Raw genomic sequence first — 57,671 nt, forward strand, 5'->3', positions numbered from 1 at the left:
AGTCAATACCATATGCCCTGTTACCAGATCCTGATTGGGATGATAAGTCACATCCATTTGATACAATGGATGATTTTTGGCTTCGCTCGCTTGTGTATGTATAGGCAAAAAAGAAAAAAATAGCATGAAAGCAAATATCCTTATCATCACGAAACGTAAATGTCCAACCATAAATAATTTCCTCCTGTATCTTAATTATTTTCCGTCTTTATTAGAATGACCAATGGCGAGAAAAATATTTGAAAGATATGACATGAAGGGGGTCCCCTTCTCAGCAATGAAACAATAAAAGTGCTAGCAATCACTGCTAGCACAAGATTATCCATGAAACATGGATACATTTCTCCAGCGCTTCTGGATGGGTTCCTTCCTGCATGACGACTTCTGTACCATCACAGTCACTCCGTAAGGAACCCATCCCTCTGCTTTTATTCAATATAACCTTGTTTTCGTTGGACTTCAGGATGCGGATACAAACCCATGGCTGTCTTCAAGCGTGCAAAACCCAATTTCTCGTAAAAAGCTTCCTTACCTGGAACCGCTTGCAGCCAAACATATTTCGCCTGATTTCGTTCCAGTAAATATTGCATGATCTGCGTCCCTATTCCCATTTTTTGATAGGTTGGATACACCACAACATCAAAGATTATCGTATAGTACACCCCATCGGAAATCGCCCGACCTGCACCAATCAGCTGTCCATTGTCATCAAAGACAAAACAACGGATGGCACTTTGCCGAAAGGCCTGCTGCAATTCTTTTACCTGCCGAGGTCCCAATGTCAATCGATAAAGAGCAGCCAATTCCCTCCATCGAGCAAGGTCTTCTCCTAAATCAGACAGGAAATGCATATGCTGGTCTCCTCTTACAGGTTTCCTCTGCGCGCTTGCTCACGTTCAATCGCTTCAAACAATGCTTTAAAGTTCCCTTCCCCAAAGCCTCTAGAGCCTTTACGTTGAATAATTTCAAAGAAAAGGGTCGGACGGTCGACAACCGGTTGGGTGAAAATTTGCAATAAATAACCTTCATCATCACGATCAACCAAAATATTTAATCGGCGAATATCTTCCAGGTTTTCATCGATCTTACCAACTCGATCTGTCAATACCTCATAATACGTTTCTGGAGCTTTAAGGAAAGGTACTCCATTTTCTTTCAAAGCTGAAACCGTTTTCACAATATCGTTTGTCAGTAATGCTACATGCTGAACACCTGCTCCGCAATAAAACTCCAAATATTCCTGAATTTGCGATTTCCTTTTTCCTTCAGCCGGTTCATTGATCGGGAACTTAATGCGTCCACCATTGTGCATGACTTTCGACATCAAGGCAGAATACTCGGTACTGATATCTTCATCATCGAAATGAATCATCTGTTTAAAGCCCATCACTTTTTCATAGTAAGAAACCCATTCCTCCATGCGTTCTACATTCCCTACCACATGATCAACTGCTACCAAACCCGTGTCCTTACTTGGGATCTCTAATTCACAAGGAATAAATCCAGGTGCAAACAGTCCTTGATAATCTTTTCTCTCAACCAGTGTATGAACGGTATCACCATAAGTACCGATAACTGCTTTTTTAATCACACCAAATTCGTCTTTTTCTTCATAAGGTTCCTTAATAATAATGGCTCCCCGACTTTTCGCCTCGTTAAACGCTTTTTCCACATCAGGCACACGAAGAGCAATATCTTTAATTCCATCCCCATGCTTTTTCACAAATTCAGTCATTTCATGTTCAGGCGAATAAGCTCCACTAATCACGAAACGAATCTTTCCTTGTTCAACAACATAGGAAACTCTCTCACGATTTCCCGATTCCAATCCGCTGTAAGCAACAGGGCGAAAACCAAAGGTTTGGCAAAGGAAATAACATGCCTGTTTCGCATTACTTGTGTACCATTCCAGATAATCAATGTCTTGAATCGGAAAAAAATCTTCTTGAACTTGAAACGTTTTATCTTTTTTCATATAGAAACTCCCCCTAATTGCATTAATTTTATCTATCTTCAGATTATCGTTGCAAAAAAAAAGGCGCAAGCATCTACTGTGATGCGCTGACACGTTGACGTGATGACTGAAAACGAAAATCATCCGGAGTCATCGCATACACACATGTATTCTCCAATCGATCATCGACTGCCAAACGATGATTGCGCAAAACTCCTTCGAGACGATACCCCAACCTCTCGGCTACTTTTCGACTTCGTATATTTCGTTCATCACAACGGATCTCTACCCGCTTCGCTCCTAAGATTTCAAAAGCAAAGACTGTCAATCCACGAACAGCTTCTGTAATATAGCCTTTGCCTGATTCACTGACCCGGCACCAATACCCAATTTCAAATTTAGGAATATTCCAGTCGATCTGGTGTAAACCACTACTACCAATAAATCGCTTCGTCTTTTTCTCAAACAGATGGAAGCGCAAATCAACCCGTTCCAAAAAATGACAATGAGCCTGTCTTACATTTATTTCTGTCTCTTCAATGGTTGGAGGATTTTGCGCCCATAACATCCACGGCTTTAAATGGTCCAATGACTCATGAATGGCTTCATTCACATACACACCATCACCAGGTAAAGGTAAACGGATCAATAGCCTTTCTGTTTCAAATTGATGAGGGAAATCCCGTAAAATAGGCGGGAAGGTATCCATATGTCGATTCTCCATTTCTTTTTTCATCTATATTTAAATTAAATTGTACAAAAACTACCCTGTTTAGAAAACAATCACTGTTATATAATTATATTTCAATTTCCAATTTATTACAGAAAAATGTCCTATATTCATTGCTCTTCCAAATCAGAAATCAATAAGGCTACTGGATTATCCAGTAGCCTTCATTTATTGGCAAAGATTTTCTTATTGGCATCAGCATTTCTTCTCCGATTCTGTCACGTTTCTTAAATCAACTTGAAACCAAAAAGGAATCCTGTTGTATTATATCTTTGGAACATCAAAAGTCTTTCTTCTTTTTTAATTCTTCTGCAATCATTTCCCGCAATTTGTATTTTTGCACTTTTCCGCTGGCAGTCATGGGAAATTCTTCGACAAAATGAATGATCTCCGGTATTTTGTGCCGGGCAATTTGTCCTTGACAATACTCACGAATCTCCTCGGCCGTTAAAGATACTCCTTCTTTTTTACGGATAAATGCTGCCACAATTTCACCGTAATAATCATCGGGCGCTCCAACAACTTGTACATCCAATACTTTTGGATGCTGATAAATAAATTCTTCAATCTCTCGTGGATAAATATTTTCACCACCGCGAATAATCATATCCTTTAAACGCCCAGTAATGCGAAAGTAGCCATTTTCGTCCATGACAGCCAGATCTCCCGTGTGTAACCATCCTTCTTCGTCAATCGCTTCTGCAGTTGCCTCAGGCATCTTATAATAACCTTTCATGACATGGTAACCCCGCGTACACAATTCTCCCTGTACCCCCGGCGGAACCGTTTCACCCGTTTGCGGATCCACAATTTTGACTTCGACCACATCATGCTTTTTTCCCACGGTAGCGACTCTTAATTCCAATGGATCATCTGCCCGGGTCTGCGTTATGCCAGGAGATGATTCAGTTTGTCCATACACAATGGTTAATTCCTTGATCCCCATATCCTCCGTCACCCGTCGCATCACTTCAATCGGGCAATTGGACCCGGCCATAATACCGGTACGAAGGGTACTGAAGTCGGTTTTCTCAAAATCTGGATGATTCAATTCTGCTATAAACATGGTTGGAACCCCATGCAAAGCTGTACATTTTTCTTGCTCTACCGTTTTCAAGACAAGTCCAGGATCAAATTTGGTCAGCGGGATCATCGTAGCCCCTACACTTACACATGTAAGGGTGCCTAAAACACATCCAAAGCAATGAAAAAAGGGAACAGGGATACACAAGCGGTCTTGTTCGGTCAGCTTCATACACTCAGCAATATTTCTCGCATTGTTGACGATGTTATAATGGGTTAACATGACCCCTTTTGGAAAACCGGTTGTTCCGGAAGTATACTGCATGTTAATCACTTCATCGGGATCCAGGCTTTCTTGGCGTTTCATTAGCTCTTCATCAGAAATTGTTTGCCCCATCTCTAAAACATCCTGCCATGTAAACATGCCTGGATATCGCTTGTCGCCGATCATAATCACGTTCCTAAGCCGGGGCAAACGGGCTGACTTGAGCTGTCCCGGCTTTGAAGTCAAAAGCTCAGGACAAATCTCATACAGCATATCGACATAACTCGTTCCACTGACTCCCTCCATCAAGATAAATGTTTCTGTATCTGATTGAGCAAGCAAATACTCCAGTTCGCGTGTTCGATAGTTGGTATTTACCGTAATTAAAACCGCTCCCATTTTCCCTGTGGCAAACTGGGCAAGTAACCATTCAGGTTGATTGTTGGCCCAGATCGCGATGTGATGCCCTTTTTGCAAACCGAGTTTCATAAAACCTTTGGCTACTTGATTGGCATGGTTACGAAACTCGAGGTAAGACCATCTCAAGTTGTACTCAGGATAAACAACCGCCTCATGATCGAGCAATCGTTCAGCCTGCTCATCTAACAACGTACCTACTGTCTTATGAATGAGCTCTGCCAATTTTCTTTATCCCCCTAGCACCCAATCTCCCGGGCGATGATATTGCGCTGGATCTCTGAGGTTCCTTCGCCAATCTCCGTTAATTTCGCATCGCGGAAGAAGCGCTCCACTTTATAATCATGCATATATCCATAGCCGCCATGGATTTGGACAGCTTGATTGCAAACACGCATCGCTACCTCAGAAGCATACAATTTGCACATCGAAGCTTCTTTGGTAAACTTCCGTCCTTGATCTTTCAGCCAGGCTGCTTTATATACCATCAATCGTGCCAATTCAATTTCCATTGCCATATCTGCCAGTTTATGCTGAATCGCTTGAAATTTGGAGATCTTCTGTCCGAACTGAACCCGTTCTTTCGCATATTGGAGTGCCAACTCGTAGGCTCCCTGTGCAATTCCTACCGCCATGGCCCCAATCCCAATTCGGCCACCATCTAGCGTAATAAGAAACTGTTTGTAGCCTTTCCCTCTTTCTCCCAAGATTTCACGATCTGTTACTTTTACATTTTCCAACACAAGCTCTGTGGTATTGGAACTGTGCAGCCCCATTTTGTGATAGGAGTCAACTACCGTAAATCCTTCCGCATCGGTTGGTACGATGAAAGCTGTAATTTCCTTTTCCCCTGTCAGCGCAGTGAGTGAGACAAATTTAGCATAGCTGGCATTTGTAATAAAGCATTTGGAACCATTAATAACCCAAGTATCTCCTTTTTTGACTGCTTTCGTCCGTGTTCCACCTGCATCTGAACCAGCACCTGGCTCCGTCAAACCAAACGCTCCCAACGTCTTTCCCTGACATAACGGAATCAGATACTTTTGTTTTTGTTCTTCCGTTCCAAATAGGTATATGGGTGCACATCCAAGAGAAATATGAGCCGAATAGGTAATTCCCGTCGAGGCGCAAACCCTGCTAAGCTCTTCTACCACAATCGCAAAACTGATCGTATCAGCTCCACCTCCACCATACTCTTCTGGAAATGGCAAGCCCATGAGATTTAAATCAGCCATCTTTTCGAAAATCTCTTTTGGAAATCGTTTGGTTCGATCTCTTTCATCGGCACCTGGCGCCACTTCTCCCTCAGCAAAATCCCGCATCAGTTTACGGATCATCTTTTGTTCAGCAGTCAAGTCGAAATTCATGTCTCCACTCCCCTAATTTACCCTAGTATGTTAGCGCTTTCATTTATATTATAGATGTATTTATGCATTATCTTCAATAATTTTAGATTTAACAGTCATTATTTCTTGTAAGCGTCTTCAATTTGATTTGCATTGAGGTTGGAAAAGGGATAAAATTGAATCAATAAAACAAAAAGCACTCAAATCGAGTGCTTTCCTGAAAAAACGGTATCTATTTACTCAAGGAAATCCTTCAAGCGTTTACTCCGGCTCGGATGGCGTAATTTGCGCAGTGCTTTTGCCTCAATTTGTCGAATCCGTTCACGCGTGACGCCAAATACCTTCCCGACCTCTTCCAATGTCCGGGTACGGCCATCATCGAGACCAAAACGTAAACGCAGGACATTTTCTTCACGTTCAGATAATGTATCAAGCACTTCTTTTAACTGTTCTTTTAACAGCTCATACGCTGCTGCGTCAGCAGGCGCTTGCGCTTCATCATCTGGAATAAAGTCTCCCAGATGGGAATCGTCTTCCTCACCAATCGGTGTTTCGAGGGAAACAGGCTCTTGGGCGATCTTCATGATTTCACGTACTTTTTCTGGGCTGAGCCCCATCTCTTCAGCAATTTCCTCTGGTGTGGGTTCACGTCCCAGCTCCTGGAGCAAATGTCTGGAAACACGAATGAGTTTATTAATGGTTTCGACCATATGAACCGGGATCCGAATGGTACGTGCTTGATCAGCAATTGCACGGGTAATTGCCTGACGAATCCACCAGGTTGCATACGTACTAAATTTGTAGCCTTTGCGATAATCAAACTTTTCAACAGCTTTTAGAAGTCCCATATTCCCTTCCTGAATCAAATCCAGGAACAGCATACCACGCCCAACATATCTCTTGGCAATGCTGACTACCAAACGGAGGTTTGCTTCTGCCAACCGCCGTTTCGCTGCTTCATCATTTTGCTCAATCCGCTTCGCAAGCTCGACTTCTTCTTCAGCTGTTAAAAGAGGGACTCGACCGATTTCTTTCAAGTACATCCGAACAGGATCATTGATTTTGACACCAGGTGGCACACTGAGATCATCGTCGATCAGATCAAAGTCTTCACTATCCACCTCTGGCTCAAAATCATCATCGGCTTCGTTTTCCACTTCAATACCCAGTTCATTTAACAGCTCAAAAAAGTCATCAATTTGTTGCGGATCCTGGTCAAACGGAGCCAATTTCTCCATGATGGTTTTATATGTCAACACACCTTGTTTTTTACCAGCCTCGATCAACTGAACTTTTACCTGTTCCAAATCCAATTCCGTATCAACATTTTGTTCGTTAGCCAATGTTTATTCCTCCTTTCTGATCAATCCATGATGAGTCCGCGTTGGATCTTTCGCTTCAACATGGCAATTTCCTGACCTAATTGCGCGGCTTGTATGGATTCACCAGCTTGAATTAATCGCTGTTGTTCTTTTTCTTTTCGTTCGATCTCGGATAAGATCATCCCATTTTTGATATGACTTACATAATCTTTCAAAGCGGCTTCGGACACCTGATCAGGATCAGGCAAGTCTAGCATCGCCAGCTCACTTACTTTAGGTATGAGAGAAGGATCTATCTGCTCCAAATAACCAATAAATCTGCCAACATCTGCTGAATAACCTACTTGATAATACCGGTAAAGATGAGCAGCTAGAGCTTCATAGGTTTCCGTTTGAAATTGTGATCCTAATTCTTTTTCTACCCAAGCTGCGATCGCCTGGCTTTTCATCATTAAGGCAAGTAAATGTTTCTCAGAGGTCTCAGCCAGTGAAGCAGAACGCGCTTGTACAACCAAATGTTTGGCATCTTCCTGCTTTCCATTATTCCACTTAGCTGGTTGTTTATCCCCTTTTTTTTCTTTCTTCTTGCGAAGCTTGATGCGACGTTGCTCTTCTTTTAACGCATCCAAAGAGAGGTGAAATTCATCAGCCAGTCTCCTGAGGTAATGATCCTGTTCGATAGCCAAAGGCAATTCACTGATAAGATCTATGGCAACAGTTAAGTATTTTAGGCGATCATCTTCATCTTGTAAATGGTATTTCTTTTTTAGCATCTCCAGTTTAAAAGCGGTTAATGACATAGCTCCGGCCAATACTTCCTCTTGGAAAGCAGAAGCGCCATAACAACGTATATAATCATCAGGGTCCATCTTGCCAGGCATTTGGGCAATCTTGACAGTACAATTATATTTTCTCAGCAGATCCGTTCCTCTTTCTGCTGCTGCCTGCCCAGCTGTATCTGCATCGTAACAAATGATTACTGAATCGGTATTGCGTTTGATCACTTTCGCTTGTTGTTCCGTGAGCGAAGTACCTAGCGTTGCAATCCCCGTATAAATGCCAGCTTGCCATGCAGAAATCACATCCATATATCCTTCAAAGAGGACTGCTTGTTGTTTTTTTCGTATGTGTGTACGGGCACGATGAAGATTAAACAAATGACTCCCTTTATGAAAGAGAGGAGTTTCAGGACTGTTAAGATATTTAGGCTCTTGATTGCCTAAGCTTCGCCCACCAAATCCAATCACCCGACCTTGTGTATCATGTATTGGGAAAATAATCCTTCCTCGAAAACGATCATAAAACCGATCCATTGAAGGAGAAGAACGAGAGGTGATCAAACCGATTTTTTCTAACAATGCAGGTTGAAAGCCACGTCGTTTCAAAAAACGAAAGAGCAATTGATGATCTGATAACGGAGCATAGCCCAATTGAAATTCTTTGATGGTTTCCATCCGAACCTGTCGGCTCTCTAAATACTGTCTTGCAACACGTCCATACTCCTCGTGAAGTAATAAATGATGATAAAGACGAGCTGTTAATTCCAGAGCATGGCGCATCTCTCTTAGCTCTTCGTTTTCCTGACTTTCAACCGATACTGATTCTGGAAGTGGAATCCCTGCTTGCTCGGCTAAATGCTTCACGGCTTCGACAAAAGTGAGCTGTTCGATGTCCATAACAAATCGAATGACATCTCCACCCACTCCACATCCAAAACAATGATAAATCTGCTTTTCAGGAGAGACAGAGAAGGAGGGTGTCCTTTCAGAATGAAAGGGACATAATCCAAAGAAGTTCCTGCCGCTTTTTTTCAATTGAACATAAGTAGAAACCACATCAACGATATCTACTTGAGTCCGGATTTGGTCTATAACTTCATCAGGAATGCGTCCCCCCATAAAAATCACTGCTTTCTATTCGATTCCCTTAAACAATACTACCAAAAAATATAAATTTCTCCAGACATCTAGTATCTATTCGCCAAAATTCGTCAAAGTCCTTCAAAACCTTATACATTTTTCTATGGTAATTATTTCATATAAATATGTAGAACTTTGTTTTTATAAATCTCTTTTCTTCCTATTCTACAAAAATGATTGTTCTCCTTCTCACTTAGTTCATGAACCGAGGCAAAGAAAGAAATGGAAAAAAGATGTCGAATAGAAAAGCGGAACATTGTTCTTATTACTTCTATTTTAGAATCATTTTAATTAAAAAATACCCTAGATCAACTGGGAAAAGGATATTTTTTTTCAAGTTCTTGTCAAACAGCTCCCTTCTTCAGATGGAACAGAGATAGAAGAAGGAATCGGTTTCACAGCCTTCTGCCTATAAAACCGATTCCCTTTCAAACGAATGATCCAATTAATTTTTCTCACTTGTTAATACTGCCTGTGCTGCAGATAAACGAGCTAAAGGCACTCGGTACGGTGAACAGCTGACATAATCCAATCCCACTCTGTGGCAAAATTGGATGGAGCGTTTTTCTCCGCCATGTTCCCCGCAAATTCCTGTTTTCAATTTGGGTTTTGTCTTTCTTCCCTCCTCTACACCCATCCGAACCAGTGCTCCAACTCCTTCTGTATCGAGTGTAATAAAGGGGTTATCGGGAAGAATTTTATTATCCACATAAGCATGGAGGAATTTACCTTCTGCATCATCACGGCTGTAACCAAATGTCGTCTGTGTCAAATCATTGGTACCAAAAGAAAAGAAATCAGCTTCATTTGCAATCTCTTGGGCAGTGATGGCAGCTCGTGGCACTTCGATCATCGTACCAACTGTATAGGCGATTTTCTCTCCGGTCTCCTCTTGAATCCGACCAGCTACTTCATCAACCAACTCACGCATCAATTTCAATTCATTCACATGCCCGACAAGTGGGATCATAATTTCTGGCTCTACCCGGATACCTTCTCGCTTGCATTCGATTGCCGCCAAGAAAATCGCTTCCACTTGCATTGCATAAATCTCTGGATGAATGATCCCCAAACGACAGCCTCGATGTCCCAACATTGGGTTAAACTCTTGAAGATTACGCACTTTTTTCAAAAGCGCCTGTTTTCGCTTCAGTTCCATTTGATCTGTTTGATCATCCATTTGCATTTTCGCAATTTCAACTGCCAATTCCTCTGCGTTTGGCAAAAATTCATGTAGCGGAGGATCCAACAGCCGGATATTGACAGGTAATCCATCCATCGCTTTAAAGATGCCTTTGAAGTCCTCTTTTTGCAGGGGAAGTAATTGACGGAGTGCCTCCTCGCGCTCTTCCCTTGTTTCCGCCAAAATCATTGTCTGTACAATCGGCACACGACTGGGTTCCATAAACATGTGCTCTGTACGGCATAATCCAATTCCTTCTGCCCCTAGCTCCCTCGCTTTTGCCGCATCTTCAGGATTATCTGCATTAGCTCGAACACGCAACCGGCGAACTTCATCAGCCCAATCGAGGATCTGCCTAAACTCGGAAGACAGTGTAGGTTCAATCAATGGAACTTCACCATCAATCACCTGGCCTGTGCTTCCATCAATCGTAATGAGATCCCCTTCTTTTAAGGTGAGTGTGCCAACGGTCATCTCTTTTTTATGCAAATCGATTTTGATTTGCTCACAGCCACAGATACAAGCTTTACCCATTCCTCGTGCCACAACGGCTGCATGACTGGTCATGCCACCACGACTCGTTAAAATGCCTTGGGCAGCTAAAATGCCATGGATATCTTCTGGCGTAGTTTCAGGACGAACCAAAATGACCTTGTTCCCCTGTTTTGCCAGATATTCAGCATCATCAGCATCAAAAACAATTTGCCCTGAAGCAGCTCCAGGTGAAGCAGGCAATCCTTTGGCAATCACATTCGACTCCACATTTGTATCCAAGCGAGGATGCAACATCTGATCCAATTGTTCCGGCTCAATCCGCAGCAAGGCTTCCTTCCGATCAATGAGCCCCTCTTCCACCATCTGACAAGCAATTTTCACGGCTGCCTGCGCTGTGCGCTTTCCGGAACGGGTTTGTAATATATACAATTTGCCACTTTCAATGGTAAATTCAATATCCTGCATATCACGATAATGCTGTTCCAGTCGTTGGCAAATTTCCTGAAACTCCTGGTAAACCTTTGGCATATGCTTTTTTAATTCGGCAATGGGCTCCGGTGTACGAACACCTGCAACAACATCTTCCCCTTGCGCATTCATCAAAAATTCGCCATACAGTTCCTTTTCCCCCGTTGATGGGTTACGGGTGAAAGCTACACCTGTGCCCGAGTTTTCTCCCATATTTCCGAAAACCATGAGCTGGATATTTACTGCGGTACCCAAATGGTCTGGAATTTGATGGATTTTACGATAAATTTGCGCCCGCTGGTTATTCCAGGACAAAAATACCGCCCTAATTGCTTTTTTCAGCTGTTCATATGGATCCTGCGGGAAGATTTCTCTTGTATGAGTTGCAATACAGTCCTTAAACTGCTGAATCACTTGAATCCAATCTTCTGCAGTTAATTCCGTATCCAATGACACTCCCCGGATCTCTTTTTGCTTTTGAATAATCCGCTCAAAATGATAATGGTCAACCCCCATTACTACATCGCCAAACATTTGAATAAAACGCCGGTAGCAATCATACGCAAAACGCGGATTGCCTGTGAGCTTGGCAAGCCCTTCGACCGTATCATCATTAAGCCCCAAGTTTAAAATGGTATCCATCATGCCGGGCATGGAGTAAACAGAGCCTGAGCGAACAGATACCAAGAGCGGCTGGATTGGATTACCAAATGTTTTTCCTGTATCTGCTTCTAACTGCTTTAAGGCAGCCCATACTTGTTCCATTAATTCATCAGTTAATGTTTGGTTCGCTTCGTAAAAGGCGTTACATGCTTCGGTTGTGATCGTAAAACCAGGGGGGACAGGGAGGCCAGCCCGTGTCATTTCGGCCAAGTTGGCTCCTTTTCCTCCCAATAGTGTCCTAAGCTCTGCATTCCCTTCCCGAAACAGATAAACCCATTTTTCCGTCATATTTACTCGGCCCCTTTTTTCAATAACTCTAGGATAATACTAGCAGTTTCCTCTACAGCCTTATTGGACACATCAATACGTGGACATCCCACACGTTTGATGACCTGCTCTGCGTAATCCAATTCCTGTAAAATACGCGACATGCTTGCATAGTTCGCATTAGCAGTCAGGCCAAGCGCCTTTAATCGTTCGCGCCGAATATTATTGAGTTGGTTTGGATCAATGACCAAACCTATACATTTACTGGGTGGAATTAAAAATAATTCTTCTGGGGGTTCAACCTCGGGCATCAAAGGAACGTTGGCCACTTTCAGACGCTTATGGGCCAAATACATGGATAGCGGAGTTTTAGAGGTTCGAGAAACCCCAATCAATACCACATCTGCCCGTAAAATTCCTCTTGGATCCCTGCCGTCATCATATTTAACTGCAAATTCGATCGCTTCCACCTTTCGGAAATACTCATCATCCAGCCGATGAATCAAGCCTGGCTGACCTTTGGGTTCTGTATTGTATAGCTTGGCAAGCCCATCAATCATCGGACCCATGATATCGACATATGGAATCGACAATCGCTCAGCTTCTCTGACCAACACATTCCTGAGTTCCGGGACAACCAAGGTAAAAGCAACCAAAGCTTCTTCTTCCTTCGCCGCTTGCAATGTTTCCAAGATGGTTCTCTGATCCATTACATATGGAACACGGCGTATATTTAATGTACCTCCATTAAATTGGCTACATGCAGCTTTGACAACTAACTCGGCCGTTTCACCAACCGAATCGGATACAACATAGACAACTGGGTGATTTTCTAAGATGGATATGATCCTCTCCTCCTTTACAATGTCATATTTTCTCCTAGTTCAACAAATACTTTGGTAATGGTTGTCTTGGTAATTCGTCCAATTACTTCCAACTGGGCAGGATCCTCACTAAATGGGCGTACAACCGGCAGTGAATCAACTTGTGCTCTCATCATCAATTTCGCTGCATGATAAAGCGTATCTTCCAATGTACAAGTGACAATATTAGGCATGCGAGACATGACAATTCCAACTGGAATCGATGTTAGATCCTGTTTGCCCATCGTTGCTTTCAAAAGATCTTTTCGTGAAACGACTCCACTTAAATAACCCGCTTTTTTGACGACAAACAGACTGCCAACATCTTCTAAAAATATGGTGCAAATCGCATCATAAACAGAAGTTTCTTCATATACGACCACAGGACGGGACTTGTAATCTTTTACATATAATTTACGGATTTGTTCTCCCAATAATTGATTCGTCGATTTTCCGGAATAAAAATAACCAACGCGCGGTCGTGCATCCAATAGGCCAGACATCGTTAAAATAGCCAAATCCGGCCGTAAAGTGGCTCGAGTCAGATTTAGTTTTTCAGCGATTTGTTCCCCAGTAATGGGCCCTTCAGCTTTTACAATTTCCAAAATCTTTTCTTGTCGTTTTGTCAGCTCGATGTCGGTACACCTCCCGACTATTTAACCCTTTTTTATAATATGTCATACTTTTTCTTTATATAGTATATACTAAATGATTCATTACTTGCATCGCAAGTATTTTACTTTATAAAAAAATTTTTATCCAGCTGGTAAAGATCATAGTATAAATGCGTACATACGTATTTTTATTGTTCAATCAGAGACAAAAACAGCTCCAGAAAAAGATCTTTTTCTTAAATCAGCAATCCATTTTTTTGTGCATCTAACCAAGATGTAGTGGGTTCCGATCGAAATCATATTCCTGAATTTATCTCCCTCATGTTGTTTCATCACTAAAATGAATGAATTCTAAAAATAATAAATTAATTAACTTCACAAGAAAATCTAGGTAATCCTATGACAATAAATTGAAATATTTACAATTGAAGTTGTTGCTTTAAGTAATCTATCATAAGATTTGTTTATCAAAGAATCTACTGCAAAGAGGTGTTTGAATGAAACGATATGGGTTTGCGATATTCATTACAGGATTGATTGTATCAATCATGACAGGTTGTTCTCTTTTGGGGATCGAAAGTGGAAAAAATTCGGGTAACACCAATGCAGCCCCCAAAAAGCTCACCGCAGATGAAGTGCTGACGAAGTCTTGGGATGCCATGAGCAAATTAAAGGGTTACAAGTGGGAGAGAAAGGTAGAGCAATCAATCACTGCAGAACAGGAAGAATCATCAAAAAAACAGACATCTTCGAAGGAAGAAGCAGAAGCTAGAAATACAGCAAACCAAACTTTTGAATATATCGATACAGATCAGCTTCATTTAATCGAAGACCTAACGACGGAAGCCAAAGGTAAGGAAACTACCATTAAAACAGACTTATATATCAAAGATGGAATGGCCTACCTAAAATCGAACAAAATTAAAAACTGGAAGAAAATGAAACCGACTTCCAAATTAGTAGAACCTTTTGTGGATAGTTTAGAGTATGAATATATCAATCCTAAATTTGTCATTCAGTTGGTAAAAAAAGAAATAAAATCCATCAAAATGAAAGAAACTAGTACTACCTATCAACTGGATCTCTTATTAAACGATGATCAAAAAGCCCAACCTTTTATCAAAGGGGCAAAAGAAAGACTCGAGCATTTTCAGATCGGACAAGAAGAAAAAATGAAAGTGCATTCTTTCAAGTTATCTCTTTTTATTAACAAAACGGATTTTAAACTCAGTAAAGTAACTCAAGAATTTGAACTGGACCTCCCTTTGAAAAAATCAACCCTCAAAATCCAACAACAGCAAACGGTTGAGTTGCAGGGAGAAGTGAAAGAAATCCAGTTGCCTGAAGAATTGCAAGAAAACAACAGTGGTTCCAAAAAAGAGAAAGAATCCAAAAAAGAGGACTCCTCTTCCAACTCAAATGATGAGTCTGATCAGAAGAAAGACAGTAGCGATTCTTCGAATTCCTCTGATGAAAACAGAATCTAACAACATACTGATTTCTCACGATGACAATAAGCCCTGGATAACCCAGGGCTTATTGATTCTAAGAAGCAAAAACGATATGTTCAAAGGCAGCATATTGTCTGACCAGTTCTGTTATCTCTTTCAGCAAGGCCAAACGATTGTTACGTACTCTTTCATCTTCTACCATCACCATCACATGATCAAAGAAATGGTGAATTTGAGGAACCATGTGGGCAATGGCTTGATACATCATCAGGGGATCCCGTTGTTCTCTTGCTTTATTAAACTGTTCGCTCGCTTCATCGTATGCTTGTAACAAATCACGCTCTGCTGGCTCCTGTAATTCCTGACGATGCAAGTGCACTTCTTTCGCTTTTTTTGCCAGATTTGCCGTACGTGTAAACCCTTCTACCTCCAATTTAAAGGATTCACGCTCCAACTGTTCCATCAATACTTGCGCTTTGCTTACAGCCAGATAAAGGTCTGCCAAATCCGCAGAAAGAATCGCATCAATCACATCATAACGAATGTCTTGTTCTTGCATCACTGCTTTTAAACGCAATGCGAAAAACTGCGATACCTCTTTTTCTACTTTTTCCCGTTCGATTTTCAAAAGCCCCTCTTTTTCCAAACGGTCAAGGGCCAACTGGATCAATTGGGTCAGCGAAACGGCAGACCACTTTTCCTGCAAAAGAATTTGTACAATACCGGCTGCCCTTCTCCGCAAACCGTAAGGATCCTGTGATCCAGTCGGCTGAATTCCTACTCCAAAGCTCCCCACAATCGTATCGATCTTATCCGCCAAAGCAAGGATGGTTCCCAGAGAGCCCTGCGGAACCCGATCGCCAGCCGAACGTGGCAAATGATGTTCATAAACGGCTTCTGCCACCTCTTTATCTTCTCCGTGACGAAGCGCATACACTTGTCCCATGTAACCTTCCAACTCTGAAAACTCGCCAACCATTTGCGTAGCCAGGTCAAATTTGCAAATAGATGCTGCCCGATCCAGTTTTTCCAACCGTGATGGATCCCATTGTAACTGGTTTCCCAATTGAAGAGCCAGTGAATGAATTCGGCGCACGCGATCTCCCATCGTTCCCAGATCTTCCTGGAACACAATTCGATCCAGCTTTTCGACGGCCTGGTCAATCGGCAGTTTCAAATCTTCCTCATAGAAGAATCTTGCATCGGATAATCGTGCTCTTAAAACTTTTTCATTCCCTTTTGCTACAGTCTCGATACCATGGTCATCGCCATTTCGAACCGTCACAAAATATGGAAGCAATTCTCCATCTTTTGTTTCAACCGGAAAGTAACGCTGGTGCTCCCGCATTGTCGTAATTAATACTTCCTTCGGCAATTTCAAAAACTCTTTACTAAACGAACCATATAAAGCTGTTGGGTATTCAACCAAAAAAACGACTTCCTCTAACAGACCTGCATCCACTGGAATTTTCCAGTTATGTTTTTCTTCTAACTGACGCAGTTGATCCAAAATGAGTTGCCGTCTTTCATCTACATCTACAATCACATATTGCTGCCGTAAAGCATCTACATATTGGTCTGCAGAAGCAATCGATGTTTTATTGCCCAGAAAGCGGTGACCATAGCTGATGTTGCTTGCTCTTACATGGGCAAATGTTATTGGAACGATCTCTTCCCCAAACAGGCAAACCAACCAACGAATCGGACGGATAAAACGGGTCTTGTCACTTCCCCAACGCATGGTCTTTGGAAAATTGATGCCTGCAATGATCTCATGGATTCCTTTTATTAATTCATCCGTTGTTCGATTGCCTGGGACATGCCTGTTAGCAAAAACGTAGACTTCACCTTTTACTTCCCTCAGTTCCAATTGCTCTACTGAAACCCCTTGTTTACGGGCAAATCCCTCTGCTGCTTTGCTCCACTTGCCATCAGGTGTTTTGGCAATGCGCTCAGCAGGTCCCCGCACTTCCTCATACACGTCTTCTTGACTCTCTGCCACTTGACGAACCCACACTGTTAAGCGCCGTGATGTGGCAAACGTTTGGATATCGGAATAGGAAATGCGATGAGCCGTCAACCAGTTAGCCATTCGCTCTCCCAACTGTCTGATTGCATCCTGCACAAAACGGGCAGGGATCTCTTCACAACCAATTTCCAATAACAGATCCCGTTTATCCATTGTGATCCTCCTCTCTTTGTTTTAATAAGGGGAAACCAAGTTTTTCACGTTGTTCTACATACGCCTTCGCACATTGTCTGGCCAGATGCCGAACCCGACCAATGTATCCTGTCCGTTCGGTTACACTGATCGCCCCTCGTGCATCGAGCAGATTAAATGTATGGGAACACTTCAGAATGTAATCATAAGCAGGGAAAACCAGCTGTTCATCCAATGCACGCATCGCTTCTTTTTCATAGGCATCAAATAGATGGAACAATAGCTTGACATCCGAGACTTCAAATGTATATTTGGAGTGTTCATACTCTTGTTGGAAAAAGATATCTCCATATTTCACATCATCAATCCACGTTAAATCATAAACATTTTCTTTATCTTGAATATACAGTGCCAATCGTTCCAATCCATAAGTCAACTCAACCGATACAGGATTGGTTTCAAGGCCACCCACTTGTTGAAAATAAGTAAACTGGGTGATTTCCATACCATCAACCCATACTTCCCATCCAAGCCCTGCAGCACCAAATGTCGGATTTTCCCAATTATCTTCCACAAAACGAATATCATGTTTAAGCGGATCAATACCCAGTGCCTGTAAACTGCCCAGATAAATATCCTGAATATTGTCAGGGGCAGGTTTTAAAATGACTTGAAATTGGTGATGTTGATAGAGCCGATTTGGATTGTCACCATAACGTCCATCCGCCGGACGACGTGATGGCTCCACATAAGCCACTTTCCATGGCTCAGGTCCAAGCGCACGTAAAAATGTCATCGGATTCAGCGTACCCGCTCCTTTTTCGACATCATACGGTTGAGCGATAATACAGCCCTGCTTCGACCAATAATTTTGCAGTTGGATAATCATTTGTTGCAATTCCATATTCTTCACCTCCACAAAATTGCAATACAAAAAGCCCTCTCCCTCATGACCTGACCAATAACAGGATTGGTCGTTTTGTGTCATAGGGACGAGAGCTTACTTCCCGCGGTTCCACCCTATTTGGTTAACCTGCCGGCTAACCCTCCTCATTGATTCAACCGTTACGCTCCAGACTGCCCTTCACCAGGACCAAGGCCAGGCTTACACCCTCCCTGACTCGCTTTCAACTTGGCTTCCCTGGCTACTCCTTTCTGTCATCGCGTTACCTTATCCAATTTTCATATACAAAGATATAGCAGAGAACAGGTGATTTGTCAATGAGAAGGTCTCGTTTACATTTCATTTTAATTGTTCCCATATTAACCAAGGGATCCATTTGCCCATAATCCCAATCCATAACAGAGCCTTTATCAAAAGCTTTACGAAGTACTCATGGCACTCTGTAATTGCTTAAGTATATGACGCGCCTTCCATTGATGCGAGAGATATTCGTCCATAAACAAACAGATCACGCCTTCCAACTGCTCTTTGGTTTCAGGCTTTACTGTAACCTCACCCAACCGTTTTAGCTCAACCATTTGCAGAATAGGTAAAATCCTGGCTGTCGCCTTTGTAACCGGAATCGCTTCCGGATCGGTGGACACGCACTTTGCACACAAAAGCCCTCCCTGACGGACGCTAAAGGCTACCAGGGGCGAAGAAGAATGACAATGAGTACAGTGATGCAAGACAGGCTGATATCCGGCGATTTTCAGCATTTTCAGTTCGAAAATCCGAGTTAAAATATCAGGATCGGTCCGTTTTTCCAACAAATCAAGAGCCAAATCCAGGAAGCGATAAACGACCGGATTTGGTTCTTTTTCGGCAATTAACTTATCGATCAGCTCCAGCCAATAGGCTCCGTATGCTGTCAACAACAAATCCGAACGAAGGATATGGCGGGATTTCAGGATATCTGCTTGAGAGAGGGTAGGCATACCACTCCCGGCAAAGCATACAAACTGAGCTTGTGTAAACGGCTCTGTTACTGCCCGAAAACGGCTTTTCGCTTTTTTCGAGCCACGAGCCATCACTGTAAATTTCCCCAGATGTTCTGTAAAAACCAGCACAATTTGATGGCTTTCCCCATAATCTTTTGCTCGAAGAACAATCCCCTCAAATTTGCTTAACATCTTGTATAAGCCCTTTCCTTTATTTCTGTTCTTCTTCCTCGTCAAACCCCTCTTGACTATTCTTTCTTTCCAATGCCTCCATGTCCTTGTATAGCAAATACGCTTCAATACTGCCAGTCACTTCAAAGCAACTCCATATGAAATTGCGCAACTAGCACTCATCCCTTTCTATTGACGTTCTCTTGTACAAAACTTAGGATGAGCGAATGAAATGAGGAGTATAAGATGGAAAAATTGTCAGTTGAAAATGGACCGATGCCTATTGACAAACACACGAAAACTGTTCCCTATTTTCTTTATTCATCATTCTTCTTCCCTATAACCAAACTGTCTTAAAAGCATTTCCTCATTTCGCCAATCTTTTTTCACTTTTACCCATAAATCCAGGAAAATTTGACTTCCCAGTAGTCGTTCCAGTTCTTCTCGTGCTCTTTTTCCGACTTCTTTCAGTAACGAACCTTTTTTACCGATTAAAATGCCCTTTTGTGAGGGTCTTTCTGTAAAAATGGTAGCACGAATATCAATCAGGTTTCGATTCGCCCGTTTTGACATTTCTTCAACGACCACAGCGACTGAATGTGGAATTTCCTCGCGTGTTAGCTGAAGTACTTTTTCTCTGATCAATTCAGCGACAATAAAACGCTCCGGATGATCTGTTACCTGATCTGCCGGATAATACTGTGGACCTGGTGGTAACTCCTTTAAAATTAACTCAAGCAGGGTAGATGTATTATTTCCCTGTAAAGCCGAAATGGGCACCACTTCTTTAAAGGAAAAGAGCCGGCGATATTGGTCAATCAGGGGTAATAAATCGTCGGGATGAACTTGATCAATCTTATTCACCACTAAAAAAACAGGTGTTTTTACTTTCTTTAGATTTTCCATAATGAAGCGATCTCCCGGCCCCATTCCTTCAGCAGCATCGACTAAAAACAGGACCAAATCCACTTCATCCAAAGCGTTTTGTGCCGTTTGTACAAGCAGCTCTCCCAGTTTCGAATGAGGCTTGTGAATCCCGGGTGTATCCAGGAAAACAATTTGACCACGTTCATCGGTATAAACCCCACGAATTTTATTTCGTGTGGTTTGAGGTTTATCCGACATAATGGCAATCTTTTGTCCAACAAGATAATTCATCAAAGTCGATTTTCCCACGTTTGGACGTCCAATTAACGCTACAAAACCTGAACGAAAATTATTTTGATTTTGCATCAAGATCCTCCTTACTAAATGCCCCAGGTAACAATTCAGCAACAGTGGTCTCCCATATATCTCCTTTGAGATTGGACAACCAAACTTTCATATCAGGAGAACAAAATTCTGCCATGACCTGTCTACATGCTCCACAGGGAGAAACAGGTCCCTCCGTATCTGCGATTACAGCAATCCCGTCAAACTCGTGATATCCTTCAGAGATCGCTTTAAAAAAGGCTGTTCTTTCGGCACAATTCGTTAGTCCATACGAAGCATTTTCTATATTGCATCCTAAAATAATCTCTCCATCTTTTGTCAACAGTGCGGCTCCAACAGGAAAGCGAGAATAAGGCACATATGCTTTCTCACGGGCTTCTAACGCTTTTTGTACCAATTCGTTCATCCCATATCCTCCTCTTCTTATCACTTATAACCATTGAAATCCAACCACTGCAACCAGAATGCCAATGATCGCTCCAAATAAAATCGCTACTCGATTGCCATCCATTCGAAACCGTAAAACTAAAAGAAGCGTAGTTAAAAAATAGACAAGAAAGGTGATCATCAAATTCCAGATGAGTGCAACAACCAAGGTGGCTACACAAAAAGCCACGGAGATAATCATGCTTGGCTCCCATTCTTTTTTTCCCATGCGATGGAACCAGCCTTTTAACAATAAGGTAAAAAAGAAATCAAACACAATAATAGCCGCCAAACCTATATTGGGTTTAGTCGGAGATTGCGTCCACACCATATGGAACAATTGATTGAGATAAGGATAAAACACGCTCAATCCCACAATCACAGCCAATCCGGCAGTAAGCAAAACAGCACCTGCAGCAACATCCTTTGCGATTTTGGCCAACGGGTGAAACTCTTCGGTGATCATATCAACCACAGCTTCGATGGCCGTATTGATTAATTCAGCGAAGATCACCAAAATAATCGTAACAAATAACACAAGTACCTCCATCTTGTTTAAAGGGAGGTACAGACTAAGCAATAAGACCGCTAGCGCAACGAAAAAGTGAATGCGCATATTTCGCTGTGTGACTACTGTATATTTTAGGCCTTCCAAAGCATAACGAAAACTCTTCAGTACTTTCTTCACCCACATATGAAGGCTGCTACTTGTCTATTTCTACGAGCTATGCTTACTTAATTCAAAGCAAGGCCTTATCTCTTACTTTTTCAGCTCTTTAAAGTAGCAGGTTTCCTCCTCTCTCCCCTGTCAATTACACTCTCGCCTTAGACCAACCCCATGCAAAATCTCCTCTTGGCGTGCAAACATTTCCTCTTCTTGTTCTTTTGTCTCGTGATCATATCCCAATAAATGCAAAAAGCCATGTACAGCCAAAAAACCGAGTTCCCGTGCCAGTGAATGACCGTACTCTTCAGCCTGCTCTTTAGCCTTGGGTAAAGATATCACAATATCACCTAAAGGAACTGTCTCTTCATCTTCAGCAATCACCCATTCTTCATCAGGTTCCCACAAAGGAAAAGAAAGAACATCGGTGGGACGATCTACACCGCGATGTTCTCGATTCAACTTATGAATGGTTTGATTATCAACAATCAAAAGCGACACATCCACTGTTGGCAATTCTTCCACTTCTGCAGCCCGCTCCAACACTTTTTGAATCCATCCAATCGCTTCTTTTTCGTCTTCATTCACATCAATTTCTACTTGCAAATCCACATATACTTTCATCCGTGTTTAACTCCTTTAACGACTGTAGATTTTGGTTCATCTGGATATTCAATACGCGAATGAAAAATTCCTTGCAACGTTTCACAAACCGATTTGGCAACGATATCGAGTTCTTTCAAGGTAAGATGACATTCATCAAATTGTCCATCTTCCAAACGATCACGAATGATCTTGCGAACCAGATTCTCAATACGGGATGGCGTCGGACGTGCCAAGGAACGAACAGCCGCTTCCACACAATCGCAAATTCCTACGATAGCCGCTTCTTTAAATTGGGCCTTGGGTCCAGGATAGCGATAATCCTCTTCAATCACTTTGCAACCATTACACTCATTTAAAGCCTTGTAATAAAAATATTTGATTAAGGTCGTACCATGATGCTGTGCAGCGATATCCTGAATCGGCTTTGGAATTTTATATTGCTTGAGCAATTCTACCCCATCGCGGGCATGAGAAATAATAATCGTTTTACTCAAGTTCGGGGAAATTTTATCATGAGGATTTTGTCGATTGATTTGATTTTCGATAAAAAACTGTGGTCGTTTGATTTTCCCTACATCATGATAATAGGCACCGACGCGAGCTAACAGCCCATCCGCCCCAATCGCTTCGGCGGCTGCTTCCGATAAATTCCCCACAATGACTGAATGATGATAGGTTCCGGGTGCTTCTATTAACAATTTGCGTAACAAAGGATGATTCGGATTCCCCAATTCCAACAGACGAAGAGGTGATAAAATCCCAAACATTGACTCAAAAATCGGTAAAAAGCCAATCGTCAAAACGGCTGAAAAAATCCCATTGGCCATCCCAAACCCAGTCGACATCAATAACGTCTGCCAATTCATATCAGAAGGATTCATAAAAGAAATGGCAATAATCGGCACCACACTTGTCAATGACGCAATCAAGCCTGCCTGCAAAATCGAACTTCGCCTTTTAACCCCAGCCAATGCAAAAGCACTTGTAGCTCCACTGATAAAAGATACCAAAGCAAAACGAAAATCAAATAACATGTGATTTTCGTTATTAAATAAAATGGATGCAGCAACACCTAATACCATTACTCCACCAAAAGCAAGTTCTACATTTATGAGCAAGGTAATTAACATCGCTCCAAAAGAAACAGGGGCAAAATAACCCAGTGTACTCCATTTTAAATTTTGACCAATCGCAATAATCTTCATGCTTAGCAGTGTAAGGAGCAAAATCAGGATAAACATCAATAACTTTGGATGATCTTCATGCATTTTGGGGTGAAACCGGCGAATATAAAAGAATAACAACTTTAACATCAGCCCGGTTAAAAGAGCAAGTCCCAAGTAAGGCCATGGATTATTTTTTTCTTTGATTAACCCCAATACTTGCAATTTCCTATATTGATCCGTTGTAATTTCTTCTCCTGCAGATACGATAATTTGTCCCTTGCGAATCTGGATCGCTTCGACCTCTTCACGGGCGACTTCACGCATTTTCTCCGTTTTTTTCTCATCGTAAACCTCATTGACAATAATGCATTTGCGTGCCAGTTCCCGCACAATAAAGCGAGCATTACTACTTAAACTTGAAAGAGCAATCTTCCGGTCAACCAGGTCCCTTTTCTCTGCCAGATTTTCTTGTTTGACTCCGTCTGACAATATTTCATTGACGATATTTCTTGTCTCCATGCGCAGATTTTGCAGCTCATCTGGCGGAATACGCACTAGTTTCAAATAAAATTCCTGTGATAAATCTTTGGATATGGCATCTTTTAAATTTGAAATCTTTTCCTCTTCTTTTAATGATTTATCCGTAATGTTTCTTCTCGCATCAGCAAAAATATTATCAATCAGTTTAATCTGGTTTTCGGTAATCTTATCATCCTTATAATACTGATCAGGTACAGCTGCTGCTGCTCGATTCCGTGCTTGCTTCGTTGCAACTTCATCGATTTTGGTGACAGGGGCAATGATCGTCTCCTTACTTACCATTCCTGGCTTTAACTCATATTGTTTAGGTAATACATGATTCAAAAGCAATAAATAGAACGCGACCCCAAAGATCGCGTAAAGAACAAATGGAATGTATTTTTTATATTGGAGATAGATGATACCGAACCTATTGGGTAACGGTTCGCTGATCTCTTTCATGCCTACCTGCTACCCAAACATAGATGCAAACCCGTTTTGACGGTCACAACCATGTTTAAGGTAACAGTCTCACACCTCCTGCTAAATTATGCATTTGCATCTTGTTCATATGCTTCAATAATTTTTTGTACCAATGTATGTCGGACCACATCTTCCTGTCCCAAGTATACAAAGCGAATATCTGGTATTTCTTTTAAAATCCGTTCTGCTTCCCGTAAACCCGACTTTCTTCCTTTTGGCAAGTCTACCTGAGTCACATCGCCCGTAATCACCATTTTTGAGCCAAATCCGAGTCGAGTCAAAAACATCTTCATCTGCTCGCCCGTTGTATTTTGGGCTTCATCCAAAATAACAAATGCATCTTCCAGTGTCCGACCTCTCATGTATGCAAGAGGAGCAACTTCAATCAACCCACGTTCCATCATTTTATTTACTTGTTCTACCCCTAACATAAAATACAAGCTATCATATAAAGGACGTAAATAAGGGTTCACCTTTTCCTGCAGATCACCAGGCAAAAATCCCAGATTCTCTCCAGCTTCTACCGCTGGACGTGTCAAGACAATCCTTTTCACCTGATGAGCCTTTAGTGCAGTTACAGCCATGACAACAGCCAAAAACGTTTTTCCTGTTCCAGCAGGTCCAATTCCGAAGACGATATCCGACTTTTGAATCGCTGTCACATAATGACGCTGTCCCAGCGTTTTCACACGCACTTTATTTCCTTTGTGAGTGATCCCAATTTCCTCATGATACAGTTCCAACAGTTCATCTTCCAGCCCCTGTTTCGCCAAGCGCTGTGCATAAACAACATCACGCTCTGTGAGCCGAATCCCTTTACGAATCAACGATAATAAAACACGAAATAAATTATAAAGCGTTTCACATTCATCTGGAGAACCCACGATCGTCAATTCTTCCCCGCGCGTAATGATTTTGGCTGAAGTCTGAGATTCCACCTGTTTCAAAAAGGCATCATGGGGTCCAAATAAGCTCAATGCTTCTTGTGCATCACGCAAATGAATCTTCACATTTTTCTCCCGTTCTGACAATGTTCATTCTCCTTGCAAAATAGGTTGTGAAACAGCAATGTTTTCAAGTACATCAAAATGTATCTTCAAATAAACTTTACCATTGTCAATGCGCTGGTGCAAAACTTTTTCCGTCAGAATCCTGCCTTCTGAACCTAAATTTATGCTTAATTCTTCTTTTGCTCGCTGTATAGCCAACTGAATTGCTTCCTTTAAAGGACGATGATATTGGACGGAACGCATTTCCAATCTTTCTTCGTCCACCAGTCCAAAAGGCAGTTTCCAATTACCCAAATAAAGAGAGCGCATTGATTGAATCGTTTCATATCGTTTCAATGGCATTGCCCGATGGAAAGGATTTCTAAAGATTTTGGATCCGATAAAAAAGTGAGTGACCTTATCCCTTTGCCCCGTATATTCCTTTCGCTCTTCGATTAAAGGTAAAGTTACCTCTGATTCATACCATACCTCCCCTATTACTTTACCCTTTGCTCCGACAATTTTTCCCGTATCTGGCTGCTCTGGATTACCATATTCGCCTGAAACCAATAGTTGTCCTTTTTGTACGACATCATAAATGTCTACAACCGGACGTCCGCGTTCCACCTGCATGTCCACAATCATGGCGTGTTTATTGGAAACCAGATCAACCGGTCCTTTTTCCTCCTGCTCTTTCTTCAAATGATCCACTTTCTTTTTATTTACAACTGTAATCACGGCTCGTGTGCCTTCGATACGAACACCGATCCAGGATGCTTCTGGCAATCGTTCGAGAAGCCTTTCTTGTAAATGGCGATCATTGGGTAAACGATATTTGAATTGGCCAACAAAAACCCCCTCTTCAGCTAGAATCGATCGTATATGTTCAGTCGGAAAATCCTCTGCTCCTTCAATATCAATGTGCCAGATAAACGATGACATCGCAAATAATATAAATATGAAAAAAATAAAACCGATATGGAAAAATTTCCTTCGCTTTATTTTTTGCAGAAGAAAAGGCAAGCCCTTTTTCTCCAAAATTTTGATTCGAATGCGATACTGACGTAAAAATGGGATGATTCGAAAGAAATCGGGCAGAGCCAAAGTAAGTTCAACCCGATCCTTGTCCACCCAATAAATATCTTCCGCTTTCACCCCATGTTCAATCAAGACATTTAACCATGCTGTAAGTTGTTCACCTCTACAAACGAATTTTACTTTTCCCTGGAAAATGTCTGGCAACCTGATGTTCCTCTCCCCCTATTCTGTATATTTTAATCCTTTCATTTTCCCTTCTACCCACACCATATCAGATGTGATTGCTTTAATCTTCAAATGATCACCCAATATGGTTAAATATCCTTCTGTCATACGAAGCTTTAACTCTTGTGGACTAAATGAAAGAACCCCCCGGTGGTTTTCCACTTGCAGATGGGACAATCCGATCATTTCCAAGCGGGGGACTTCTTCTGCCACGTCCGGCGGCAGATCAAACCATTCGGAGATCCATTTGCGCATATTTTTTTTTCCGATTCTCTTCATCCTCCGTCCCTCCGTCTCTAATTAAGAAATATGCAGATTCCTATTCGTTTAGAATCTCTTCCCCTCTTTCCTTTTAGCAAAATATGTATTCTATTTTAATCTTGTTTTGGTGGTAGATTTACTCATACGTTAGGCCTGACTCCCATAAGACACAATAAATAGAATATACTCAACCTGAATGAAAATGGGCTGACTCTGATCTGTTGAGTCAACCCACTCTAACTTTCCTTATACTTTATCAAATATAGTATGCATGATATCAGGAATGTTCATAACCTTATGACGGATGTGATAGAGGGCATATTTCCGTCACGTTCAAGTAGGTATCCTGATAGGAAGCCAGGCTGTCCACTCCAAAGGTCTCTTGGGAGAAAAATGCCCTCTTCTTCCATCCGATTTTTGTATCATTAACATCACTGATATGATTTCATGCATTCCAAATATTAACTATTTTTTATTTATAAGATCACAACATCTCATATGCATATTAGTCATTCCAATACCAGTAGCCCGCACCATAAGATGGATATTCGACGCGACTATCCACATGAGTAAAGCTGCTGTATCGAATAATGCCACTAAAGCCACAGGTTTTCGCTAAGTTTATTACTTCGGATACACTTTTACCGGAAACAACAATATCTGCAGCAATTCCATACATATGCATACTATTTGATTCGCCACCTACTGCACTATTATGACTAATACTACGGAATCCGGAATTGATGGTAATAGGACTATCTCCCGCTTTCTTACGCAGTGCTTCCAACTTCCACATCAGTCGACGAACATTTTCCTGTACAGTTGCAGCGCTTACTTTACCACCTGAGAAACCGCTTCCATCTTTTGAATAAAATTCTGACCAATTAAAATGTGCGGTTGATCCGTCACTGTCTTCCAGTGCATTTAATTTAGCCTGCGTTGCTGGACCAACAATCCCGTCTGGTGTCAAACCATAAGCCTGTTGAAATCTTTTGACTGCTGCTTCTGTTTGAGGTCCAAACACTCCATCAACGGCCACATAGGTCTGAGAAGGGGAACTTGCAGCCCACCCAGCAACACGAATTTGCAATTCTTTTACATCTGCACCAGAATCCCCTACTTTTAACGTACGAGTCCAACTGTACGCATCTGCTTTTGCAGGTGGTACCACCAACATTGCCAAAACCAACAGACAAGCAAACAACATGGAAAAACGGAACTTACTGCTCAGTTGAAACAATTTGAAGTTCTCCTTTCTCATAAAATATGTTTTTACAACAATATTGTAACAATTATCATTGGGTATGTAAATATAATTATTTAATATTTAATCATTTTTCTGAATGATTTTATCGTGATAATGATTAATTGTTATTATTATGGAAAATTGTATAAAACTATCTTATCGATGGATATTAAAAAGGGATATAGCGTTTTTGCTATATCCCTTTGCATAATGAATAGAATTGATTATTATTATAGCTGTCGCTGAGCTTGAGTAACCAAGCGTTTTGTAATTTCCCCACCGACAGATCCATTCCCACGTGATGTGGTATCTGGCCCCAGTTTCACTCCAAATTCAGCCGCAATTTCTTCTTTGAATTGATTTAAAACAGCTGAAGCTCCAGGTACCAATAAACGATTGGTACTGCGTGAACGCGCCATATTTTCATCTCCTTTCTATGAATAGTATGAAACGCACGCTATAAACTATGTTTATTAATTGTTTCCATACCCACTAACTATTCCCAAAAAAATCGATCAGTTTCTTTTATCCAACAAAATTGGAATCCCATTATTTTCTTTCACTCTTCTTGTTTTGTAGAGCCAAGTAAAAAACGTTTCTCTAGACCCACATGCTCTTTACCTGTTAATCTTTTTTCAGTATGAGCATACGAAGGGGGATTGGATTGGAGAAAGATTTAACAAAGCTAAGCGAAAAAGCAGCTTGGCTAAGTATCGGGGCTTATATACTTTTATCTGCAGGAAAATTGGCTGCAGGATACTTTACCCATTCCAAAGCACTGACAGCGGACGGATTAAACAATAGTACAGACATTTTAGCTTCACTGGCTGTCTTGGTCGGATTAAAACTTTCCAGAAAACCAGCAGACCAGGATCATCCATATGGACATCGTCGAGCTGAAACGATTGCCTCCCTTATTGCTTCATTTATCATGACGGCTGTAGGGATTGAAGTTCTTGTAAAAGCAGGCCAGGCACTTATCAACAAACAAATACACAGGCCAGATTGGAGCGCTGTATGGGTCTCTCTGGTTTGCGCTATCATTATGTATATCGTATATCGCTATAATCTTTACATTGCTAAAAAAACAAACAGTCAGGCTGTCAAAGCAGCAGCCAAAGACAATCTGTCCGATTCGTTAGTCAGTCTTGGTGCTTGCATTGGCATTATCGGTTCACAATTCCAACTTCCCTGGTTAGACCCGGTCACCGCTTTCATTGTTGGAGGGATTATCTGTAAAACAGCGTGGGAAATTTTTCAAGAATCCACACACACGCTTACAGATGGGATTGATGTCAATCTACTCGCTCAGTTACACCATTCGGTCGCACAGGTTCAGGGCGTCAAACAGATTCAGCGCATCAAAGGCAGATTGCACGGAAATGAGATCTTGGTGGACGTTGATATTACAGTAGATCCCCATCTAAATGTCATCGAAAGCCACATGATCACTGAAGTCATCGAAGAAAAACTACGTAACGAGTTTCAAATCGCCCATATCCAGGTACATGTCGAACCTGACCAGAACCAACGGATCGCCATAAAAAAATAAGAGCAGGCGCGTTGTCTGCTCTTTGGCTTGCAAAAAAACAGCGTGGTCGTCCACGCTGTTTATGCCAAATATTCCTGAACCAAGCGATTGACAACTTTCCCGTCTGCTCTTCCTTTTACCTTTGGTAAAATCGCTCCCATGACTTTACCCATATCCTTTTTCGAAGAAGCGCCTACCTCCAGGATTACTTCCTGCACAATAGCACGAAGCTCTTCTTCGGATAATTGCTCAGGCAAATACTGCGACAGAATGTCAAGCTCTTCCTGTTCTTTTTGAACGAGATCATCACGTCCTGCTTTTTCGTATTCCGCTAATGAATCCTTCCGCTGTTTGATCTCCTTCATAATTACTTCCAATACTTCTTCATCGTTTAGAGCTTCACGTTTGTCAATTTCTACCTTTTTGATTGATGCACGAAGCATCCGAAGCGTAGACACCTTTTGCTTCTCTTTATTTTTCATCGCAGTTTTCATGTCTTGCTCAATTTGCTGTACCAGACTCACTGGTTACACCTCTCTAACGACGCTTTTTGCGAGCTGCTTCTGCTTTCTTTTTACGACGAACACTTGGTTTTTCATAACGCTCGCGCTTGCGGATTTCAGACAAAATGCCATGTTTTGCACAAGAACGCTTGAAACGGCGCAATGCACTATCCAAGGATTCATTCTTACGAACGCGTGTTTCAACCATGCTTATCCCTCCCTCCACGGGCCAGCTAGCCACTCGAACAGCGGCGCAATAACACACATTGAAGCAAGTAGTGGCCTGATCCCCAGAGAGAGGCGGTCAGCATCCACAAAATCTTGCAAACCAATGAATTTTGACCGTGATAGAAGTTCTTTTTGTTCCTTTGTCAGGAAACTGGACTTCCCTTCTCTAGGTTTGACATCACCGTTGTTCAGGGCATATATCCTCTTATTGTATTATATCGAATGAGAATCTTCTAGTCAAAATCAACCTGGCGGCCAAGTTAGTTGACGCCCTCCCAAAAGATGGAAATGAATGTGGAATACCGTTTGCCCACCTTCTTGTCCGATATTGTTCACAACACGAAATCCTCTTTCATCCAAGCCCAATTGTTTGGCAATCTTTTTGATACCCAGTAAGATTTTCCCTGCCAATACTTTGTCTTCTTCTTCCAGATGCATAAGAGAAGAAATATGTTTTTTCGGAATGACAAGCACATGCTCAGGAGCTACTGGATTAATATCACGAAAAGCATACAAGAACTCATCTTCATACACTTTTTGCGACGGAATTTTACCATCAACGATTTGACAAAAAATACATTCAGACACTCAGTTCCCTCCTGTTCTTAAGCCTAATTATATCAAAGATAGGCAATCTGCATAGCGCAAACACAACAGTAGCCCTGTAACATATAATGTATCATGAATGATAAAGGAGTGAAAATCCTTGGCAAAAAACAAATCTTCAGCCAATGAAAGCAAATTACGCAAAATGGTTCGACAAATGATCCAAGAAGAACTTAAGCAACTTCATTCTTCACCTTATGAAGCGCCTCCATTTTCATCGTACAATTACAGCCAATTTCCTGATGAAGAGAACTTTTCGAAAGAACAAGAAGAATGGAGCCAGACACCCCCATGGGCCACGTTTGGAGCACCAGTCCCCGCTAAACAAAGTCGTCACGAGCGCCAGTCGCGAAAGTCTTCTGAGCAGCAAAACCCTTGGTCAGAGCCATATCACCCAGAATTTGATGAGTTCGATGCTCCTCCTTTTTTCAGGAGGCATGCCAAAAAATAAAAGTTCATCGCGCCCTTTGGGCGCATTTTTTGTCATGCCCGTCCACCTCCAGCCATATAATAGCTGCAAATGGGGAGGCATGATCAATGACTGAAATTCTTTTTCCATTTACTATAGGGCTCATTGTCTTTTTATATGGTTTAAATAAAATGAGAACAGGCTTTGAAACCTTGGCTGGAGAAAATCTAAAAGGCATTCTATTGCGATTTACCAAAACACCTTTTCGTGGTTTTATCACAGGAACCATTACCACTGCTTTATTGCAAAGCAGTACAGCTGTTACTGTGCTAACGATCGGCTTTGTGCATGCAGGTCTGATTTCCTTTACTCACTCCATCGGGATCATCCTTGGGACCAACATCGGTACGACTGTAACAACACAAATCCTGGCATTAAATATTGAAGATTTCGCTGTACCATTCATTGTGATCGGCATCATCTTACGTTTGATGACCTGGAAAAACGTTCGGCCACTGGGCTTCATTATTAGTGGCTTTGGATTTCTGTTTCTGGGAATTGAAATAATTCAATGGTTAATTCAACCACTCAAGGAACGAGGTTGGATCGATTTATTGATAGAGAACAGTGGCAATCCCATTATTTCAGGTATATTGGTTGGAGCCATTATTACAGCCCTTATTCACAGCAGTAGTGCCACGATCGCCATCACGATGGGCTTTTACGCCTCCAATTTGGTTACCCTTCCTTTTGCCATTGCTGTCATTTATGGAAGTAACGTAGGTACTTGTGTAACGGGAATGATTGCCGCAATCCAAACAAACATCCATGCCAAACGCGTTGCCATCGCCCATCTGATTCTCAACATTGCAGGAGTTGTTTTATTTGCTCCCTTGATCCCGGTTTACATTGACTGGATTCCCTATCTGTCCGATTCACCAACGACTCAAATCGCTCATGTCCAAACGCTATTTAATGTCATTTGTTCCTTATTCGTCCTTCCCATTGGACCACTATTTGCCAAATTCATCATCTGGCTGGTTCCCGAGCGTAAGACAGTGTGGAAATGGAGTGAATATCCACGAAAGACCTATTAAGAAAAGGAGCCTTAGCATAAGCTCCTCTGATTTTAACCCCTCTTATAGAAAATCCGACTTAATAAGTGCTTGTTCCTTTACCACCTGTGACGATCGCTACACCGGAGCTGGTACCGATTCGATTTGCACCGGCTTGAATCATTTTTTCGGCTGTTTCGAGATCACGAACGCCACCTGAAGCTTTCACTCCTACTTCTTCACCAACTGTTTTCCGCATGAGTTCTACTGCGTGTACTGTTGCTCCACCAGCAAGGAAGCCTGTAGAAGTTTTTACAAAGTGCGCTCCAGCTTCTTTGGACAACTTGCTTGCCTGGATGATTTCTTCATCGGTTAAAAGACCGGTCTCTAAAATGACTTTAACCAGATTTCCTGCCGCAGCTTCAACAACGGCTTGAATATCTTTTTTTACGGTGTCAAAGTCGCCCGATTTGAGTGCACCAATGTTTAGTACCATATCAATTTCTGTCGCTCCATCTTGTACCGCCTGCTTTGTTTCATATGCTTTTACTTCTTTTGGCGTTGCCCCTAGCGGGAAGCCTATAACGGTACATACTTTGACTGGAGAATCGGCCAATTGTTCAGCAGCTACCCGAACCCAGTATGGATTGACACAAACCGAAGCAAATTGATGGGCTTTGGCTTCTTCGCACAGTTTGACAATGTCATCTCTGGTTGCTTCCGGTTTCAGCAAGGTATGATCAATCATGGCAGCGATATGTTGAGTCATATGATCCATTCCTTTCCCATTTACTTTAAGTTTAAAACTCGATAAGCTTTTTCCAGCACTACCTGGTTGTTATGATAACCAGCGCTTTGTTGCAGTTCCCAAGCTTCTTCAGGAGAATACCAAGCAACCATATCTATTTCCTCTATTTGTGGCGTTTCCTTCCCTTCCAACGCCTCAACCAAAAAGTAGTTCACTTCCTTGTGAATAAGGCCTTTCTTTTCATGCTCGTAATCATACTGAATCGTAAGAAGTTTCTCTACCACTCTACCCGAAATCCCTGTTTCCTCCTGGATTTCACGTAGAGCCGTTTCTTCGTCTGACTCGCCTGCTTCTATTTTTCCTTTCGGCAATGAAATATACCCAAAGCGGTCACGTATGAGGAGAATCTCGATTTGTCCATCTCTTTTCCGATAAACAACGCCACCTGCAGAAATCTCTTTCACATTTTCCCCCCTTTTATTTTCAGTTTGCCAAGAGATTATAACCAATCGCACAAGAAAGGAACAATAATCCGCTTACTCCTAAAAAAGGATACCAGCTTTATATATCGATGACAATATTTTGCTGGCATTCAAAGCAAAAAAAGAACTGCTAACGTACTTGCCGTTAACAGCTCTCATTCACTCATTTATACTGCTTTTGCCGGGCGTGGTACCTCATCGACCACACGAACGAAAGTACCATGGCAATATTCAGGACCAGCCTCGTCTACTTTCACTCGGCACACTTTCCCCACCATCTCTTCGTTGGCTGGGAAAACCACTTGCAGATAGTTATCGGAATATCCCATATACAAGCCGTTGGATGGGTCTTCTTTATACGGACGCTCTGGAATCACTTCGACTACATCACCAACGAATTTCTCGGCATATTTGAGAGACAGGCGATTGGACAGTTCAATCATCCGTTTTACACGTTCGTGCTTAATCTCTTCAGGCACCTGATCTGGCATACGTGCAGCAGGAGTTCCCGTCCGTTTGGAATATGGGAATACGTGCAACTGATACATATCGAGCTCTTCAATAAAGCGATAGCCATTCTCAAATTGTTCATCGGTTTCTCCAGGGAAGCCAACAATGACATCCGTGGTAATCGCTACATTTGGCATCGCCTCATGTAATTGAAGGATTTTTTCCCGATACTCGCTCGTCGTATATTTCCGGCGCATGCGTTTGAGAACCGCATCATCTCCAGCCTGAAGCGGGATATGCAAATGACGGCACATTTTCTCAGAAGCATTCAATACTTCGATGACACGTTCATCAATTTGGCTCGCCTCAATGGAGCTGATCCGGATGCGTTTTAACCCTTCAATTTTATCCAAATCCCACAAGAGATCAGCTAAACGATAGTTTTCAAAATCCTCACCATATCCACCTGTATGAATTCCAGTCAACACGATTTCTTTATAACCTGCTTCCACCAATTGACGCGCTTGTTGCAGTACGCTCTCTGGCTTACGGCTGCGGGATAATCCTTTTGCCCATGGGATGATACAGAAAGTGCAGAAGTTATTGCATCCCTCTTGAATTTTGAGAAAAGCACGAGTCCGATCAGAAAAAGCCGGAACGTCCAGGTCTTCAAATTCACGCTGTTTCATGATATTCGCCACAGCATGGATCGGCTGACGTTCACGCCGAAACTTCTCTACATACTCAATCAGCTTATCACGACCTGATGTACCTACTACAATATCTACACCTGGAATAGCAGCAACTTCCGCCGGTGAAGTTTGCGCATAACACCCTGTTACCGCAATGACTGCATCCGGATTCCGGCGAATCGCACGACGAATCACCTGCCGGCTCTTCTTATCCCCTGTATTGGTTACCGTACAGGTATTGATCAGATAAACATCCGCCTCATCTTCAAAATCCACACGAACATAGCCCGCTTTTTTAAACAACTGCCACATTGCTTCTGTTTCATAGGCATTCACCTTACAGCCTAAGGTATGAAAAGCCACCCGATTCATCATGCTTCACCTCCTAATTCTCGTTTTGCAAACAGGATACAGGAAAGAGCTACCAAAGATGCGGTCTCTGTACGAAGAATTCTTGTTCCTAATGTGATTGGCAAAGCACCAGCCGCCTTCGCTTCTTCGATCTCCTGTTCAGAGAATCCACCTTCTGGACCAATGATCAGGAGAATTTGCTGGGCTTCACTCATCGTGACATGCGTTAAGGGCTCTCCCCCTTTTTCATAGGCAATGAGAGCCAGTTCCGCCTTTTCGATCTCTTTGAGTAGCTCTTTCCAATGAATCGGTTGAAAGACTTCTGGAATACAGCCGCGATGAGATTGTTCAGCGGCTTCCTTTACAATGCGTTTCCAACGTTCAAGCTTTTTCTGCCCTTTTTTATCATCGAGTTTAACAATGGTACGCAAAGAGGTAAAAGGCAGAAATCGTGCCGCCCCAATTTCTGTTCCTTTTTGCAAAATGGTTTCAAACTTGTCCCCTTTAGGCAACGACTGTGCAATCGTGATCTGACTGACAGGCTCACCTTTGGAAGGGGCCGTTTCGAGTACGCGACACTCAATATATTGTGAGTGGATTTCGGTAATTTCCACGAAATAATCAAGACCATGCCCATCACAACAAATGAATCGATCACCGATTCGATTGCGCATCACGGTTTTGATATGATGCACATCATCACCTGTGATCTGGATCTGATTTCCACTGATTTGTTTGGGTGATACAAAATACCTCTGCATAAGACACTCCTACCTAGTTTACCATTTTTTTGCGACAATCGCCACCCAGTCTTCCTGGTGAATGGTTTCCAAAACCTGAAGGCCTGTATCGTTTAAAGCGGATAGAACAAGCCCGGATTTCTCTTTAATAATACCTGAACCGACAAAAATACCGCCAGGTACCAGAACACGCGGTAAATCATGGACAAACTTGACAATAATTTCTGCCAGGATATTGGCTACTACACAATCGGCCGTTTGGGCTACTCCTTTTAACAAATCCCCCTGTCTTACTTCAACCACCGGTTCGACTTGGTTTAACCGGACGTTTTCCTTACTTTTTTCTACTGCAAGTGGATCCAAATCCAATGCCAACACTTTTTTTGCTCCCAGTTTTGCTGCAGCAATACTCAAGATGCCACTCCCGCATCCGACATCGATCACACGAGATTCTGGAAACAAGTATTTTTCCAGCATTTTTAAAGACAAGACAGTCGTAGGATGAGTCCCTGTACCAAATGCCATCCCCGGATCCAATTCGATAATTCTCTCATCAGGAGAAGCAGCCTGATATGCTTCCCAAACAGGTTTGATTGTTAATCGCGGTGAGATACGTACCGGTTTATAATACTTTTTCCATTTATTGGCCCATGATTCTTCATCCACGAGTGACGTTCGGACTATTCCCGGACCAGGATCAAGTCCAAACTGGGAAAGCTGCTCTACTCTTTGTTTCACCTGAGAAACGATCGATTCAAAATCGATCAAATCAGGAAAATAGGCCTTAACAATCACTCCATATTCCGGATAATCTTCTTTTTTCAGTTCAATGATTTCTCCATACTGGTTTTCCCAATGACGGTTCAACACTTCTGGATCTTCAATGGATACACCCTCTGCTCCAACTTCCTGGAGCAAGTTGCTTACTGCTTCCACTGCTTCCGAACTCGTATGAACGCTTAATTCAAGCCAGTTCATCATCTTTACCCCCTTTTGATAAAGAAAAACGGGCAGGGCGCCCGTTCTTGTTGTCTTATTAATCTACTTTAAACGCTCGTTTCATTTTATCAAAAAAGCTATTGTTTTGGTTCTGAACATATTCTCCACACAGCCTTGAGAACTGCCGCAAGGCTTCTCGCTGTTCTTCATTCAGATTGGTTGGTGTAACCACACGAACCCTTACCCGCAAGTCTCCAACCATTCCTCGCGAGCGCGGAACTCCTTTGCCGCGTAAGCGGAATTCTGTTCCTGTTTGGGTACCTGTTGGAATCTTCAATTTCGCTTTTCCTTCCAGTGTCGGAACAACCACTTCACCACCGAGAGCCGCTACACCAAAGGTAATTGGCAACTCACAAACCAAATCATATCCGTCACGCACAAATACTTCATGCGGCTTTACAAAAACCGTAATAATCAAATCCCCAGGAGGTCCACCATTAATACCTGGCTCTCCTTCACCACGCACACGCAAACGATCACCATCATAAATGCCTGCAGGGATTTTTACGCTGAGCTTCCGTTTTCTTTTTACCTTTCCTAAACCAGTACAGGTCGAACATTTCTCCCGAATCACTTTTCCTTCGCCTTTACAAGATGGACAAGTGCGAGAATGCTGAATTTTACCCCAAGGTGTATTCTTCACTTCCTCTACTTGTCCTCTTCCCCGGCAAACACTACAGGTCTCGGGACGGCTTCCCTGTTTTGCCCCACTTCCCTTACAGGTCGGACAAGCTTCCGTTTTCGGAATTTGAAGTTCAACAGATGTACCATAAATGGCATCTTTAAAATCAATTTGAATCCGGTATTCTAAATCCGCACCTTGCCGTGCTGCAAATGGATTGCGTCGGGTGCCACCGAAAAACATATCAAAGATATCTTCTATACCACTAAAGCCACCGCTAAAACCACCATCAAATCCGCCAGCAAAGCCACCTGTACCAAATCCACCCGATGGGTCAGTATGACCGAATTGATCATAGTGAGCTCGTTTTTGCTCATCACTCAAAACTTCATAGGCTTCTTTAATCTCTTTAAATTTTTCTTCTGCATCTGGTTCCTTATTGACATCCGGATGATATTTGCGTGCAAGCTTGCGATATGCTTTTCGAATTTCGTCAGCAGTGGCATTTCGATCAACACCCAGCACTTCATAATAATCGCGTTTGCTCACCAGATCACCTCCTCTTTCTCTTACATCAAAAAAAGAAAGTCAAGTCAAGGCGAACCCCGACGTTGACTTGACTTTCAGGCCGAGGAGACCTTCAGTATTGCTCCTCTTACTTTTTATCTTCTTTTATTTCCTCGAACTCAGCATCAACAACGCGCTCATCTTTCTGTTCATTGTTTTGTGCCGCTTGTGCTGTTTGCTGTGCCTGTTCATACAGCTTGATCGATAGCTGCTGAACGGCTTGTTCCAACTCTTCTGTTCCTTTTTTGATAGCCTCGAAGTCTTCACCTTCCAAGGCTTTTTTCAGTTCATCTTTCACTTGATTTACTTTATCTACTTCACTTTGCTCCACTTTGTCTCCAAGTTCTTTCAGCGTTTTTTCAGTGGTAAAGATGAGCTGATCTGCTTTGTTACGCAATTCGATCTGCTCTTTCCGCTTTTTATCTTCCTCAGCATGAAGCTCAGCTTCACGGATCATGCGTTGGATCTCTTCTTCACTCAAGCCGCTGGAAGATTGAATCGTGATATTTTGACTCTTACCAGTTGCCTTATCTTTTGCTGTCACAGATACAATTCCATTCACATCGATTTTAAAGGTAACCTCAATTTGCGGAACCCCTCGTGGAGCTGGTGGAATATCACGCAACTGGAAGCGACCCAATGTCTTATTGTCTTTCGCCATGGGGCGCTCTCCTTGCAGAACATGGATATCCACTACGGTTTGGTTATCCGTTGCCGTAGAGAAGATTTGGGATCTTTCCACTGGGATGGCTGTATTTCTTTCGATCAGCTTCGTAAATACACCGCCCAAGGTTTCGATTCCAAGGGATAATGGAGTAACGTCTACCAATACAACATCTTTTACATCTTTGGAGATGACTCCACCTTGGATCGCTGCTCCCATTGCTACAACTTCATCTGGGTTTACTCCTTTAGAAGGCTCTTTACCAATCAGCTTTTTGATTGCTTCCTGTACGGCAGGAATCCGTGTAGAACCACCCACCAGGATTACTTTATCAATATCGCTTGGACTTAGTCCAGCATCTTGCAATGCCTGACGAGTCGGTCCCATGGTGCGTTCAATCAGGTGTGCACTCAACTCTTCAAACTTCGCACGGGTCAAGTTCATTTCCAAGTGTTTGGGTACACCATCTACCTGTGTCAAGAATGGGAGAGAGATCGTGGTAGTCAGCACGCCGGACAAGTCTTTTTTCGCTTTTTCGGCTGCCTCTTTCAGACGTTGCATGGCCATGTTGTCATTTCTCAAGTCAACACCATGCTCTTTTTTAAACTCCTGAACCAGGTAGTCAATAATGACTTGGTCAAAATCATCTCCACCCAAGTGGTTATCTCCACTGGTTGCCACCACTTGGAAGAATCCGTCTTCCATCTCGAGAATGGATACGTCAAAAGTACCTCCACCCAAGTCAAAAACCAAAATGGTTTGCGCTTCTTCTTTTCCCAAACCATAGGCCAAAGCGGCTGCTGTTGGCTCGTTAATGATTCTCAGTACTTCAAGCCCAGCAATTCTTCCTGCATCTTTTGTCGCTTGACGTTGACTATCATTAAAATATGCAGGAACAGTAATAACAGCCTGTGTTACTTTTTCGCCCAGATAAGCTTCCGCATCCGCTTTTAATTTCTGTAAGATCATGGCTGAAATTTCTTGTGGTGTATACTCTTTTCCATCAATTTTCACTTTATGGTCGGTTCCCATATAACGTTTAATCGAAATAATCGTTTTATCTGGATTGGTGATTGCTTGACGCTTTGCTGCTTCACCCACTAAGCGTTCTCCCGTTTTGGAAAAGCCAACAACAGATGGAGTAGTACGTCCACCTTCTGCGTTTGGGATAACTACTGCTTCAGATCCTTCCATGAATGCAACGCAAGAGTTAGTGGTTCCTAGGTCAATGCCAATAATTTTACCCATAGATAGTCCCCTCCTACATACTCTCCAACAAGTTGTATAGTAAAATTAACTGCTTACTTTCACCATACTTGGACGAATCACACGATCTTTATAGCGGTAGCCTGGCTGCAATTCTTCTACTACCATTCCTGGTTCGTATTGATCACTCTCTACTTGCATCACCGCATTATGCTCGTGCGGATTAAAAGGTTTACCCTCTGCCTCAATCAGGGTAAGCCCTGCTTGAGACAACACTTGTAAAAACTGGCGATAAACCATTTCGACGCCTTGTTTTAACCCTTCAGCATCCAATGATTTATCTGCGGCATCCAATGCTCGCTCAAAATTATCCAATACAGGTAATAGGGACTCAATCAGCGGCACAGATGCATATTTTAATGCATCTTCTTTATCTTTTCTGGCTCGCCGCCGGAAGTTTTCCAGATCAGCATGAGACATCAACAGTTTTTCATGCATCTCAGCCAATTTCTGTTGTAATTCTTCAGTCAGAGTTTCATACTCACTCAGTTTCTGTTTTAATGATTCAATTTCTTTCTGTAATTCGATTGTTGGGTCAACAACAACTTCCTCGGATATATCTTGAGTTTCCTCCGGCACTTCTTCCTTGCCTGCCGTGACCTCTTTGTGATCAGCTACTGCTTCTTCTTGAGCCAGTCTCTCTTCTGTCATTTCCATTTCCATGTCTTTTTCTTCATCAATGATGGGTGTATTTCCCAAGATCGGTTGATTTCCCAGCTTCGGCTCTTGCTCGGGCATTGGTTCATTGGCTATCGTTGGCTCCACATTTTCTTCCATATGAGCAGCCTGCTCATGCATTTCTGTATGCACAACTTCTTCATGCTCCAATATTTTTGTCGCCTGCAAGCTATCGGCATCGATACGGATGCGTTTCCTTTTTCTTTTTTTGGCCGCCATGCCATACTCCCTCCTTTGCTGGCGAGACCCACGAGCCCCAGATCCTCGTAAGAACACGAAAAAACAGCTCTCATGTCGCACGTCTGACTTAGAATATGACTTTTTTCATTCTATACGAAATCCTCTGCGAATACGAGAACGTTAAGGACGGAAATCTCAAAATTCCAGCATTCTTTGCAACCAACGATTTTATTATACAATCAGAATGGCCGGATGTTTCACTTCCATGTGATCCATTACGAAGATTTGCTGCCCATCCTTTATCGCCTGACTTTTTCACTATTCTTCTTCATCTCGTTAAGTATATAGGGATAGGGGTTCTAACCGACTTTCGAACCCCTGAGTAAACAACCACACAACAAACTCAATCTTTTACTTACCTTCATACATGGAATTCAGTTGTTTGGAAAAGATTTGGGAGAGGATGTCAATCAGGCTAATCACCTTTCGATAATTCATTCGTGTAGGTCCTAAAACACCAATCGTTCCAACCGGCTCACCATCTATCATATATGATGCAGTAATAATACTGCAATGATTGACTTCTTCAATATGAATTTCGTCACCAATTCGTACCTGTATACCATTTGTACTTGGTTCAAGCAATTGGATGATTCGATCATCCTCTTCCAAAAAGTCCAACAACATCTTCATTTTTTCTACATCTTGGAACTCTGGCTGTTCCAACATCTTGGTCGTTCCACTCGTATAAATACGCTCCTCTGATTGGATATGCAAAATCTGATCCAACAGTTCTAACGTATTTTCGTAATGATCGATGTGCCGTTTCAACTCACTTGTCAGTTCGCGCGCCACAAATGTTTTTAACTTTGACAATGGCACACCCTTCAAGCGATCATTTAACAAGTTGACCAATCTCTCAATCGTGGAGAACGAAACATTTTCCGGAATGGTAATTCGTTGTTGTTGGACATGTCCTCGATCTGTCACCGCAATGGAAACGGCTGAACGATCTGACAACGGAACGACCTGCAAATGCTTCAGCTTATCTATAAAAACCCGCGGTCCCAAGCAAATCGTCATATAATTGGTCAATTGCGACAGTATATTGGAAGTATGTTGAATCGCTTGTTCAACATGGTCAATCTTTTGTGAAAACATTTGGTGAATGGCCATAATATCTTTCGGTGTCCATTTTTGTGGTGTCAGCAAATGATCCACATAGAAGCGGTACCCTTTTTGTGAGGGGATCCGTCCGGCAGATGTATGCGGTTGCTCCAAATAGCCCATTTCTTCCAGGTCAGCCATTTCATTGCGCACAGTTGCAGCACTAAAGCCAACTCCTTCTTTCTTGGAAACGGTGCGCGAACCCACTGGTTCAGCTGACACGATGTAATCATCAATCACCGCCCAGAGAATACGCTTTTGCCGCTCTGTTAACATCTGCCTCCCTCCCTTGTTAGCACTCACACAAAACGAGTGCTAAAATACTATATTTAAATTATCAAACGGCGGTATTGATGTCAATTGCTCATATAAGAAAAGAAGCAAATACTTCGTTTCCATAAATCAACCCTTTTTCTGTCAGAGCAATCCGATCATCTTGAACCGTTAACATCCCCTGCTCTACCAACCGCTCAATCACTGAGCCATATACTTCTTCTATACGTTTATGATACAACGAATAAAAACGTGTGCAACTCACTCCTTTCAACATTCGCAATCCTAAAATCATAAAGTTTTCCATCTCTTCCTGGGCATTCACTTCATGTCGCTCCAATACAGGTCGCTTACCATGTTGAACTTGATGGATATACTCTTTGACTCCTTTTACATTTGCATGTCTCACTTTATTCATATAACCATGGGCACCGGCTCCTAGTCCATAATACTCTTCATTCAGCCAATAAATGGAGTTATGTCTGCTTTCCTTTCCAGGTTTAGAAAAATTACTTATTTCATATTGAATATACCCATATCTCGGTAAATTTGAACGAATCCACTGATACATAGCCAGCTCTTCTTCCTCTGGAGGCAGTGGCAATTCATTGCGCTCATACAAATGATGAAACAATGTTCCTTCCTCGATTTTCAAGCTATAACAGGAAAAATGATCGGGTTCCAATTTAAGTGCTTCAATCAATGTTTTCTGGACATCCTGTAAAGTTTGATGGGGTAATCCAAACATCAGATCCAGCGAGATATTGTCAAAGCCTACACTTCTTGCCTGTTCGACGCTGCGATAAATATCTTCAACTCCATGAATGCGTCCAATTTTCTGGAGTAAATCGGGACGAAATGTTTGTGCGCCAAAGCTGATTCGATTGACGCCACCTGCCTGCATCACTTCCAACAATTCTTCTCCGGTTGTCCCCGGATTTGCTTCAATGGTAAACTCCCATTCATTTGACCAATGCGGAAAATAAGTACGGATGCTGAGGAGTAATCGTTCCATCTGCTGTGGATTTAAAACAGTGGGTGTACCTCCGCCTATAAACACCGTTTCAATCTCACCTGGCGGAACTTCAGCTACTGTCAATTCCATTTCGCGCTCCAAAGCAGCAAGATAATCTTCAACAGGCTGACCATCTACTACATAAGCTGTGAAATCGCAATAATGGCATTTGTTCGTGCAAAAAGGAATATGAATATAAACGGCTTTCGGTGCCAATACATTTCCCCCCAACTTTTTTAAAAAGCCATGAGTGAAAGTCACTCATGGCCGAGCTTGTTGACAAAGACTTGATTTCAATGTCGGGGTTCCTATTCCTCAGGAATCCCTGCCATGCCAATATCCTCAATCCATAAAAGCCCCTAGAGTTACAGATCAATGCAGTACCAGCTCCGTTTTTCCGACAGCGCCCTGCAAGGAAGCATTTCAGGGTCGCTTCGAGACGGAAGCTTAAGAAGCGGGCAAAACATGCTGCCGCTTAAATGGATATTGCCCGCGTTTTTAATCTTTCGCTTTCCGTCTCTCCGCTGGGTATGGTTCGTTAGTCACTCGCTCGGAAAAACTGAATTTTTTTGTTTACTTGTTGTCGTCCACTTGCAATACAGCCATAAATGCTTCTTGTGGTACGTCTACACTGCCGATGCTTTTCATGCGCTTTTTACCTTCTTTTTGTTTCTCCAACAGCTTCCGTTTACGACTGACATCCCCACCATAACATTTGGCCAATACATTTTTACGGATAGCTTTAATGGTCTCCCGAGCAATGATTTTATTGCCAATGGCAGCTTGTACAGGCACTTCAAACATCTGTCTGGGGATCAATTTCTTCAATTTCTCCACCAAAGCCCGTCCACGATGATAAGCCCGGTCTCGATGCACAATAAAGGATAAGGCATCGACTACTTCGCCGTTCAGCAATATATCCATCTTTACCAGATTGGATGGCTTGTAACCAATCAATTCGTAGTCCAGTGATGCATATCCCTTTGTGCCCGATTTTAATTGGTCAAAGAAATCATAGACGATCTCTGCCAAAGGAAGCTCGTAGATCAGATTGACACGGTTGGTATCAATGTACTTCATGTCCACATACTGTCCCCGTTTGCTTTGGCACAACTCCATAACCGTACCCACATAATCATTGGGTACCATAATACTGGCTCGAACATACGGCTCTTCAACATGGTCAATCTTTTGGGGAGGCGGCATCAAGGTAGGATTTTCTATATCCAATACAGATCCATCGGTCTGATATACTTTATACACAACACTTGGGGCTGTAGTAATTAACTGAATGCCAAACTCCCGCTCGATCCGTTCCTGAATGATTTCCATATGCAACAGTCCCAAAAATCCACAGCGGAAACCGAAGCCGAGCGCTGATGACGTCTCTGGCTCATAGGTCAACGAAGCGTCATTGAGCTCCAGCTTTTCCAAGGCTTCACGCAGATCATCATATTCGGATGAATCGACCGGATACATCCCACAATAAACCATCGGTGTAATCTTGCGATATCCTGGCAGGGGCTCTGTAGCTGGATTATTTGCATCAGTAATGGTATCCCCAACACGTGTATCTTTTACATTTTTGATACCCGCAACAATGAAACCAACTTCGCCTACAGACAATTCATCCATCAGTACCGGATGAGGTGTAAACGCTCCTACTTCAGTCACTTCAAATGTTTTGCCTGTGGACATCATTTTAATTTTCATGCCTTTTTTAACCGTTCCCTCTACCACACGCATATAGACGATAACACCTTTATACGAATCATAATAGGAGTCGAAAATCAGTGCACGCAGAGGGGCATCTGGATCACCGGATGGAGCTGGAACTTTCTCTACCACTTGCTCCAAAATTTCTTCGATTCCAATCCCTGCTTTAGCTGAAGCCAAAACAGCCTCGCTGGCATCCAGCCCGATCACATCTTCAATTTCCTGTTTTACGCGCTCTGGTTCGGCACTGGGCAAGTCGATTTTATTAATGACCGGAATGATTTCCAGATCGCTTTCCAAAGCCAGATAAACGTTTGCCAGTGTCTGTGCTTCCACTCCTTGTGCCGCATCCACCACGAGCAAAGCTCCTTCACACGCTTGCAAACTGCGTGAAACTTCATAAGAGAAGTCAACATGACCTGGGGTATCGATCAGATTCAAAATATATTCCTGCCCATCTTTCGCTTTATATTTCAAACGAACAGATTGCAACTTGATCGTAATTCCACGTTCTTTTTCCAATTCCATTTTATCCAGATATTGATCCGTCATTTCCCTTTCCGATAGAGCCCCGGTATATTCCAAAATCCGGTCAGCCAAAGTGGATTTTCCATGGTCAATATGGGCAATAATCGAAAAGTTACGGATCATTTTTAGTTTTTCACGTCTATCCATCCAAGATTCCTCCCGAACATAAAAAGCAAGGCTGCATTGCTTAATTATATCAAGCCCAAGGAATCCCTTCAATGTACCTGACCGCATTTGTCATAACGAAAAACGTTGGCGACTTCGGCGATCCCAAATTTTGATCCCTTCCCATGAAAAAAGCCCCTGAATCGTTCCTCACCGGGAAAAGAACGACTCAGGAGCTCAGCCTTATTCTCGGTTACATTTCATCTTGCTTAAAAAGAATTCCAAACAGTTACATCTTCTACTGGAAAACGAACCGTTGGATGAGCCGGTTTGGCTGCTTTACCAACAGAAATGAGCATCACTGGCAAGTAACGATCTGGAATCTTGAAAGCTTCTACCAACTTGTCAGGATCAAAACCACCCATCGCACAAGTATCATATCCTTTTGCTTTGGCCGCTAACATGAGCTGCATAGAAGCGAGTGAGGCATTTAGAATTGCCGCGTCTCGAGCCATATATGGTTTGGTTTCATAGGCTTGGGCAATCTGTTCAACCATGATCTTTTTTACTTCTTCCTTCATGTATCCTGCTTTTATTGCTGCATCATAAACGGGCTCAGCATTTTTGTAAGCTTCCAAATCCCCTAACACAGCAATGACTGCAGATGCCTGTACTACCTGCTCTTGATGATAGGCAATGGGCAAGAGTTTTTCTTTCTTTTCACGATCGTTGATAACCAAAAATTTCCAATGTTGAAGATTCCACGAAGATGGGGCTTTTGTCGCGATCTCGATGATCTCTTCCAGCTCTTCTTTGGAAAGTTGAACCGTAGGATCATATTTTCTTACAGAATGCCGCTCATTGACCACAGTCATAAAATCAGCAGATACATCGACTTTCATTTTTTTCCTCCTCACCATGATTTTTATCTTCATTCATTACAAGGACATCCGATAAATTCCTACTACATCCTCACGATTTAATTTTTTAAAACGGCCAAACTCCCCATTCGCCATCGCTTTATCAGCCATTAGTTCGATTCCTGATTCATCAATGTCATAATCAGCAAGACGACTGGGTGCACCCAGCGAAGTCCAAAAATCACGTAATGCTTGGATTCCTTCTTCTGCTACCTGGCGATCGGATTTGCCGTTTGGATCAATATCAAATACACGAACGGACAATTGCTTAAAACGATCGACATTTTCATCCAGGCAATATTTCATCCAGTTTGGAAAGAGTATCGCCAATCCGCCACCATGCGGAATATCATAAACAGCTGATACGGCATGCTCAATATTATGGGTGGCCCAGTCTCCGCGTATTCCCATCGACAAAAGGCCATTTAATGCCATAGTTCCACAGTACATGATCGTTTCACGATATGCATAGTTTTGCAGATCGAGGATCAGTTTTGGAGCTGTTTCAATCACGGTTCTCAAAATGGATTCGCAAAACCGGTCCTGTACAGGGGCATTTTTGTCATGGTGAAAATATTGTTCAAATACATGTGACATGATATCAACAATGCCATACACGGTATGTTCTTTGGGAACGGTCATCGTATGAGCAGGATCCAAAATCGAAAATTTCGGCATGACAAGCGGACTGCCCCAACCGTATTTTTCTTTGGTTTCCCAGTTGGTAATCACCGAACCGCCATTCATCTCTGATCCGGTCGCAGCAAGGGTAAGGACTGTACCTAGTGGCAGTGCATCCGTTGCCTGCACTTTTTTGGTAATAATATCCCAAACATCGCCATTATATTTTGCACCGACTGCAATCGCTTTGGTGCAATCGATCACACTTCCTCCACCTACGGCAAGAAGAAAGTCAATGTTTTCTTTTCGGCACAGTTCAATTCCTTTATAAACCGTTGTCAGACGCGGATTCGGTTCAACTCCGGCAAGCTCAACCACATAGGCTCCGATTTCCTCCAAGTACTTGATCACTTGGTCATAAATGCCATTTCGTTTGATACTTCCTCCGCCATAAACCAATAAGACCTTCTTCCCATAAGTCGGCACTTCTTCTTTCAGTTTGACCAACTGTCCCTGCCCGAAAATCAATTTGGTTGGATTCTGGTACTCAAAGGATTGCATGAAATCACCCACTACTGTTGTTTAACCTAAACGATCTGCTACTTTTACCAATTGCTTACCCACATTTTCTCCTTTAAATAATCCGATAAAAGCTTTTGGTGTATTTTCAAAACCCTCTATAATATTCTCGGTATATTTGATTTTGCCAGTTCGTACCCACTCGGCCAATTGGGTCAATCCTTCTTTAAACCGTGGTTTGTAATCACTCACAATAAATCCTTTCATCAAAGCCCGGTTGATCAATAGTTGGGTTTGTATCCGAGGCCCCAGATCCGGCTTTTCCAAATTATATAGAGCAATTTGGCCACAAATCGGAATGCGAGCTCCCTGATTAATGAGGGTCAGAACAGCATCTGAAATCTCTCCACCTACATTATCAAAATAAATATCGACTCCATTTGGACAAGCTTCTTTTAAATCAGCACGAATATCTTTGGTGGTTTTGTAATTAATCGCTGCATCAAAACCTAACTCCTGAGTCAGGTACTGAACCTTTTGATCAGAGCCGGCAATCCCCACAACACGGCATCCCTTGATCTTCGCAATCTGTCCCGCCACCATTCCGACAGCGCCTGCAGCTCCTGAAACCACCACAGTTTCACCGGCTTTGGGCTGTCCAATATCCAATAAACCAAAATAAGCAGTTAAACCTGGCATCCCGAGTACGCCCAGTGCAAGGCTAGCAGGAGCGAGATGAGGACTTACTTTGGTCAAATGTTTTGCTTTGGCTACATTATATTTACGCCAACCCAATTCTCCCAGCACGACATCGCCTTTCGCAATCCCTTCTGCTTTGGAGCGAACAACCTCGCCCACAATTCCACCCGTAATCACTTCATTCAAGCGATAGGGAGCAATATACGATTTTCGCTCTGTCATGCGCCCTCTCATATATGGGTCAACGGACAGATACAGTGTACGAACAAGTACCTCTCCCTCTCGTGGCTCTGGAATCGGTACTTCTACAAATTGAAAATCCTCTTCTCTCGGCATTCCCTTCGGACGGCTGATTAACCGAATTTCTTGATTGTTCTCTAACATGGAGCCGCTCCTTTCATATGGAACGAATCGTTAATGTGGAACGATTATAAGTATATCATAAGATCTTCATCTGGAGTAAAAGTGAATGTATTTCACCCCATTCACCTCCATAAAGAAAAAAAACCTGGCACATTTTCTTACAAAGTGCCAGGCTAACAGACTGGTTTTATCGAAACCACCCAAAAACAAAATCAAACAAACTTCGCATCATGATCCGCAATCCAGATCCAATCGTGTTTCCCACCTGGGACAACCAACTGCTTTTCGCTTCCACCACTTTTTTCACTTCAGCCACTTTCTCCTGATTTACCTGCTTGATTGGATTTTCTGTTTGTACGACTTCACCCAAAACAGCGATTTCCACTTTTCCATTTACTGGCGTTACCTGAATGGCTTTTGGCGCCCCTTCAATCCCCTGGATTTTCTGCATATTTTTTTCCGCTACATTTATACCGAATGCAATACCTAAAATAAAAACAACGATTAAACTCCCCATCTTGATTGGCCAACTCAATTTTCACCACGCCTATTTCCTTATTTGGTTGAAACGGGAATTGCTTGTAGAAGTTTCTCCCCTAAAACCTCCGCCAATACCTCAATGGATCGAAATCCTTCTTCAAAGGTATTGTCGACTCCACCTACTTCTACGAGCATACTGTTTGGAGATAATGACTGATTATACTCTCCATTGTTTCCATTCGCTCTTTTTTTAGTAACCACCCCTCTCGACAATCCCGGATATCGTTGATTGATTTTGTTATGCATTTCTCGGGCCAATTGCCGATTTTTTTCAAAATTTTTACTTGCTTCTCCTACAACAAATGCTAATCGCGCATAAGTCTTACCCTCTATTTCGATCGTGGTCTGTTTACGACGCCGTGAATCACGGTGTATATCAATCAAATAAGTAATATCCTTATATTTCTTCATCATATTAACAGCCATTACACGTGAATGTTGATAGGAACCAACCCAGCCTGTTTTCGGTACTCGATCCATCGTAACTGCACCAATTCCCATTTGGTTCAAGCGATTGGCCATCCGCTTCCCTATTTGCATGACATTTTTCTGCAAACTGCTCGCCAGTCGCGGATCTTTCTCATTAATTTCAGGCAAGTATGATTCCCAAAAGTGAGTATGATAAATCAGTATTTTTTTCCTGGACGGTCCCGATATCTCTTCCCTCTGTCTCTCCCATTCAGCATCTGCCACTCCACGAATAATTTCTTCTTCCAGTTGCGGTGGTGGAGGAGATTCGATCGGAATCGACGAAAAATCAACATCTGCACTTGCCACATCGATTTCTGTATCAAACAAGGTAAACAATGGAAGTTCTCTGCCTAAAAAAGTTCTCGGATCACGTGGATTAATACTGGTGGTGATTTCAAAAAACAGACGGGAAAAAAGATGATCATGATTCACCAAATCTTTTTGTTCCCGAAGATATGGAAGAGTTTGACTGATCAACATCAACAATGTTTTCGTTTGAATCTGTGACGTTACCTTACCAAAGCTTGAAGAACGTATGCTTGTCTTCGCTTGAAACATGGCAAATGCCCCGACAAAGGCAAATATCAATGCGGTAGCCAGTAAAAGAAACACAAATACTTTACGCGTTTGCGGCTTGGATAGGTGAAAAGTATTTATTCCACGAAATTGATTCCGCATCGCCTTCCTCCTCTATCAATCTTTAATCTTACATTATGAGGAGGTTAAGAGAGTTAGAACCTGAATATCAGAAGAATCAGCTTCTACTTCCGCCAACTTTGAACGAATAAAATATTGCTTTTCCAGTCAAACGACTTATACAGGAGTGAAACGGAAAACTGAAATATAAGGAAAACTAGCCCATAAACTGAAAATTCCAATTTTTATCTCGAGACTTTTTCTTCTTCTTTTTCATTTGATAGATTTGTTTGACTTGGCGTCGATCTTGACTCTATAAAGGTCAAGATCCGGGCGGAAAATGGAAATGGGAAGGGATCTCACAGTGACCTCCTTCCGTCAAAAACAGGATTAATGTAAATGGGATGTCGCATTTTCAAGCGTTACCGCTTCATGTAAAGCGCAGTTGATCCCATTGGCCACCAGTTTCGCTATATCTGCGATAAATGCGTCTACTTCCTTTGGTGTTACAATCAGATTTTGTCCTAAAGGCATGAGTACTTCATGGATCAATTGGCGCTTCTCATCCTCACTCAAAGCTCCGATCATTCCCAACATCCGATTCTTCGTTTCATCGGGCACTTGTAGTTGAGTCAATTCTCTCACTGTCGCCCGGTTATATGGATCCAAAGGATTTGAGCGAATTCCTTGCATTTCGCGACTGAGATGAGCCAAAACGAAATTGATCGTATCCAGAGCGATGGTGGCCGCATCAACAACGGTCGGAACTCCTATCGCTATTATTGGAACACCAAGTGTTTCTTTGGTGAGCGCTTTTCGTTTGTTACCAACGCCTGATCCTGGATGAATTCCTGTATCGGCAACCTGAATGGTGGTATTTACTCGCGACAACGACCGAGAAGCCAATGAGTCAAAAGCAATGACAAAATCCGGTTGCGTTTTCTCGACCACTCCCCGAACAATCTCACTCGTTTCAATCCCTGTAATCCCCAGCACTCCTGGAGAAATGGCACTAACCGATCGGTATCCCTCTGCAACTTCATCAGGAGCCAATTGAAATAAATGTCGGGTCACCATTGAGTGTTGAATAACAAGCGGCCCCAGTGCATCCGCTGTTACATTCCAATTTCCAAGCCCAACCAATAAGCAAGTATCATCAGGCTTAATTCCCACTTCCTCCAAAAAACAGGAAAACTGTTCCGCAAAATGCTGGGCAACCCGATGTTGTAGCATCGAATCTTTCGAACGTAGGCCTGGGATCTCCAGTGTCAGGTATGTACCCGGAACTTTCCCCATTTCTTGCGCTCCCGCCTCATCTTCGATCCAAATCCAACTGGTCGTGATTCCATTCTCTTCTTTTTCACTCATGCGAACACCTGGAATATGCGTCTCATCGCCATGTCGCTCTTTCGCCAATTCATGTGCTTCCCGCGCCAAGTCAGTCCGAATGGAAAAGCGGCCAAAATCAAGCGGACCTTTCTTTGCTTCCAATCCCACAACCGTTCGCTCCTTTCATTGATTGCTGGTTATATTTTTGCTTGAATGCAAACTGATTATTCTCTAGCAGTATTCTCTCGAGTCTTATTGCTTTTTCACATACTCCATGTTAAAATGAAGCATGTTGCACATGGGATACGTATCAGATCCGCTGGAGGTGAAAGCATGGCAAACATTAAATCCGCTATCAAGCGCGCGAAAACCAACGAAAAACGTCGCGCTCATCGTGCTTCCCAAAAATCGGCTATGCGTACAGCTGTAAAAAAATTCTTGATGGCAGTGGAAGCACAAGATAAAGAAAAAGCTGCGGAATTATTAAAAGTAGCAACTCGTACTCTGGATAAAGCAGTAACCAAAGGCTTAATCCATAAAAACGCTGCTGCTCGTAAAAAATCCCGTTTGACCAAAAAATTCCAAGCATTAAATGCCTAACAAAAAACGACCCGCCCTATGGGTCGCTTTTATATTCTTGCGAGTGAGAAAACCCCTTTAGCTTCAGCTATGGGAATGAGAGCTAGCACCGGACGAGGGAGGGCAATTAGCCCTCTCACAAATCCTGTATGTTTTCAGAAAAGTATTTACAACCAAATGTTCTACCGTTAAAATACAGTCAGTTGCTCCTTGACAAGTGGATAGCATATAGGGTTGTGCAAGCCAATCACCTTGCACGTAAAATGCTATGTGTATGGACTGGCTAGACTGAAAAGCGAAAACCAAGCCAGTAGGCCTAGCCTGTGACGTAGCAACTCAAACTGTTTAACCGTGGGGCCCACGGGGTTAGCTTGGTCAACTTCCTGTCAGTGGACGGGATTACCCAAGAATTCCCTGCGTTTACGCATGGAGAGTGGTCATTTTTTCACCAATAGCCCATCAAATATAAATTGGAGGGTAGCTTCTATCATTTCCTCTACAGATAGATCATATTGAAGAGGATATGGACCTCTCCTTAATGTATAGCGCGGAAACAATAAAACAGCCATGATCATGTGAAAAGCATACTCAACAGAGCTGAACTGAAACTTTCCCTCCTCTTTTCCTTGAACAAGGATCTTTTTTAACACCTCCCAAGTTGGCATCGTATATTGTAAAAGCTTCTCACTCCGCGGAGTTCCCATCGCAAATTCACTCATCAAGATATCGCCGATCTCCATAAAATGAACCCGCCGCTCAATTAAAATTCTCACAAACTCCCTGAGTCCCTCAATGGGGTCGGTGTACTGAATATCAAATGCATGAAAATATTCGTCAAACACGGCATAAAACAGCTTCTCTTTGCCACCAAAATAATAAGAAACCAGTGCAATATTGGCTCCTGCCTCTTCACATATCTGTCTGATACTTGTTCCTTCATATCCTTGTTTGGCAAATAACTTTTTAGCTGCTTGAAGAATTTTCTCCCTCATCTCACCCGTTGATTTTCCCATGATTTTCTCCCTTTCCAAAATGAAAACAAAAAGACACCTCATTGCATAAACAATTCGGTGCCCATCCCGAAAGCGTTTACTTCCTATTATTGTAACAACAAGATGCCAATTTTCACAAGGTTAATTTCTTATATTATTCAAGTTTTAAGAGGCTTCTTCCAAACTTCGCTTTTTTTCAACCGCCTCTTTTCTCAGGAAACCAACGCACAAGATAATAAGAAGAAATGCACAGCCTAAAATCATGAGCATGGATCGAATCTCATCAGAAACAGATCTTCCTCCAAACAGTAGATTCATGGCTCCATCCACCGCATAGGTAGCAGGCAGGTATTCACTGATTGCTTGATAAAAAGGAGATAACATTTCCCTGGGCACCATCGAACCCGAAGTCGCCAGCTGCAGGGATAGTAATGCAATGTTTACAAACATGCCTGCTTCTTGTAGAAGATAAAGGAACGCTTGTGCTACCCCCAGGAAGGTCAAAATCATCATCATCTGAAACATCCATAAGGAAAAGAACCCTGTTTCTGCCCCGGAAAATTCCATAATCAGACTGGATCCGACCAAAGAAACAAGGAAGGAAGCAATTACATTGATTGCCACTCGTGCTAAAAAGTCTGCCCACTTGCTTACCTGACCTGTCATTGTTTTCGAAGATTGATGGAGCTGCAGACTTAACAGCATCGATCCTACATAAGAAGCCAAAACAAGCATCATCGGCGTCATTTGTTTGGCAAGGTTATCGACTGGATGAATCCGATGAACTTTTCCTGTGACAGGCCCCACCAGCCCGGAAGCCATTTTTTTCGCTTGAGGTCCAGGGACATTCGCTTTGGCCAATGCTGTTTCAACTGCTTGTTGTGCCAATTGCTCATTGACCATGGCGGTTATCTTCGTTGATACATTTTGCATTACATTTTTAACCATCATGGAATTGGATTCATTGATCAAATATTCCAATTGTGCCCCTGATCCAATCTTCTGACTGAAATGATGTGGAATGAAAATAACAAGCTGTTCTTTTCTTGCTTCCAATTGTCTTTTGGCTTCCTCGAGTGATGAAAAATGGGTAATTTGAAAATCCAATTGCTTGGTCAATTGCTCAGCGATTTTCTTTCCAACCAGTGGATCCTCATTCACAATCCCCACCTTTAGTTGATTGGACCGATCCAAAACACCATCATATGCTGTTAACCACACCACACTAAATATTACCTGAAATAACAAGGCAATAACGAAGCCAATCCATGTAGTTGGCTTTTTCAGATACAACATAAAGGCTTTTTGCACGACTGCTCCTCCTTAATTAAACGTTTATTTAAAACGATCGTTTAATTAAATTGTATATCTATTTCGTATAAAAATCAACAAGGATCCAAATGAAAAACAAAAAAATAAACAACCATGTTTTCAATACATGGTTGTTTCATCGTCAATCCAATCTCAAATCTGTATAATGCCCATGGCTTCCCGCATTTTGCTTAATGTTTGATTCGCCACTTTGCCAGCCCGTTCTGCTCCTTCTTTTAAAACTTCTTCTACATACCCTGAATGGCGCAATTCGTGGAAACGTTCCTGGATGGGGCGTAAAAATTCAATGGTTACTTCAATCAAGTCTTTTTTAAACTGACCATAGCCGACCCCGTCATACTTTTTCTCCAGCTCACTGATAGAAATTCCGCTAAGTGTGCTATAAATGGTGAGCAGGTTGCTAATGCCTGGCTTATTTTCAGGATCAAAGCGAACTTGATTTTCAGAATCCGTCACTGCACGCTTGATTTTCTTTTCGATCAGTTTTGGATCATCCATGATAGAAATATTATTCCATTTGCTTTCCGCACTTTTGCTCATCTTTTTCGTCGGCTCGTCCAGTGCCATAATCCGTGCACCTATTTTGGGAATCAACGGCTCTGGAATGGTAAATACTTCTCCATAATCGCGGTTAAAGCGTTCAGCCAGATCTCTGGTTAATTCCAGGTGCTGTTTCTGATCTTCACCAACCGGTACTTTATTCGCTTGATAAAGCAGAATATCTGCCGCCTGCAGAACAGGATAGGTAAACAGCCCCACTCCCGCTGACTCTGCCGATCCTTTGCTTTTTTCTTTAAATTGAACCATCCGGCTCAGCTCACCCACACGTGCAATGCACTGCAACAGCCATGCTGCTTCTGTGTGAGCTGGTACATGAGACTGTACGAATATGGTTGCTTTTTTCGGATCCAGGCCAATCGCCAAGTAAAGCGCGGCCACATCCAGCGTTTTCTCCTTCAGTTCTTGCGGATCGCGAGGAAGGGTGAGGGCATGCAAATTTACCACACAAAAATAGCAGTCTGCTTCATGTTGCAATTGTACATACTGTCTTAAGGCACCTACATAGTTTCCCAGATGGATCAAACCTGTAGGTTGTGCACCAGATAAGACGCGTTCCATCTTTCTCACTCCCTTGATGATCAAAATAAAAAAACCCATCCCCAAAGGGACGAGTTTTGCTCGCGGTACCACCCTCGTTCATCTGTTTTCTGCAGATGCACTCATGGATAACGGCCCATTACCGGCTATTCCTACTAAGATGATTTTCTCATCCGTTCAGAACGCAGCTCCAAAGTCCATTCACATAAGTCACTGATTGGCTCGCACCACCCGCCAACTCTCTGAACAGCTTCCTTATGCTACTCTTCTTTTTCATCGCCAAACGATATATACTTATAAATATCAAAATGTTACCGATGTCTAGTTTACTTCCCTTATGAGGACTTTATACCAGAATAAGGAAAACGGGATTAAGCAAGAATATATTTGTAAAGAATATTCTCCGCCAATTCACGCAGGTTGTCAAGCATATATTTACAAACGAATAAGTTTATGATAGCGTTTCTGTATACTATAGGAGGGAAACAGTGATGGGACACGCATTTCCAATTAATCCTCATATCATGATTCCGATCGGGATTCTAACAATGGCCGTAACCGTGCTGTTTTTTCGCTTACGAGCAACAAAAAAACCAACTTCAGCCAAAAAAATCCTCATCCCACCACTTGGAATGAGTACAGGATTTCTAATGTTTCTCTATCCTCCAACCCATATCCCGCTTTGGTGGGCTGGCCTTGCTTTTTTAGCTGGTATGGTCTTCCTGTCCACTCCACTGATCAAAACATCACAGTTGGAAATCAAAAACAACCAGGTTTATCTCAAACATTCACGCGCATTCGTCTTGGTACTCGTTGTTTTACTCATTATCCGCTTTTCCTTGCACAACTATATCGAACAACATATTAGCATTTTCCAAACGGCTGCCCTCTTTTTCATACTGGCATTTGGCATGATTTTACCATGGCGTTTAGTCATGTACTATAAATACAGGAAACTCATGAAACAACTACACACCGATATTTCCAGCTCATAAAGGGAACAAACGGCTGAGTAAGAAACAGCCGTTTGTTTTTTGCCAATAAAAGCCTCTTTTCACTGGTTCATACCATCCTTATTTTTCTCTTGTCCCTTCGGCCAACCCGTTTCTTCTGAAAATACCTGAATTCCATGCCGACGAAACAGAGCTGCAGTTACTCCCATCCCTGGTTGCTTTTTTCCCTGAAAAGTTCCATCATAGATATAGCAGGTACCACAGGAGGGGCTCTTTTCCTTCAAAATCGCCTGTTTCGCTCCAACGGTTTGTGCAATCTTCAATGCTTCATATGCGCCACGGATAAAGGCTTCGGTTACATCATTTCCTTGATTATCGATGACCCGCGCTTTTCCATCCAATACATCCTCTCCATTGCCGCCAACGATCTCGGCTGGATTTCGCGGAGTAGAAAGCCCTCCTAACTGCTCTGGACAAATTGGAATCGCCTCACCTTTTTTTACTAGCTCTTGAATGGCTTCGACCAATGAATGTTTTTGATCATAACGGCAATGAATTCCCGCAAAACAGGCACTAACCACTTTTCTCCCCATCTCACTGTTCCCTCCCATTCAATTTGGAAAATTTTACGACAACAATAAAATACTACTAGTTTCTCGTTTCTCTTGTTAAAATATATGTTGGTTTTCATCAGCAAAGGGTATGTCTATTATAGAGGAGTGTGTTTTCAAGTGTCCGAACAAATAGTTGTGGTGGGTGGAGGTCTAGCTGGTCTTTCAGCAGCAGCTCGACTCGCACACAATGGATACCGTGTAACGTTACTGGAGAAGTCACCCAAACTGGGCGGGCGGGCAATCACCATCCCCATGAAAGGATTTAACTTTAACTTTGGTGCCCACGCCATTTATGCACGAGATATTTCTGTATTATCCAAGCTCGAAAAGGAAATCAATTTGAAAGTAGATTGGAAAAACTTTTCACCCAGTAAAGCTTTTTACGATTTGGGTTCATTT

The 57,671-nt window shown here is 42.4% G+C and carries 56 protein-coding genes and 1 other annotated feature (2 of these 57 cut by a window edge); of the genes, 7 read left to right on the forward strand and 49 right to left on the reverse strand.

The features are described 5' to 3' along the window. The 11 genes from BMZ78_RS06295 to ccpN all read right to left on the reverse strand — a co-directional run. Nucleotides 1-171, reverse strand: the beginning of a protein-coding gene (locus BMZ78_RS06295; protein ID WP_093228885.1) for a M1 family metallopeptidase. The gene continues 1,257 nt to the left of window position 1, outside the view; only the first 171 of its 1,428 coding nucleotides appear in the window; it begins with the start codon at nt 169-171; the stop codon falls past the left edge of the window. Between the two features lie 257 nt (nt 172-428). Beyond that, entirely contained in the window at nt 429-851 is a 423-nt protein-coding gene (locus BMZ78_RS06300; RefSeq protein ID WP_093228887.1) for a GNAT family N-acetyltransferase, read from the reverse strand. 14 nt (nt 852-865) lie between these two features. Continuing rightward, on the reverse strand, nt 866-1,975 hold the full coding sequence (gene hppD / locus BMZ78_RS06305; RefSeq protein ID WP_093228888.1) for a 4-hydroxyphenylpyruvate dioxygenase: 1,110 nt from the start codon (nt 1,973-1,975) through the stop codon (nt 866-868). 73 nt (nt 1,976-2,048) lie between these two features. Continuing rightward, nucleotides 2,049-2,663 (reverse strand): GNAT family N-acetyltransferase, encoded by a 615-nt coding sequence (locus BMZ78_RS06310; RefSeq protein ID WP_093228890.1) that lies wholly within the window; start codon nt 2,661-2,663, stop codon nt 2,049-2,051. Between the two features lie 301 nt (nt 2,664-2,964). Continuing rightward, on the reverse strand, nt 2,965-4,614 hold the full coding sequence (locus BMZ78_RS06315; protein WP_093228891.1) for an AMP-binding protein: 1,650 nt from the start codon (nt 4,612-4,614) through the stop codon (nt 2,965-2,967). Nucleotides 4,615-4,628: 14 nt separating this feature from the next. After that, nucleotides 4,629-5,756: an acyl-CoA dehydrogenase gene (locus BMZ78_RS06320; RefSeq protein WP_093228893.1), complete on the reverse strand. Its 1,128-nt coding sequence runs from the start codon at nt 5,754-5,756 to the stop codon at nt 4,629-4,631. Between the two features lie 215 nt (nt 5,757-5,971). Next, nucleotides 5,972-7,078 (reverse strand): RNA polymerase sigma factor RpoD, encoded by a 1,107-nt coding sequence (gene rpoD, locus BMZ78_RS06325; protein ID WP_093228894.1) that lies wholly within the window; start codon nt 7,076-7,078, stop codon nt 5,972-5,974. A 20-nt stretch (nt 7,079-7,098) separates the two neighbouring features. Beyond that, on the reverse strand, nt 7,099-8,955 hold the full coding sequence (dnaG, locus tag BMZ78_RS06330) for a DNA primase (protein ID WP_093228896.1): 1,857 nt from the start codon (nt 8,953-8,955) through the stop codon (nt 7,099-7,101). A gap of 466 nt (nt 8,956-9,421) precedes the next feature. Beyond that, nucleotides 9,422-12,073 (reverse strand): pyruvate, phosphate dikinase, encoded by a 2,652-nt coding sequence (ppdK, locus tag BMZ78_RS06335; protein WP_093228897.1) that lies wholly within the window; start codon nt 12,071-12,073, stop codon nt 9,422-9,424. A 2-nt stretch (nt 12,074-12,075) separates the two neighbouring features. Beyond that, a complete protein-coding gene (locus tag BMZ78_RS06340; protein ID WP_425263919.1) occupies nt 12,076-12,897 on the reverse strand; it encodes a pyruvate, water dikinase regulatory protein in 822 nt (273 codons plus the stop codon). A gap of 14 nt (nt 12,898-12,911) precedes the next feature. Then, nucleotides 12,912-13,544, reverse strand: a complete 633-nt coding sequence (gene ccpN, locus BMZ78_RS06345) for a transcriptional regulator CcpN (protein WP_093228900.1) — start codon at nt 13,542-13,544, stop codon at nt 12,912-12,914. A gap of 482 nt (nt 13,545-14,026) precedes the next feature. Here ccpN and BMZ78_RS06350 point away from each other — a divergent pair, with 482 nt between their 5' ends. Further along, nucleotides 14,027-15,016: a DUF6612 family protein gene (locus BMZ78_RS06350; RefSeq protein WP_093228902.1), complete on the forward strand. Its 990-nt coding sequence runs from the start codon at nt 14,027-14,029 to the stop codon at nt 15,014-15,016. 58 nt (nt 15,017-15,074) lie between these two features. On the opposite strand, the gene glyS is transcribed toward BMZ78_RS06350, so the two are convergent. From glyS to BMZ78_RS06420, 14 genes are all read right to left on the reverse strand, one after another. Further along, nucleotides 15,075-17,162 (reverse strand): glycine--tRNA ligase subunit beta, encoded by a 2,088-nt coding sequence (glyS, locus tag BMZ78_RS06355; protein WP_093228903.1) that lies wholly within the window; start codon nt 17,160-17,162, stop codon nt 15,075-15,077. Next, nucleotides 17,155-18,045, reverse strand: a complete 891-nt coding sequence (gene glyQ / locus BMZ78_RS06360) for a glycine--tRNA ligase subunit alpha (RefSeq protein ID WP_093228905.1) — start codon at nt 18,043-18,045, stop codon at nt 17,155-17,157. The genes glyS and glyQ overlap by 8 nt, the downstream gene beginning before the upstream one ends. A 419-nt stretch (nt 18,046-18,464) precedes the next feature. Then, the gene (gene recO, locus BMZ78_RS06365; RefSeq protein ID WP_093228906.1) at nt 18,465-19,217 is read right to left on the reverse strand and encodes a DNA repair protein RecO; all 753 of its coding nucleotides are present in this window, start codon (nt 19,215-19,217) and stop codon (nt 18,465-18,467) included. Nucleotides 19,218-19,236: 19 nt separating this feature from the next. After that, entirely contained in the window at nt 19,237-19,368 is a 132-nt protein-coding gene (locus tag BMZ78_RS06370) for a YqzL family protein (protein WP_093228908.1), read from the reverse strand. A 152-nt stretch (nt 19,369-19,520) separates the two neighbouring features. Further along, entirely contained in the window at nt 19,521-20,429 is a 909-nt protein-coding gene (era, locus tag BMZ78_RS06375) for a GTPase Era (RefSeq protein ID WP_093228909.1), read from the reverse strand. Then, nucleotides 20,413-20,814 carry a cytidine deaminase gene (locus tag BMZ78_RS06380; protein ID WP_093228911.1) on the reverse strand — a complete coding sequence of 134 codons (402 nt, stop codon included), beginning with the start codon at nt 20,812-20,814 and terminating at the stop codon, nt 20,413-20,415. The genes era and BMZ78_RS06380 overlap by 17 nt, the downstream gene beginning before the upstream one ends. 24 nt (nt 20,815-20,838) lie before the next feature. Beyond that, a complete protein-coding gene (locus tag BMZ78_RS06385) occupies nt 20,839-21,528 on the reverse strand; it encodes a diacylglycerol kinase (RefSeq protein ID WP_093228912.1) in 690 nt (229 codons plus the stop codon). 114 nt (nt 21,529-21,642) lie between these two features. After that, complete coding sequence (gene ybeY, locus BMZ78_RS06390) at nt 21,643-22,122, reverse strand: rRNA maturation RNase YbeY (protein ID WP_093228914.1); 480 nt, start codon at nt 22,120-22,122, stop codon at nt 21,643-21,645. Beyond that, the gene (locus tag BMZ78_RS06395; RefSeq protein ID WP_093228915.1) at nt 22,119-24,251 is read right to left on the reverse strand and encodes an HD family phosphohydrolase; all 2,133 of its coding nucleotides are present in this window, start codon (nt 24,249-24,251) and stop codon (nt 22,119-22,121) included. Before BMZ78_RS06395 ends, ybeY begins: the two co-directional genes overlap by 4 nt. Before the next feature lie 86 nt (nt 24,252-24,337). Beyond that, a complete protein-coding gene (locus tag BMZ78_RS06400; protein ID WP_093228917.1) occupies nt 24,338-25,303 on the reverse strand; it encodes a PhoH family protein in 966 nt (321 codons plus the stop codon). Nucleotides 25,304-25,306: 3 nt separating this feature from the next. Further along, nucleotides 25,307-26,503 (reverse strand): sporulation protein YqfD, encoded by a 1,197-nt coding sequence (yqfD, locus tag BMZ78_RS06405; protein WP_175482333.1) that lies wholly within the window; start codon nt 26,501-26,503, stop codon nt 25,307-25,309. Nucleotides 26,504-26,521: 18 nt separating this feature from the next. After that, nucleotides 26,522-26,803: a sporulation protein YqfC gene (gene yqfC / locus BMZ78_RS06410; RefSeq protein WP_093228920.1), complete on the reverse strand. Its 282-nt coding sequence runs from the start codon at nt 26,801-26,803 to the stop codon at nt 26,522-26,524. Nucleotides 26,804-27,290: 487 nt separating this feature from the next. Continuing rightward, the gene (locus tag BMZ78_RS19360) at nt 27,291-28,025 is read right to left on the reverse strand and encodes a D-Ala-D-Ala carboxypeptidase family metallohydrolase (RefSeq protein ID WP_281244542.1); all 735 of its coding nucleotides are present in this window, start codon (nt 28,023-28,025) and stop codon (nt 27,291-27,293) included. Nucleotides 28,026-28,261: 236 nt separating this feature from the next. Next, complete coding sequence (locus tag BMZ78_RS06420) at nt 28,262-28,450, reverse strand: alpha/beta-type small acid-soluble spore protein (protein ID WP_093228921.1); 189 nt, start codon at nt 28,448-28,450, stop codon at nt 28,262-28,264. Between the two features lie 245 nt (nt 28,451-28,695). On the opposite strand from BMZ78_RS06420, the gene BMZ78_RS06425 reads away from it, so the two are divergent. Further along, nucleotides 28,696-29,583 carry a cation diffusion facilitator family transporter gene (locus tag BMZ78_RS06425; RefSeq protein WP_341849626.1) on the forward strand — a complete coding sequence of 296 codons (888 nt, stop codon included), beginning with the start codon at nt 28,696-28,698 and terminating at the stop codon, nt 29,581-29,583. 59 nt (nt 29,584-29,642) lie between these two features. Here the strand turns inward: BMZ78_RS06425 and BMZ78_RS06430 are convergent, their stop codons facing one another. The 3 genes from BMZ78_RS06430 to BMZ78_RS06440 form a co-directional block, all read right to left on the reverse strand. Next, on the reverse strand, nt 29,643-30,086 hold the full coding sequence (locus BMZ78_RS06430) for a GatB/YqeY domain-containing protein (protein ID WP_093228924.1): 444 nt from the start codon (nt 30,084-30,086) through the stop codon (nt 29,643-29,645). A 13-nt stretch (nt 30,087-30,099) separates the two neighbouring features. Continuing rightward, the gene (gene rpsU / locus BMZ78_RS06435; RefSeq protein WP_093228925.1) at nt 30,100-30,273 is read right to left on the reverse strand and encodes a 30S ribosomal protein S21; all 174 of its coding nucleotides are present in this window, start codon (nt 30,271-30,273) and stop codon (nt 30,100-30,102) included. Between the two features lie 263 nt (nt 30,274-30,536). Then, a complete protein-coding gene (locus BMZ78_RS06440) occupies nt 30,537-30,881 on the reverse strand; it encodes a histidine triad nucleotide-binding protein (protein WP_093228927.1) in 345 nt (114 codons plus the stop codon). Between the two features lie 118 nt (nt 30,882-30,999). On the opposite strand from BMZ78_RS06440, the gene BMZ78_RS06445 reads away from it, so the two are divergent. Continuing rightward, a complete protein-coding gene (locus tag BMZ78_RS06445) occupies nt 31,000-31,350 on the forward strand; it encodes a hypothetical protein (RefSeq protein ID WP_093228928.1) in 351 nt (116 codons plus the stop codon). Between the two features lie 86 nt (nt 31,351-31,436). Continuing rightward, complete coding sequence (locus tag BMZ78_RS06450; RefSeq protein WP_093228930.1) at nt 31,437-32,405, forward strand: Na/Pi cotransporter family protein; 969 nt, start codon at nt 31,437-31,439, stop codon at nt 32,403-32,405. A 58-nt stretch (nt 32,406-32,463) separates the two neighbouring features. On the opposite strand, the gene deoC is transcribed toward BMZ78_RS06450, so the two are convergent. The 17 genes from deoC to gpr all read right to left on the reverse strand — a co-directional run bounded on the left by deoC (nt 32,464) and on the right by gpr (nt 51,872). Continuing rightward, nucleotides 32,464-33,132: a deoxyribose-phosphate aldolase gene (gene deoC, locus BMZ78_RS06455; RefSeq protein WP_093228931.1), complete on the reverse strand. Its 669-nt coding sequence runs from the start codon at nt 33,130-33,132 to the stop codon at nt 32,464-32,466. Between the two features lie 20 nt (nt 33,133-33,152). Next, on the reverse strand, nt 33,153-33,575 hold the full coding sequence (locus tag BMZ78_RS06460; protein ID WP_093228933.1) for an NUDIX hydrolase: 423 nt from the start codon (nt 33,573-33,575) through the stop codon (nt 33,153-33,155). Nucleotides 33,576-33,760: 185 nt separating this feature from the next. Next, nucleotides 33,761-35,107 (reverse strand): tRNA (N(6)-L-threonylcarbamoyladenosine(37)-C(2))-methylthiotransferase MtaB, encoded by a 1,347-nt coding sequence (gene mtaB / locus BMZ78_RS06465; protein WP_093229020.1) that lies wholly within the window; start codon nt 35,105-35,107, stop codon nt 33,761-33,763. Then, nucleotides 35,107-35,847, reverse strand: a complete 741-nt coding sequence (locus BMZ78_RS06470) for a 16S rRNA (uracil(1498)-N(3))-methyltransferase (protein WP_093228934.1) — start codon at nt 35,845-35,847, stop codon at nt 35,107-35,109. The genes mtaB and BMZ78_RS06470 overlap by 1 nt, the downstream gene beginning before the upstream one ends. Before the next feature lie 18 nt (nt 35,848-35,865). Next, nucleotides 35,866-36,804: a 50S ribosomal protein L11 methyltransferase gene (gene prmA, locus BMZ78_RS06475; protein WP_093228936.1), complete on the reverse strand. Its 939-nt coding sequence runs from the start codon at nt 36,802-36,804 to the stop codon at nt 35,866-35,868. 58 nt (nt 36,805-36,862) lie between these two features. Then, nucleotides 36,863-37,996 carry a molecular chaperone DnaJ gene (dnaJ, locus tag BMZ78_RS06480; protein ID WP_093228937.1) on the reverse strand — a complete coding sequence of 378 codons (1,134 nt, stop codon included), beginning with the start codon at nt 37,994-37,996 and terminating at the stop codon, nt 36,863-36,865. Between the two features lie 106 nt (nt 37,997-38,102). Beyond that, nucleotides 38,103-39,926 carry a molecular chaperone DnaK gene (gene dnaK, locus BMZ78_RS06485; protein WP_093228939.1) on the reverse strand — a complete coding sequence of 608 codons (1,824 nt, stop codon included), beginning with the start codon at nt 39,924-39,926 and terminating at the stop codon, nt 38,103-38,105. A 45-nt stretch (nt 39,927-39,971) separates the two neighbouring features. Beyond that, nucleotides 39,972-40,841: a nucleotide exchange factor GrpE gene (gene grpE / locus BMZ78_RS06490; protein ID WP_245739757.1), complete on the reverse strand. Its 870-nt coding sequence runs from the start codon at nt 40,839-40,841 to the stop codon at nt 39,972-39,974. A gap of 372 nt (nt 40,842-41,213) precedes the next feature. Further along, a complete protein-coding gene (hrcA, locus tag BMZ78_RS06495; protein ID WP_093228940.1) occupies nt 41,214-42,245 on the reverse strand; it encodes a heat-inducible transcriptional repressor HrcA in 1,032 nt (343 codons plus the stop codon). A gap of 88 nt (nt 42,246-42,333) precedes the next feature. Next, complete coding sequence (hemW, locus tag BMZ78_RS06500; protein WP_093228942.1) at nt 42,334-43,473, reverse strand: radical SAM family heme chaperone HemW; 1,140 nt, start codon at nt 43,471-43,473, stop codon at nt 42,334-42,336. 357 nt (nt 43,474-43,830) lie between these two features. Then, nucleotides 43,831-45,648, reverse strand: coding sequence for a translation elongation factor 4 (gene lepA, locus BMZ78_RS06505; RefSeq protein ID WP_093228944.1), 1,818 nt, complete (start codon nt 45,646-45,648; stop codon nt 43,831-43,833). Between the two features lie 227 nt (nt 45,649-45,875). Continuing rightward, nucleotides 45,876-46,508 carry a nitroreductase family protein gene (locus BMZ78_RS06510; RefSeq protein WP_093228945.1) on the reverse strand — a complete coding sequence of 211 codons (633 nt, stop codon included), beginning with the start codon at nt 46,506-46,508 and terminating at the stop codon, nt 45,876-45,878. A gap of 36 nt (nt 46,509-46,544) precedes the next feature. Continuing rightward, a complete protein-coding gene (locus BMZ78_RS06515) occupies nt 46,545-47,708 on the reverse strand; it encodes an iron-containing alcohol dehydrogenase (RefSeq protein ID WP_093228947.1) in 1,164 nt (387 codons plus the stop codon). Nucleotides 47,709-47,729: 21 nt separating this feature from the next. Continuing rightward, nucleotides 47,730-48,749 carry an NADP-dependent oxidoreductase gene (locus BMZ78_RS06520; RefSeq protein WP_093228948.1) on the reverse strand — a complete coding sequence of 340 codons (1,020 nt, stop codon included), beginning with the start codon at nt 48,747-48,749 and terminating at the stop codon, nt 47,730-47,732. 166 nt (nt 48,750-48,915) lie between these two features. Further along, nucleotides 48,916-49,263, reverse strand: coding sequence for a DUF3679 domain-containing protein (locus BMZ78_RS06525; protein WP_139203279.1), 348 nt, complete (start codon nt 49,261-49,263; stop codon nt 48,916-48,918). 20 nt (nt 49,264-49,283) lie between these two features. Further along, nucleotides 49,284-50,417, reverse strand: a complete 1,134-nt coding sequence (locus tag BMZ78_RS06530; protein WP_093228952.1) for a stage II sporulation protein P — start codon at nt 50,415-50,417, stop codon at nt 49,284-49,286. Nucleotides 50,418-50,765: 348 nt separating this feature from the next. Next, nucleotides 50,766-51,872, reverse strand: coding sequence for a GPR endopeptidase (gpr, locus tag BMZ78_RS06535; protein WP_425263917.1), 1,107 nt, complete (start codon nt 51,870-51,872; stop codon nt 50,766-50,768). 165 nt (nt 51,873-52,037) lie between these two features. Here gpr and rpsT point away from each other — a divergent pair, with 165 nt between their 5' ends. Continuing rightward, entirely contained in the window at nt 52,038-52,304 is a 267-nt protein-coding gene (rpsT, locus tag BMZ78_RS06540) for a 30S ribosomal protein S20 (protein WP_093228953.1), read from the forward strand. Between the two features lie 416 nt (nt 52,305-52,720). Here rpsT and BMZ78_RS06545 read toward each other — a convergent pair whose 3' ends face one another. The 3 genes from BMZ78_RS06545 to trpS all read right to left on the reverse strand — a co-directional run bounded on the left by BMZ78_RS06545 (nt 52,721) and on the right by trpS (nt 55,726). Further along, complete coding sequence (locus tag BMZ78_RS06545; protein WP_175482334.1) at nt 52,721-53,296, reverse strand: TetR/AcrR family transcriptional regulator; 576 nt, start codon at nt 53,294-53,296, stop codon at nt 52,721-52,723. A 144-nt stretch (nt 53,297-53,440) separates the two neighbouring features. Continuing rightward, nucleotides 53,441-54,586 (reverse strand): YhgE/Pip domain-containing protein, encoded by a 1,146-nt coding sequence (locus BMZ78_RS06550; RefSeq protein WP_093228956.1) that lies wholly within the window; start codon nt 54,584-54,586, stop codon nt 53,441-53,443. A gap of 153 nt (nt 54,587-54,739) precedes the next feature. Further along, nucleotides 54,740-55,726, reverse strand: coding sequence for a tryptophan--tRNA ligase (gene trpS / locus BMZ78_RS06555; protein WP_093229025.1), 987 nt, complete (start codon nt 55,724-55,726; stop codon nt 54,740-54,742). A gap of 42 nt (nt 55,727-55,768) precedes the next feature. Next, nucleotides 55,769-55,991: a binding site (T-box leader), on the reverse strand. A 205-nt stretch (nt 55,992-56,196) separates the two neighbouring features. On the opposite strand from trpS, the gene BMZ78_RS06560 reads away from it, so the two are divergent. After that, nucleotides 56,197-56,700, forward strand: a complete 504-nt coding sequence (locus tag BMZ78_RS06560) for a CcdC family protein (RefSeq protein WP_093228958.1) — start codon at nt 56,197-56,199, stop codon at nt 56,698-56,700. 59 nt (nt 56,701-56,759) lie between these two features. On the opposite strand, the gene BMZ78_RS06565 is transcribed toward BMZ78_RS06560, so the two are convergent. Continuing rightward, nucleotides 56,760-57,251 carry a 2-thiouracil desulfurase family protein gene (locus BMZ78_RS06565; RefSeq protein WP_093228959.1) on the reverse strand — a complete coding sequence of 164 codons (492 nt, stop codon included), beginning with the start codon at nt 57,249-57,251 and terminating at the stop codon, nt 56,760-56,762. A 138-nt stretch (nt 57,252-57,389) separates the two neighbouring features. Here BMZ78_RS06565 and BMZ78_RS06570 point away from each other — a divergent pair, with 138 nt between their 5' ends. Then, nucleotides 57,390-57,671, forward strand: the start of a protein-coding gene (locus tag BMZ78_RS06570) for a phytoene desaturase family protein (RefSeq protein ID WP_139203280.1). The gene runs 1,038 nt beyond the window's last position; the window shows 282 of its 1,320 coding nt (coding positions 1-282); the start codon lies at nt 57,390-57,392; its stop codon lies beyond the right edge, outside the window.

This window comes from Thermoflavimicrobium dichotomicum, assembly GCF_900114055.1.
Taxonomy (GTDB): domain Bacteria; phylum Bacillota; class Bacilli; order Thermoactinomycetales; family Thermoactinomycetaceae; genus Thermoflavimicrobium; species Thermoflavimicrobium dichotomicum.

Bases quoted from the DNA above. Each gene is read 5' to 3' on its own strand.
- trpS (WP_093229025.1), bottom strand. From the start codon at position 55,726: ATGGAACGCGTCTTATCTGGTGCACAACCTACAGGTTTGATCCATCTG.
- BMZ78_RS06560 (WP_093228958.1), top strand. From the start codon at position 56,197: ATGGGACACGCATTTCCAATTAATCCTCATATCATGATTCCGATCGGG.
- deoC (WP_093228931.1), bottom strand. From the start codon at position 33,132: ATGACTCAACATATCGCTGCCATGATTGATCATACCTTGCTGAAACCG.
- rpsT (WP_093228953.1), top strand. From the start codon at position 52,038: ATGGCAAACATTAAATCCGCTATCAAGCGCGCGAAAACCAACGAAAAA.
- BMZ78_RS06385 (WP_093228912.1), bottom strand. From the start codon at position 21,528: ATGTGGGTGAAGAAAGTACTGAAGAGTTTTCGTTATGCTTTGGAAGGC.
- lepA (WP_093228944.1), bottom strand. From the start codon at position 45,648: ATGGATAGACGTGAAAAACTAAAAATGATCCGTAACTTTTCGATTATT.
- BMZ78_RS06510 (WP_093228945.1), bottom strand. From the start codon at position 46,508: ATGAAAGTCGATGTATCTGCTGATTTTATGACTGTGGTCAATGAGCGG.
- BMZ78_RS06515 (WP_093228947.1), bottom strand. From the start codon at position 47,708: ATGCAATCCTTTGAGTACCAGAATCCAACCAAATTGATTTTCGGGCAG.
- ppdK (WP_093228897.1), bottom strand. From the start codon at position 12,073: ATGACGGAAAAATGGGTTTATCTGTTTCGGGAAGGGAATGCAGAGCTT.
- glyQ (WP_093228905.1), bottom strand. From the start codon at position 18,045: ATGGAATTGCAACAAATGATTATCCAACTGCAAAATTATTGGTCGAAG.
- BMZ78_RS06350 (WP_093228902.1), top strand. From the start codon at position 14,027: ATGAAACGATATGGGTTTGCGATATTCATTACAGGATTGATTGTATCA.
- BMZ78_RS06545 (WP_175482334.1), bottom strand. From the start codon at position 53,296: ATGGGAAAATCAACGGGTGAGATGAGGGAGAAAATTCTTCAAGCAGCT.
- ybeY (WP_093228914.1), bottom strand. From the start codon at position 22,122: ATGAAAGTATATGTGGATTTGCAAGTAGAAATTGATGTGAATGAAGAC.
- BMZ78_RS06470 (WP_093228934.1), bottom strand. From the start codon at position 35,847: ATGCAGAGGTATTTTGTATCACCCAAACAAATCAGTGGAAATCAGATC.
- BMZ78_RS06320 (WP_093228893.1), bottom strand. From the start codon at position 5,756: ATGAATTTCGACTTGACTGCTGAACAAAAGATGATCCGTAAACTGATG.
- dnaK (WP_093228939.1), bottom strand. From the start codon at position 39,926: ATGGGTAAAATTATTGGCATTGACCTAGGAACCACTAACTCTTGCGTT.
- BMZ78_RS06300 (WP_093228887.1), bottom strand. From the start codon at position 851: ATGCATTTCCTGTCTGATTTAGGAGAAGACCTTGCTCGATGGAGGGAA.
- recO (WP_093228906.1), bottom strand. From the start codon at position 19,217: ATGTTAAGCAAATTTGAGGGGATTGTTCTTCGAGCAAAAGATTATGGG.
- BMZ78_RS06530 (WP_093228952.1), bottom strand. From the start codon at position 50,417: ATGCGGAATCAATTTCGTGGAATAAATACTTTTCACCTATCCAAGCCG.
- BMZ78_RS06310 (WP_093228890.1), bottom strand. From the start codon at position 2,663: ATGGATACCTTCCCGCCTATTTTACGGGATTTCCCTCATCAATTTGAA.
- glyS (WP_093228903.1), bottom strand. From the start codon at position 17,162: ATGGATAAACGGGATCTGTTATTGGAAATTGGTTGTGAAGAGATCCCT.
- dnaG (WP_093228896.1), bottom strand. From the start codon at position 8,955: ATGGGGGGACGCATTCCTGATGAAGTTATAGACCAAATCCGGACTCAA.
- yqfC (WP_093228920.1), bottom strand. From the start codon at position 26,803: ATGAAGAGAATCGGAAAAAAAAATATGCGCAAATGGATCTCCGAATGG.
- hrcA (WP_093228940.1), bottom strand. From the start codon at position 42,245: ATGTTAACAGAGCGGCAAAAGCGTATTCTCTGGGCGGTGATTGATGAT.
- BMZ78_RS06565 (WP_093228959.1), bottom strand. From the start codon at position 57,251: ATGGGGAGAAAAGTGGTTAGTGCCTGTTTTGCGGGAATTCATTGCCGT.
- prmA (WP_093228936.1), bottom strand. From the start codon at position 36,804: ATGAACTGGCTTGAATTAAGCGTTCATACGAGTTCGGAAGCAGTGGAA.
- era (WP_093228909.1), bottom strand. From the start codon at position 20,429: ATGCAAAATCAAAATAATTTTCGTTCAGGTTTTGTAGCGTTAATTGGA.
- hppD (WP_093228888.1), bottom strand. From the start codon at position 1,975: ATGAAAAAAGATAAAACGTTTCAAGTTCAAGAAGATTTTTTTCCGATT.
- rpsU (WP_093228925.1), bottom strand. From the start codon at position 30,273: ATGGTTGAAACACGCGTTCGTAAGAATGAATCCTTGGATAGTGCATTG.
- BMZ78_RS06395 (WP_093228915.1), bottom strand. From the start codon at position 24,251: ATGAAAGAGATCAGCGAACCGTTACCCAATAGGTTCGGTATCATCTAT.
- grpE (WP_245739757.1), bottom strand. From the start codon at position 40,841: ATGGCGGCCAAAAAAAGAAAAAGGAAACGCATCCGTATCGATGCCGAT.
- BMZ78_RS06380 (WP_093228911.1), bottom strand. From the start codon at position 20,814: ATGAACGAATTGGTACAAAAAGCGTTAGAAGCCCGTGAGAAAGCATAT.
- BMZ78_RS06420 (WP_093228921.1), bottom strand. From the start codon at position 28,450: ATGGCGCGTTCACGCAGTACCAATCGTTTATTGGTACCTGGAGCTTCA.
- BMZ78_RS06520 (WP_093228948.1), bottom strand. From the start codon at position 48,749: ATGTTAGAGAACAATCAAGAAATTCGGTTAATCAGCCGTCCGAAGGGA.
- BMZ78_RS06450 (WP_093228930.1), top strand. From the start codon at position 31,437: ATGACTGAAATTCTTTTTCCATTTACTATAGGGCTCATTGTCTTTTTA.
- mtaB (WP_093229020.1), bottom strand. From the start codon at position 35,107: ATGAATCGGGTGGCTTTTCATACCTTAGGCTGTAAGGTGAATGCCTAT.